The following is a 57671-nucleotide window of genomic DNA, read 5'->3' as shown; positions in this document are numbered from 1 at the left end:
CTACGATCAACGATATACGGGCACCGAATACAATCCGGGAAAATAAACATCGTCCAAAGTCATCTGTTCCCAAGGGATAGGCGAACGATGGAGACTGAAGCAAGGCAGAGTAGTTATTTTCTACAGCCATGCTGTAATCAAAAGTAAAGAAGCTGCAAATCGATATTGAGAACAGGAAAATGATAAAAAACAAACCGGACATTGCCGTGACATTCGGAGCAAGACGCTCCCACAGATCATTCCAGAAGTTGGATTTTTGTTTACCCTGTCTGCGGATTCGTCCAATGATGGAGATACCCAGCAGCAGTGCGAATACATTCCCTGTGACCGAAGTCAGAATCAGGATCACGCTCACGCCCAGCATCCAGCGTGGGATGATCGAGGCTGACGTATATCGGGATACGATAAACAGCACCACCAAATCAATGACAAGGACAAGTACGAGCACAGCCATGGCTGGCAAAAACGTATCCGCAACATACGGTTTAAACATATTGAGTGCCGAGACCCCAATAACGAACAGCTGGGTCAGCAGCATATACACCGCAAATGTATACTCAATGCTCTTTGTTTTCTTGATCAGATGAAAAGCGGCCGTCACGATAAAGATATTGCCTGAAATGATACCTAACAGTTGGACCCAGGCGAGTCTGCGAGTCAGCACAGAGATTGTCCCCTTCTGAATCAGGTCTCTCCGAATTCGGAGCGTCAGTACACTCTGGACCAGCGTGAAAAATAGGTAGATTCCGAGCGCAGTCAGCAGAAATGGTCTGAACTCCTGAAGGCTCCAGTCATAACTGTTGAACAACAGTAACACCGACAAGAGAAGGGAAGTGACCCAGGCGAAGCTCGCCTGACTGTACTCCTGTGAAGACTTAAGCCGAAAACGCATTTCTTGTGTAAGTGAACCCGATTTTGTCATAGTGCACCTGCTTTAATATTGTTTCATCTTGGAACGAACTCTGGGATCGACAAAAGCGTACAACAGATCTACCACAACATTGATGATGGAGATTGTAATCGCTGTGTATATGACCCCGCCCATAATGCTCGGAATATCAGGGATAAACTGTTTATCCACAATGTAGCTTCCAAGTCCGCTGATATTAAATACTTTCTCCGTTACAGCCGCCCCACCAAGCATGCCTCCGAATTGAAGACCTACAACGGTTACGATTGGAATTAGCGCATTGCGCACTGCATGTTTCAGCAGAACCTGTCGTTCGCTTAATCCTTTGGCACGAGCAGTCATCACGTAATCCTCATGAATAACTTCCAGTGTGGAAGACCGAGTCATACGGGCCACCGCAGCGGTTAATCCCGTTCCCAGAACAATCGTTGGCATAATAATAGATAGCCAGTTCTGTGGATTGAAGGTAGCCGGAAGCCACTGCAGTTTGATCGAAAAATTCAGGATGAAGATGAGTCCTTGCCAGAAATTCGGAATCGATAATCCAATTAATGCAATAAACATGAATGTGTAATCAAACAGTGAATTGGGCTTGATCGCCGAGATGATGCCGATTGGCAATGCGATGACAAGGGCAAGCAGCAAGGAGATAACGGCCAGTGTTAACGTGATTGGAAACTTTCTGGCGATCGTAGCCGTGACATCTTCATTCCCTGAAAAAGACTTACCGAGATCAAATAGCGCTATGCCCTTGATATTGTTCCAGAGCTGGACAAGATAGGGCTGATCCAGGCCATAGACATGGTTAAAAGCTGCGATCTGTTCCTGTGTCGCTGTCTCTCCGAGGATGTTGGCCGCCGGATTGAATGGGGACAGGTACAAGATGGTGAATACAAGTGTAGCTACGCCCAGAATGACGAATACCGTCATCAGAATTCTTTCGAATATGTACTTTAGATAAGGATTGCCATACAAAAACATCATGGCGTACATCAGACAGCCCGGAATAACTGATATCGCAAGGAACCAAGGTTTATCAATCATCGATTGGAATGTATCAGCCATCGTCAGTCGCTGTTTTCCCTGTTCCTGAAGCTTGCTGAACGTTCGTTCCTTTAACTCCTTCTGAACGGATTCCTCCAGCCACTCCTCGGTCTGACGCTTAAACTCTGCCTCACTAACTTGCTGCCGAAAGAAACGGTGTTTACGCCTCAACTGTTCTTCAACGTCCGTCCTAAGTTTATCCCGATAAGAAGTGGAGAGCATATCGCGTTCAACAGCTTGTTGAACCACGGCCCAGCCATCCCTTTTTCGTCTAGATTGCCAGATCAGAAGTACAACCAAATTAACGGGCAGTCCGAGAATAAATAGAACATATCGATAGGAGGGATGAAGCAGCATTTTGCCATAATTAAATCCCAGGGTGTAAACAAGCTGTGACATTTTGCTGCCTTTTGCAAGATTCAAACCATGCGAGCCTCCTTTCATCTCATTTTAAATTGCATTATTCCGATTGATATAGTATATATTATTTAGAGTCTATTTAATTGTCAAGGTATGGAAGAGTATACATATGAGCACATGTGAAAATATGGATGAGGGCTGGTGATCACATGCAACCTTTGTTGAAAGTAAATGAGTTGTCCGTTTCTTTTCATTCCGGAGAGAATGAATTTCAGGCGGTGAAAGAAGTCAGTTTTGAAGTGCGGAAAGGCGAAACGCTTGGCATTGTAGGGGAATCCGGCAGTGGGAAGAGTGTGACGGCACGTTCCATTATGCGGCTGCTTGCCTCTCCTCCTTCGCAGATGAAAAAGGGTGAGATCCTGTTTAAAGGGGTAGATCTGGTCCATAAAACGCAAAAAGAGATGGAGAGTATCCGTGGCCGTGACATCGGCATGATCTTTCAGGATCCTATGAGCTCTCTTAATCCGACCGTGAAAATCGGAAAACAGATCACCGAAAGTCTGATTAAACATCAGAAGCTTTCCAGAGGGGAAGCGAAGAAGCAGGCGATTGCCATGCTGGAGCTCGTTGGTATTACCCGGAGTGAAATACGTTTCAATCAGTACCCACATGAATTCTCTGGAGGTATGCGTCAGCGGGTGATGATCGCTATTGCTCTTGCTTGCCGTCCTGAATTGCTGATTGCGGATGAACCTACAACTGCGCTTGATGTTACTATTCAGGCCCAAATCCTTAATTTGATGAAAGATATGCAGGCACAGTTGGGCACTTCCATTATTCTGATTACCCATGATCTCGGAGTAGTGGCAGGCATGTGTGATCGGGTTGTAGTCATGAAAGACGGGCAGATTGTGGAATCCGGCACAACCACAGAGATTTTTGCGAATCCGAAACATCCATACACAGCAAGACTGTTGAATGCATTACCTCGACTGGATGAGAAGAAAAAGCCGAAACTCGTCTCGTTGGTGCCACGCGATCTGGAAGATGATCAGCCTTTACTGGAAGTGAAGTCCCTCAAACAACATTTTAATTTGGGTAAAGGCAACACTTTAAAAGCTGTGAACGATATCAGTTTCGAGATTCGCCAAGGGGAGACGCTTGGGGTCGTAGGCGAATCGGGCAGCGGGAAATCGACTACAGGCAGAGCCATTCTACGACTGCATGAACCTACAGGTGGGGATGTGCTGTTTAAGGGAGTGCCGCTCAACCGCCTCTCTGCCTCAGAGATGAAAACGATGAGGAGACATATGCAAATTATTTTCCAGGATCCGTATGCCTCGCTTAATCCGAAATTTAGAATTATGGACATTATTGGGGAAGCCTTGGATATTCACCATCTTGCCGGCAGCCCCGCTGAGCGGGAAAAACGTGTGGAGGAATTGCTGGAGATGGTGGGTCTCGATCCGGCTCATGCCCAGCGATACCCTCATGAATTTTCGGGTGGTCAACGGCAGCGGATCGGAATCGCTCGTGCGCTGGCCGTGGAACCTGAATTTATTGTATGTGACGAGCCTTTGTCTGCGTTGGATGTGTCCATTCAGGCTCAGATCGTACAGCTGCTTGAAGAATTGCAGCAGCGACTCGGTCTGACATACCTGTTCATTGCACATGATTTGTCCATGGTTAAACATATCAGTGATCGTGTAGCTGTCATGTATAATGGGAAGATTGTGGAGTTAGCAGAAAGTGAAGAACTATATTCGAACCCTCAGCATGCGTACACAAAGGCCTTGTTATCGGCTATTCCGGTTCCGGACCCGGCTGTGGAAGCGAAGAAAAAACGTCATGCTGTAAACGAAGCCCCAAGAGAGACGGTAGAAGTGGAAGATCGCTATAATCTGGAACAGTCCCGATGGGTGGAAGTAAAAGAGGGACATTGGGTGGCCATTTCCGGATAAGGTGAAACATTCATTTTTACTCGAAAAAGAACCCCGGCAATGATCTGTAGAAGGTCATTGCGCGGGGTTCTATTCATGCATAGCAAGCACTGTGACAGTGAGTGTATTATTTGAACTGCACGGATTTCTTAATGTTATCGATCTCGGCCTTTGTAGTATCATCCAAATAGGTGAAGATGAAGTTGAATGCATAACCTTCAATAATGGTGCTGTAGTAATCTTGCGTAATGGTTGATCCATTGCCCGCATCCATCGTAATTTGCATCAGATCCATCTCTTTGCCACCGATGGTTTCGGTTGTGAATTCCTTGTATTCATAAGGGAACTGGCTGTCCTCCATGAATTTCTTCGTTGCTTTCAGATAATCTTTACCGGTACGAATTCCTTGCAGCAGGCTTACTTTTTCAGCAATCGCCATGGCGGAAGGGCCAACTTGACTTCCGTCCAATGGATATTGTGAAGCCATCAACAGGTTCAGTGTTTTGGCCTGAGATAGTTCAATTTGTTTTTTCTTCGTTTCATCATCTCCAGCAATAACTTCGGAGGAAGCGTTAGTCAGCTCGTTCATGCCTGCGGCATCCTGGAACTCCCAAGCTTCGGGGAATTTCAACGAAACTCCGAAATAGTCATTGTTGTAAGAGCCTTTTTCCGTAGTTCCCAATTCAACGTCTTTGGAGTTATCTGTTTCCTTGGACTCGGAAGTGGATGCTTCGGAGCTCTCCGTGTTCTCCGTATCTTCTGTCTTGGCTGTGTCTGTATCTGTGCCGGCAGTGGTTTCTGTTGCAGTGGATTCCTTCGATTTAGCGTTGTTATCCGCTTTGTCGCCGCAGGCTGCAGCAACCAACAGAATCATAATTAACATGGCAAACAATGAAGCTTTTTTTGGATTAGACATATTACCCTCCTGAAAATGTGTGTGTGTTCTTGTTCTCTCTCTAATTCATGTGTACCTAAAATCTTAGCACAGATGTTCGTGTTGACCACCTATAGGAATCTATAGGTGTACCTTTATAGATAAGACAGACGGCTGGCAATTGAAACAGCTTCCGTGCTGGATTGTACACCTAATTTGTTAAAAATCATTTTTTTATGGTGATTTACGGTGCATTCCTTTATTTTCAATTTCAAAGCAATGGCTTTAACCGTCAGTCCGTTAGAGATCATTTTCAGAATGGTTAACTGTCGCTTGGTGAATTCAATCGATGGCTGCTCTGTTACCGACGAGGCAAGGTTAGATTGATACCGATTTTGCATATGGGCCGGGATCAGCTTGGCGATTGCAATCAGCTCACTCTGGATGTCTGCATTAATGGTGGAGACGTCCAGGTAGCCAACATGTTGAAGACCGACCGACAAAGGTGCAGCGTAGCAATGCCAGTTCTGAAAAAGTGGATTCTCATGCTGCTCAGGGGACAGCTGAACAGGCCCATGTTTATCCATTGATTCGGATATGGCATTGACGCCACAGCTTCTAGCTGTAAAGATCATACCCGGGCGGATGGGTGACTGTTTCACCACCTGTTCCAAATCAGGGCTATAATCCATGGCAAGCAGAACTCCATGCCCGTCGGTGAGCAGAAAGAGATACGTGCTGGATAGGTTTTCTTTGATATCCGAGAGACTCTGCTGGAAGGCGTTAATCAGAAAATGATTGATTTTGCGAATCCTGTCCAGATTGGTTTTAGTTAAATATTGAATATGTGCCATACCGGGAGTAAAATTTTCGCTCTCGGACCAGCTCTTCCGTAAGGAAGATGTTCTTGACATATGGTTACCTCCTTGTGATCAACCGATGGTTTCGATCACATGACCATCCTGATCGGTAATTTCAGTGCGGGCAATTCGAAAGAGAACGCCGGGCAGTGAAGCAATTTCAAATGTTTGCTCGACTGGGCGAAGGTTTGCAACTAACTCCGATACGGTTTGTTCATGCACAATTACCTTAATCTGGTTGCCATCCTCAGAAAATGAAGGTGTCCCCCCGGCTTCGAACGTAATGTTCACTCCTGATCCGATTAGGGACAGTGGAGCGCCTTTTGAAAAGCGGCTACGTAGTATTTTTCCGATAATTTGGGCTTGTTTTGCTCCGATCTGGAGTTCAGCGGGTACACTTTTTTGCAGTATTCTCTTGCGTGGAGATGTCCAGGCCAGTTGTTGTATGAATAAAAATGCTGTACTGGAACCTTCCTCTTCAATCCCGCGCTCAACAGCCTGTATCACTGAGGGGATATCCAAATATGAATTTCTCATGAGATCCGTAACGTATTTTGGCATGAATTCAACAAAGGCTGCTAACAATCCGCGGGTGTTCCATGTTTGCATCGTTTCGAGTTCCAGACCGGTGATTCCCACCATCTGAATGAATTTCACCGTTCCATTGGGTGTGGAGATCTCTGTCAGATCAGGATCTTCAATAAAAGAAAGTGCGGTTAGTAATGTATCTGAGCCGAGACAAATGGGGCCATTTGCATCCATGTAATCTCCTGCATGAAATACGTTCCCGCTAGTAAAAACATATCGTCCAACGTTCTGTAATAGATTCAGAGCCCAAGACGGGGGTGTGGACTCACCCTCGCTCCGGGTAAGCCGAAACGTCATTTCAAATCCATAACCGCTATGCTCGAGATCTTCCGATTCCTTCTCATACAGTTCTGAAAAACCATAGGTAATGAAATGCCAGTGAGGTATGGGGGCATCCACTTTGTATACGCTAATTCCATTTAGCGGATCAGGTCCACCGAGCATATAAGGAATGGCTGTACCATAGTGAAGTGGTTCCTGATCTCCATATAACTTACCAACTGCTATATCAATGGCATCCCAACCGGATGTGTTTGCTTCTTCAGTCATTGTTGTGTTCCTCCTTGGCTATCCATTTTCCCGAAAAACATTTAAAATTAAGTCTACCTTTTTCAAAATCGGTTTCAAGCGGCTTAAGGATGAATTGCTTATCGTAGGACTTGGGGGTTACGATGTCTATTTCAGGGAGGGAATTTACATGAGTATGAAAGAGTTATATCTGGCGGAATTTAATCAAGGCAGTTGGGACTCATTTGTGCAACTCTTTGAAAAATCATATTTACATGTGGACCCAAAATGGGCTGAATGTGCAGAGCAGCGAGAGATTCCGGCAGATATTAGCAAGGTTATATTATGTGAAATGGGTGAATATGCGCTAAGATGGATAGACATGAAAGTTCCTGCATTGGGCGACGAAAGTCCTGCCAGCTACCTCGAATACGGGGATACAAATGCCCTAAGAGCAGCGATTATGCGAATGCCTCGATAACGTCCAAAGGTGGTCAGCGAGTGCATAAAGAGGAAAGTTGATTTTGCAAAATAGATATGTTACGCTTACATTACAAGAGAAAAACAACCGAATACACAATAACATCTTTTGATGGATTGTAACTGTGCAGACAGGCAAAACCTAAACTGATGGTGAAATGAAGGCTCTTTTTTTGCGAGCTATTTTACCTTGAGTTTAGGTTTTTCTTGTTTTTTGGCGTGAAATACAGCCGCTGTATTCGGGAAAAACCCAAATAAAATTCGAAAAGAGGTTGTTCGTTATGACCACGGCAAAAAAAGGATTCCCCGAAAACTTCCTGTGGGGAGGCGCTACAGCTGCCAACCAATTAGAAGGTGCATTCGATAAGGACGGCAAAGGTCTCTCTACTGCGGATATGATTGCGCATGTTCCCAAAGAGAAGCGTACAGGCGGACATGCCATGGAAATCTCCTCTACACGAATTGAAGAGATTCTTTCCGGCAAAATTGAAGAACGTTTCCCTAAACGTTTTGGTATTGATTTCTATCATCACTATAAAGAAGATATCGCATTATTTGCTGAAATGGGCTTCAAAGTGTTCCGTTTGTCCATTCACTGGGCACGTATTTTCCCGAATGGTTACGATCAAGAGCCGAACGAAGCTGGCTTGAAATTCTATGACGATGTCTTCGACGAACTGTTGAAATACGGCATTGAACCGTTGGTAACCTTGTCTCACTATGAAACTCCGCTGGGTCTGACACAGAAATACAATGGTTGGGCAGGCCGTGAAGTGATTGGGCACTATGTGAGATATGCAGAGACTGTGTTCAACCGTTATAAAAATAAAGTGAAATACTGGTTGACGTTTAATGAAATCAACGTGATGTTGTTTAGCCCATACACAGGCGGCGGTATCCTGATTGATAAAGTGGACAACCAACTGCAAACGACATATCAAGCGCTGCATCACCAATTTGTAGCAAGTGCACTGGTAACCAAGCTTGCACATGAGATTATTCCTGGTTCCCAAGTGGGCTGTATGCTCGCTCGTATGGAGACGTACCCTGCGACCTGTAACCCGGTTGATGTTCGTCTGGCGCAACATGAGAATCAGATTAACCTCTTCTTTACGGATATGCATGCTCGTGGTCAATACCCGAACTACATGGCTCGTTATTTTGAAGAAAACAACATTGTGATTCAGAAAGAAGCAGGCGATGACGAAATCTTGCTCAACAATACCGTTGATTTCATTTCCTTCAGTTACTACATGTCCGTAACCAAATCTGCATCCGCAGACAAAGAAGAAACAACAGGTAACCTGACTGGCGGTGTGAAAAACCCTTATCTGGAAGCTTCCGACTGGGGCTGGGAGATCGACCCGATCGGTCTGCGCGTAACGTTGAATAACTTCTGGGATCGCTACCAGAAACCATTGTTCATCGTAGAAAATGGTCTGGGTGCATATGACCGTGTTGAAGAAGACGGTTCAATCCATGACTCCTATCGTGTGGACTATCTGAAGAAACACATCGAACAAATGAAAGAAGCGATCAAAGACGGTGTGGATCTGATTGGATTTACAGCATGGGGGCCGATTGACCTCGTGAGTATGTCCACATCTGAAATGTCCAAACGTTATGGTTTCATCTACGTGGATTTGGACGATGAAGGTAATGGAACACTCAAACGTTCGAAGAAAGATTCGTTTGACTGGTACAAGAACGTAATTGCCAGCAATGGTGAGCAACTATAATTTGGTCTGACTCCTTTATCTTAAACCCGGATCGCTGTAGTAATTAGGCTATTCGAGGATTGTTACCGCATAAAGCGGGCAAAACCCAGCATAAAGCAGGCCATCGGTGATTATCTGATCTGAAGCCCTTTAGTTGGCGTGTTGTCCGCTTATTGATGTGGAACTGATCGAAACAAGTGCTTACGGGCATAGGGTCAACCGTTTTAACAAAGAATGAAGATAACGTAACCAGAGAGGAATGACAGATATGACAACACCATTTCCGAAGGATTTTCTATGGGGCGGCGCAGTCGCAGCCAATCAGCTCGAAGGAGCCTACAATACAGATGGCAAAGGCCTGTCTGTTCAGGATGTAATGCCGCATGGGATTACGACGCCAAGAACGGAAGGACCGACAGAGGATAACCTGAAATTGAGCGGTATTGATTTCTACAACCGTTACAAAGAGGACGTTAAATTGTTTGCTGAAATGGGCTTCAAAGTATTCCGCACATCCATTGCCTGGTCCCGTATTTTCCCTAAAGGCGATGAATTGGAGCCAAACGAAAAAGGTCTGCAGTTCTATGATGACCTGTTTGACGAGTGCCACAAATACGGGATTGAACCCCTCGTAACGATTTCTCATTATGAGACACCGCTGCATTTGTCCAAAACGTATGACGGCTGGGTTAACCGTAAAATGATTGATTTCTACGAGCGTTATGTAACCGTCCTGTTTAACCGTTTCAAAGGAAAAGTGAAATACTGGCTGACGTTCAATGAAATTAACTCCATTCTAGAAGAACCATTCATGAGTGGCGGTATTTTCACACCAAAAGCGGAACTGTCCAAACAGGATTTGTACCAAGCAATCCACCATGAGCTGGTGGCAAGTGCACTAGCGGTTAAACTGGGTCATGAGATTATGCCTGAAGCCAAAATTGGCTGTATGGTACTCAGTATGCCAACCTATCCATTGACACCAAATCCGGATGATGTGGTAGCTGCAATGCATGCAGAACAGCGGAATGACATCTTTGCCGATATTCATGCACGTGGCTATTATCCGAAATACATCAATCGTTACTTCAAAGAGAATAATATCAACATCAAGTTTGAAGATGGCGATGCTGAAATTCTGAAACATACGGTGGACTTCATCTCGTTCAGTTACTATGTAAGTATTTGTGAGACAGGTGACCCACAGAAGCGTGTTGAAGGCAAAGGAAATCTGTTTGCAGGTGTACAGAACCCTTACCTCAAAGCAAGTGAATGGGGCTGGCAAATTGACCCGCAAGGCTTGCGCGTAACGCTCAATAAATACTGGGATCGTTATCAAAAACCGCTGTTTATTGTCGAAAATGGTTTGGGTGCAGTCGATGAGCTGATCACAGACGAAAATGGCAATAAAACAGTGAATGATGATTACCGGATTCAATACCTGAATGATCACTTGGTGCAAGTGGGTGAAGCGATTGAAGACGGCGTTGAAGTCATGGGTTATACCTCATGGGGCTGCATCGATCTGGTGAGTGCATCCACAGCAGAAATGAAGAAACGCTATGGCTTCATCTATGTGGACCGTAACAATGATGGATCAGGTACCCTGGATCGTTACAAGAAAAAATCATTCCATTGGTACAAAGAAGTTATTGATACAAACGGCGCAAGTCTAAAATCCGAAAACCATTAATTTCTAGTTCCAAAGACATATGTGGGCAGCATCTTCTTGTGTCATATTCAAGCACATTAACCGCTTTCACAAAAACATTGTCAGATGGATAATTATATGGTAAGATGGGCCTAAGGCTAATGAATACTGGATTGTTACTGTTCAATCAGGCAAAACCAGAAGCGGGGCATGTGTATCATGACCAGCTTTGGTTTTGCCTTTTACTACTTTGACGGTGCAAGGTGATGTGAAGAAATGAAAATTGAGAAGGTGCTGAACAACAATGTAGTTACTGTGATTGATCCAGGAGGAAACGAACTGGTCGTCATGGGACGGGGCATAGCCTTCAAAAAGCATACTGGTGAAACGATAGACGACAGTCTGGTCGAAAAAATATTCTCATTGGAAAGCAAGGAAGTATCGCAGAAACTGAAAACGCTTCTGTCTGATATTCCAGTTGAATATGTTGAATGCTCGGATGAGATTATTCGTTACGCCGAGACCGTGTTGGGTGAGAAGCTTCATGAAAGCATCTACATTTCACTTACGGATCATATTCATTTTGCCATTGACCGGCATCGTCAAGGCTTGCAGATTCGTAATGCATTATTCTGGGAGATCAAGCGCATGTACCGCAAGGAATATGCCATTGGGCTCAAGGCACTTCAGATTATTGAAGAAACATTGGGTGTCCTGCTTCCTGAAGACGAATGCGCATTCATCGCAATGCATCTAGTCAATGCCCAGATGAACGGTGAGATGAGAGAAACCATCAGCATTACGAATATCGTAAAAGATATACTCAACATTGTACGACGCAGCTTTGTCATTGAGCTGGATGAGGATTCGCTGAGTTATTATCGATTCCTGACACATTTGAAGTTCTTTGCTCAGCGCGTACTACACGGTACAGCGATTGAAGATAAGGAAGCAGATAATCCGCTTCATGACCTGGTGAGCAAACAATATCCTGAGGCACATGCTTGTGCCTGTAAGATTAACGACTATACTCGCAAGATCTATAGCCGGGTCTTATCCAAGGAAGAAATCCTATATCTGACCATTCATATTGAACGAGTTGTCAGAACTGAACAAACAATTGAATAATTGGGATTGTTACTGCAAAAAAGGCAAAACCTAAACGTTGAATAATGATAAGCTGAAACTGCTTTGTCATTATTCAGTGTTTAGGTTTTTTTTTAACCTTCATTACACATAAAAGGAGCAAAACACAATGGATAAACAACAATTGTCCAAGGATATTCTGAAGCTTGTTGGTGGCGAAGAGAACATCGATCAAGTCACACACTGTATGACAAGACTCCGGTTTAACCTGAATGACAACAAAAAAGCGGACAAAGCGACGCTGAAAAATACACCTGGCGTTATGGGCGTTATGGAGAATGGCGGACAGTTCCAGGTCATTATCGGGAACGATGTGCCCGTTGTGTATAATGCACTTGTAGGCAACATGTCCAAATCCCCGAATGCAGACGCTGGATCAACCGGTACTTCGACTGGGGTTAAGAAAAAGAGAAATCCAGTAAGTGCATTGTTCGACTTTATTTCCGGAATATTCACGCCGATTCTGCCAGCGATTACAGGTGCCGGTATGATCAAAGGGATCGTGGCAATCCTGGTAGCTGTAGGTTGGTTGTCTGATACCAGTTCAACTTATATCATTTTATCTGCTATCGGTGATGGTGCATTCTACTTCCTGCCGATCATTCTGGCGATCAGTGCTGCACGTAAGCTCGGTAGCAATATGTATATTGCTGCAGCGTTGGCAGCGGGGATTATGCATCCGACGATTACAGCCTTGCTTGCCAATGGTGACACCACATTTGTGGGCATTAAGGTTATAGCAGCAACCTATTCTTCTACGGTTATTCCAATTATTCTCGCAATCTGGATTGCTTCCTATGTAGAGAAAGCGGTTGATCGTGTTACACATGCTTCACTTAAGCTTCTGATTGTTCCAACGGTTACCCTGTTAATTATGGTTCCTCTGACCTTGATGACAGTTGGACCATTGGGTACAGTGCTCGGTAATGGTTTGTCAGGTGGTATTTCCTGGTTGTTCGACAATATGTCTATATTCGCAAGTATCTTGATTGGTGGTACGATGTCACTTCTGATCATTACGGGTATGCACTATGCACTGCTGCCGATCATTGTTGGTTCGATGACATCACTCGGTTACGATTTTATTATTCCACTGATGTTTGCAGCTAACTTGGCACAAGGTGGTGCAGCATTTGGTGTTGGTCTTAGATCGAAAAATGGTAAAACTAAATCGCTTGCTTATTCCACAGGTCTTACGGCTATTATGGGGATTACGGAACCGGCAATGTACGGGATCAATATGAAGTTCAAAAAACCATTTATTGCTGCCCTGATCGGTGGAGCTGTTGCAGGTGGATTCATGGGGATCGTCAATGTTAAAGCTTATGTACTTACAGGTCTAGTGGGTCTGCCAAGTATTGCAGCATTTATCAGTCCGGCAATTAGCACGTTACTCTACGCTCTGGCTGGGGGTTTGATTGCCATCGTAGCAGCAGCAGTACTGACGTACATCCTTGGTTTCCAAGAAGACAATGCTCCACAATCGGCTGAAGCTACGCCAGCTGCTGAGCCTACAACACCAGCAGCAACGACTTCTGCTTCCGCAATAACTGCTATCGAAGAAACTAAAGCACTGGATCAAGAAGTATTTAGCCCAATTACTGGTGAAGTTAAATCACTGAGCGAAGTTCCAGACCCTGCATTCTCCGAAGAGATTATGGGTAGAGGGTTTGCGATTCAGCCGTCGGAAGGCCGTGTGGTTTCTCCAATTAACGGTACAGTATTCTCGTTGTCGAAGAGTGGACATGCCATTGGTCTCGTTAGTGATGACGGCGCTGAAATGCTGATTCACATCGGGATTGATACCGTGAAACTGAAAGGTCAATTCTTCTCCCCTAAAGTTCAAGCAGGAGCGAAGGTTGCCGTTGGTGATGTACTGATGGAATTCGACAGAGAAGAAATCGAAAAAGCCGGTTACACAACGATTACGCCGGTCATCATTACGAACATGTATCAATATAATTCAATTGAGTCTGCCGGACGTACAACGATTAAGGAAAAAGAATTGTTGTTCACGGCAAAAGCTTAACGAACATCAAAAAGCAGCAGTCTTTCCGGATGAAATTATTCCGGCAAGGCTGCTGCTTTTTAGTATATGGACGATATTCTTCATGGCTGATATTTGCTGGACACTACACCGAGCGAGAAGGCAGCAGCTCCTGAACCAATTGTACAAAGTGCTGCGCGGGCTTGGAAAGATGACGATTGCGATGCCACACAAGCGCAGAATCTACGTTAGATTGCGCATCTTGAATACGATAGATATGGAACGGATGCTCATGATAAAGCTGAAGAACCGTATGGGGCACGATGGAGCTTGCAAAACCGAGTCGCACAAGTTCCAACAACATGTTAATATCCGAGCATTCGCCCGCAATCGAAGGGTTCACGTGATGCTCACGGAATTTCTGTAATATCAGTTCGAACATCCCGAGTCCTTCAGTGCTAGGAAGCAAGAGAGGGATATCGGCCAGCTTTTGAAAATAAATCCCGCGCTCATCCGCTGACTTCAGTGGTGTGGAGGAAATATAGAAGAGAGCTTCCTGCGGTAGATGCAGCACTTCATATTGCTCTGTTTTGACAGGCATCCGTACACAGGCAAGCTCAATTTTGCCTTCACCCAAGAGCTGGCAGAGCTGTGCAGATTCATTTTGCTGAATTTTATAAGTCACCTGAGGGTGTGTTGTCCGAAACTGCTGGAGCGCCTGTGGGATCAAACGATCTGAAATGGTATTAATGCCAAGCGACAGCTTGCCCCGAATGCCATACCTGAAGCTTTGCATCTCCATGACGGCTTCTTCCATATATTTGGTCATTGTGACCGCATAATCATAGAAGCTTCGACCCGCCTGTGTCAGCTCCATGCTGCGTCCTTTGCGTTCAAACAAAGCCACGCCGAGCTCGTCTTCCATCAGCTTGAGCTGCTGGCTTAAAGGAGGCTGAGCCATGTGTAATCTGCGCGCTGCCGCCGTGATCTGTCTCTCCTCGGCAATCGCGATGAAATAGCGACATTGTTTGATATCCACGTGTGTTCTCCTTATTTGCAGCGATATGATTTTCATATGGGAAACCAACAAAACATGTATTTTTATTATACTTACATCCTATGTTACCATACATAAGATTTAAACACTGCAAATCACACATGTCGATTATGATCTATCGAATATATGCCGTGAGGATGACGACGAATTGGAGGGTGAAGGTGCGATGCTGAAAACAATACATGCAGCTGCTGAAGCTGGACATACAGATGATGTGCTGCGGTTTATCGCACAAGGAACCGGAGTGAATGACCGGGATGCGCGAGGACGGACACCTCTGATGGCCGCGGTACATGGCAACAAGCCAGAGACGGCAAGTATGCTTATTGAAGCGGGAGCGGATGTGAACATCCAGGATCAACGACTGGACAACATGCTGCTGTATGCCAGTGCGGAAGGTTTGCGTAAAATGGTCGAACTGGCTATAAAAGCAGGTGCCGATACCCAGATTACGAATCGGTTTGGGGGCACAGCTCTGATTCCTGCTTCAGATCGAGGTCATGTCGATATTGTGGAGATCCTTCTGAAATGCACGGATGTGGATGTGAACCATATCAACAATCTGGGCTGGACAGCTTTGCTGGAAGCGGTCATTCTGGGGGATGGCGGCACTCGCCATCAGCAGATCGTAGCATTGCTTTTGCAATATGGTGCCGATCCTTCCATTGCTGACCGGGACGGCGTTACAGCATTTGCGCATGCCCGGAGGCATCATTATAAAGAAATGGAGCGAATGTTAACCCAATCATGAACAGACATCAAGAGCAATCTTTGCAAAATAATTTAAAGGGTGCGTCATCGCTTGCATTGGCAGGTATTCAGTGGTTTTTCTTCCTGTTTACCAACACAGTGGTGGTGCCGTTATCCATCGGACACAATTTTCAGCTTTCACCGGAGGCCATTGCTGCGTCGATGCAGCATGCCTTTTTGCTTACCGGGGCTGTGTGTATATTACAGGCGTTCTTTGGCCATCGTTATGCCGTGATGGATGGTCCCTCGGGGTTATGGTGGGGGCTGACGCTAAGCTTAACGGCCTCGGCTTCATCGGCAGGAATGAGTTTGGAACGTATTGGGGGAGGACTGGCTGCGGGTTTCCTGTTAGCTGGGCTGACGATGATGATCCTTGGCGGGCTTGGAGCGGCGCATGTGCTTCAGAAGCTGTTCACACCAATGGTCAAGAGTGCGATGTTATTTCTGATGACGATTCAATTGACCATGAATTTCTTCAAAGGCATGGTTGGATACACCGAGTTTGGCACATTCAACCTGCCTGTAGCGGCGTTGTCCGTTGCTATTGCGTTTCTTGTGGCCTTAATCCAGCTTAAGGGAAAAGGCAAGCTTGGCAACTATTCCATCCTGATTGGCATCGTGACGGGGTGGATTGCCTACAGTTTTGTGTTCCCTGGACAGCATGCAGGAGCATCAGGTCAACAGGATTTAAACCTGTTTTCCTGGTTTCCATGGGGGACGCCGAAGTGGGAACCGGGAATCGTCATCACAGCTTTTTTTGTTGGGCTGGTGAATATGACGAACTCCATCACCACATTAAGCTCCGTCGAAAAAATATATGGAGTGCAAACGACCAGCCAACAATATAAACGATCGTACATGCTCACGGGACTATTCACCATGTTATCTGCGTGTGTAGGTGTACTGCCGTTCGGATTATTTGCTTCTTCAATCGGATTCCTGGAGAGCACCCGCATTCTGAAACGGGCTGCGTTTGTTGTTGGAGCAGGCATGTTATGTATATTGGGACTTACACCTTCCGTGACAGCCTTTTTCGCACAAATCCCTCCCAGTGTAGGGAGCGCCGTTCTATTTGTAGCCTATTTGCAAATGTTCGGTACAGCCCTAAGAACACTTGAAGGCACCACCTTTAATTCCAAAACCATCTATCGTGTGGCACTGCCTGTTCTTACAGGTGTTGCTGTAATGAACATCCCTGCTGAAGCGTTTCATGCTCTGCCCATGTATCTCATTCCGATCATTAGCAATGGGCTTGTCATTGGGGTTGTGGTGTCACTTTTGCTCGAAACCACAGTGGATTGGTCCAAGATGGACAATACTACGACTGCTACCAAAGCAGCCTGAAAATTTAAAATATTGAAACAGTCCGGTTCACCGGGCTGTTTTTTTTGTTAGATTCGTGCTTCCCGGGTTACTTCACCATAATTTTGCCTTGCCCCGCAAGCATTCTCATTTCTCTGGATAAACGCTCATGATTGCCTTGCTGGATCTCCAGCTGTACGCCGTAGTGCCATTGGTTATTTTCTTCTTTGCCCCAGCGCAGCGTTCCTTCCAAATACAAGGGGTCTTCAAAAAGCAACAAGTTCATGCCGATTCGGATGTTATTGGACTCCACATGCAGATTTAACGGAAATGAAAGCTGACAGCCCGATCGGCTGATATCGCATAATTCCGCTTGAATGGGTTTGGGTGGTGCTGAGGCGCCGTTAATGCTGAGTATAAAAATTTCGAACATTATCGGTTCCTTTAAAGTATAGCGAAAAGGTTCTCTTCTAAGGTTGATAGCCATGGTTTCCTCCACAAAATCAAAAAAAGTCAGTTATGATTATATCGTCATTTTTGCTAAAAAAATGAAGAGAATAACCTTGTTTGCTAACACCTTAATTCTTCACATGTATAACATGAACCTAGTTAACTCTTGAGTACCTTTAACCTGTGTGCCGGGCTTGATATAATGGTTAAATATGGTTCTAATAATCTCGCCTGCGGATCAAAAGGGGATGGAGCGGATCAAATTGCGTCATTTTTCTTAAGAATTTCAGGAGAAATGAATCGATTGGGAACCGGAAGTGTGCAACAAACGGTTGATCAACTGCGTGAATAGAGTTCAAGAATTGAACAATATCATCCAAATACTGTGCGTCCATTAGTTTTCGTGGCGAGAACAAGGCCGTTGCATAGGTTTTGAACGTAGAATGTACCAGTGAAGAGGGCAGCATCGAATGATCAGCATCCGGTAGTTTGGTTACACTGAGCAGTGATTGTGGAATCATCTGACGATACACGCGCTCTGTCTCTTGAACATCGACATTTATATCTTGACCTCCAAGCACGAGATGAACAGGGCTATGAAACGAAACGAGCCCATCTGTGGCATCTGATTCCACATTGTTGACGATAAACGTCCAACGCTCCTTGGAAATGAGTTGGTCCTTATTAGCTATGAGTTTATATTCATCATAGGTGGCCTTGTTTCGAATCAGCTGCAGAACCTGGTCATTATAGAGCTGCCTTGCAGTGATCTCTTCCTCGGTATATCCCTTCTGGAGCATTTCCTGCTGGGTGTTGTATCTGCCCTGTGTAATCCAGTTGATGGCGGGGGAAACCAAAATGCTAAATGCAATATCCGGATCTTGTTTCACGATGTTTGGAATGACCCATCCAGCCTGGCTGGCACCCCACAAACCAATTCGATCTTGATCAATAGAGGGTTCTTTTCTGGCCCATTCAATGGCGGTTAAGACATCCTGTGCACGATCCTCCATGGTTTGGTCAAGCCAGTTTCCCGAGGAACCGCCAACACCACGTTTATCCAACGAGAGGGAGGCATACCCCGCCATGGCAAGCTTTTCCCACAAAGGTCGATACCCACCGTCATAACTGGCATTAATCGGACCATCACCATGTACAAAAACGACAAGGCCAACCTTATCTGAATGCTGTTTGGGCAGTGTGAGTATACCCGTTAATTGTCCATATGAGGTTGGAATGGAGATGCGTGTTTCTTTCATGTTGAATGTGTTCTGAATGAGCAGCCAAGACACAATAGCCAGAATGATGATTGTTACACCGATCAGCCATTTGAAAACTGAGGTCGTAAATAATCTTAGTCTAGGGGGCTGTTGTTTAAACACTGAAATGCCTCCTGTATGTTAGAGATAGGGATCATCATGAAAATCCATTCAGGTTCACGGAACAGGAATTTTCGGGAAATGCTGTTGTGTGATGATTCCACTCTGAAGTTCAATTGTTGGTAAAGACGAATGGCTTGTGTGTTGCTGCTGGATACGTGCAAAGATATATATTTACAATGGAGATGTTGGTTTGCAAACTGCTGAGCAGTAATCAGCAACTGTCTGGCAATCCCACGCTTTCGGTGACTTGAAGCTACAGCCAAATGCTCAATATAACATTCGTGTGGACTTGGCTTATATTCCAGGGCAATCATTCCGACCATAAACATGCAGACATTGCGTAGTCCGTATTGCTTGCAAAGCTTACGGAGTGGAATGTGATGGATCTCCTTTTTTATCTGTAGGGGGTTTTTGAGGCACCATTTCAGGCATAGAACCCCGACAACCTGGTTTCCATCCATTGCAATGAACTGCCTATCGGAGGGTGAGTTTCCCTGATCAATCCATATAGCGCCAAGCAAGTCAACTATTTCCGTTGGGGCGAGCCGAACAAGAGCCTCAAACTTGGTTGCAAAAGAATGGACTATTAATTTTCGGACAGCCAGTTGATGTTGATTTTGATCATCATAGTCCACAATTTGAATTGGAGTCGTGAGGTTCATAATGGGTTCCTTTCTTTCACTTTAGGAGGAGTGACCTCAATTCTGGCCTGAATCTCATAGTGTAATTGATCAGTTCCTAACATGGAGAGATAGGACTTTTCAATCAAGATTATAGGGTCTACCAGCACGTAAGTGGCTTGAAATGCATATTCCTTAAGGTGATGAATTTCCTGGGCAATATTTTCTTCGGATGTCACTGTGAATGATCTGGTTAGATATAACCCTTTTTCAACAAAAGAATCGCTGGTAGCATTAGAAAACGGAACACAGACTGCAACCTGGTCTAAGGTATACAAGTAGTGTAAATCAATTTCAAACAATGCAGGTTGATCCGTACGATGCTGATAAAGTGCACGGGCATGCAGAGATTCGTTTGGTTGGATGGTGATCCAAGTGGTGAAATGCCGAACAGGAATTTCCTTTATCTCATATATGGGTATACACTGATCCTGCTGGGATTGGCTGATCCATTCCTGCTGTTCCTGCAATATGCCTTGAATGAATTGTTCCATATGCATTAACGAATCAATCTGTGATTGTACAGCTCGAAGTGAATCGGTTAATAATCGGTTATAGTCATCTGCGGAATAGGAGAGCATGCACTCTTTGATTTGCTGAACAGGGACATTCAACTTGCGCAATAAAAGAATGTGAGAAAGCTGGTAGATCTCATCCATTCCATACATACGGTAGTGGTTGGTATCCACATATGCCGGGAAAAGTATTTCTTTTTCCTCAAAGTATCGAATTTGATGGATTGAAACATGCATTAATTTGGATAATTCGCTAATCGTAATGTATTTGTTCATTAAGCTGGCTCCTGTCTGCTTGAATGGAATAGTTCCACTATAAACCTTAGGTCTGACCTAGGGTCAAGGTGTTTATTTTGATTTAGAAAGGAGAGATAGAATGAACGGGAAATTTCAGATCTTCACGGATACGGCAGCATTGTGCCTGTACGATCTGGGGACGTTAAAACATCGTGTTGGAGACACACAGGACTGGTGGTCTATTGCGGAAGATGAACTGACAGAGGTAAATGCAGGCAACTGTTTGTTTCTGAATCTGGGTGAAGATGGACAGTATGAGGTGACATGGAGTCTGGATGATGCGGGGAAGGAACTGGAGAATGCAAAGGTATACCATCTACTTGTCCCTTCCGGTAACGTGTATCTGGGGGCAGCGGAGGATGTCACTGGGGGCGAGCTAGAACCCGATGAGTCTTGCGGTGGTGTGTTGCTCCAGATGGAGCCCGGAAATTATGCGTGCGCGATATCGAGGGACAACAACCAAATATGGATTAACATCAAATCCAGTCTGCAAAGCGAAAATAGTTTGAATGACTTGATCCGAATTTGACGTTATAGGTACAACGCGATGGAAGGAGGCCTACAGACATGCACAATCCCCAGTTGGAACGCATACAGGGAAAGTTGAACAAACTCCAGACTCTGGACCCGAAGCGGAATCTGTTTGGGGCAGAGAATCATCAATATGAGATGGCTCCGGTATGGACATTGGACGAAATTAAAGCTTTTGAACAGAAATGGAAGATAGCGCTGCCTGAAGAGTATCAAGCTTTTTTGCTTGGGATTGGAAGTGGTGGTACAGGTCCTTATTATGGGCTGGAAAAGCCGGAGAACGGCATATATTTGGTGATGGATTATGATGATGAGTTGAATGCAATTTCTGAGCCGTTTCCACATGTGGAATCCTGGAATTGGGATGTGGACTGGTACGACGACAGCAAAGAAGAGGACGAGTGGGCAGCGCTTGAACATGAGTATTATGATCCGAAATGGTCGGCAGGGATGCTGCGAATCAGTGATTTTGGATGTGGCGTCTCGCTCAATCTGATCGTGAAGGGATTGTCCTACGGAGAGATCTGGACCGATGATCGAGCGAACAGTAATGGAATTTATCCGGATCATTATATGGGCAACGCGGAGCGGCTGGGTTTTCTCGACTGGTATGAATTGTGGCTGGACCGCTCGATCAATGAATTGAATGAGCAAGAGTAGTAGCCTTTAGCTAACTTTTGATTAAAGGAGGTACCATGTGGGCTGGGAATATGGCATCAGAACAACAAATCCTGTCATTTTGCCTCGGATTGTGAAGCGACTGGCGGAGTCCTTAACCTTCTCAGACTTGTATAAGTTGGAGCATTATGAAGATGGGTTTGCGTTGCTTCAGGAGGGTTCGCCCTGGCCTGAAGCTCTACAAGTCTCGATTGAAGTGGCATCGGGAATGAATGAGATTGTAGAGGGAGAGTTATACATATATTGTCTGTTTCATGTAGGAGGTGAATTCGCAGCAAACTGGCTAAGGCAGATGGGAGCAGCTACGAATCAGGATGACGCTGAGCTGGAATGGTTTGAACTTTAAATAATGATGCGGAAATCAATACAAGAGCTTCCTCCTCAGGATTAGGCGGGGCTTTTTTGTGATGAAAAATAAATAAAAAACGGTTTGGCTTGTTCATCCGTCTTAAACCACAGAAAGAGAGAGAAGGAGGGGATTGCAGGGTGGAAACCAAAGCCGAGATGAAAAAGATGCTGTTTGTACAGAGCGAAGACGAGACGGCATTTGTCCAATCCATCATGGAGCATCAGGACACGCTGATCTCCATTGCCTACAGTTACCTGCGTAATCGTCACGATGCGCTCGAAGCGGTGCAGGAGATGACATGCCGGGCCTGGATCAAGCGTCGCTCTCTGAAAAATGAGAAGGCGTTCAAATCGTGGATTATACGTATTCTGATCTATGTGTGCATTGATGAACAAAGGCGTCGCAAACGGGCAACACCACTGCCGAGCGAAGGGTTGGAGGAGGCGATATCCGAGTCTGTCAGTGCAGGATGCAGCGACAATAGACTTGCGATGTGGTCCATGCTTGAGAAAATCAAACCCAAATATCGCCATGTACTTCTGCTGAAATACTATAACGACATGACGTCAATTGAGATTGCCTCCATTCTTGGCAAACCGGAGGGCACCATCAAGACCTGGCAGCATAAAGGGTTGGAACTGTTACGGAAACAGATGAAGAACAGGGGGGATTGGCATGACAACTAGTCCGGAGGAACAGGCACTTTTCGCAGATGCTTCCCAGGCTAAGCTGGAGAGACAACAATTGAATCCAGCGGATGCGGCCTTTGCCATTCAGCGAGGTCTGGCAAAGGCCAGAACCCGGCGAATGACAGGTCATGTGCAATTAAAGTGGATTACGGCTGTGCTCGTAACCGCTCTGGCAGCCGGTTGGCTGCTGCTGGGTCCGCTTGGCGGTTCTACACCACAACAGGCAATGTACAGCCAGCCTGCACAGAATTGGGGAGTTCTTGAACCTTTTCGGGAGTTGGCTGGAAAAGATGTAGACGGAAACACGATTACATCTGCAATTAACAATGGTTATGTACAGCTCGTGAATCGTTCTGTGAAATCAGGAATATATCAATTAACCGTCAATGCTGTGATGGCGGATGAAAACAAGATGATTGTATTGTATACAGCCCAGACGGATGCTTCCCAGGAGATATATTCGGTTCCCAAAACGAGTATGGTCAATGGCATGACGAACCAATCACTTGGCAATGGCGGTATAAGCAGTCTGTATAGCTCCAATGGAAAGTATACACTTTATGGACGTAGCACCGTTGAAATGGATGGGAATACACCGCTTCCTGGACAAGTGAAGTTCAATTTTCGCATTTCATCTGTAGTTCCTGATCTGCTGACTGACACGAATAAGGTTAAAAAAGATACCAAATACCAATTTTCGAAACCGATGGAAGTGAGCTTCGATCTGGACCCTAAATTTTCGGTGCCCAAGACCGAGAAGATCAAACTTAATCAGTTATTTACGATTGGCGGTCATGAGGTAATGTTATCTGAAGCAGAGGTATCTCCACTTGTGACACGGGTAAGATTTATCTATGAACCTAATCAAAAGATTGATTATAAAACCAAACTCTCTGTCAGTGATGTGGTCAACCCTACCGAGATTGTATCCACCACCAAGGACAGGCAGGAGACCTTGTTGTCCCGTGTGTCAGGTAACGGGACGGAAGATGGGATGATCTATTCCTTCAGTAGTAATCTGCTGGATGCCCCCCAATCTCTGGTATTAAAACTTCACGGTGAACCCGGCAAAGTTTACGATGATTTGCAAGAAGCCGAGAAACACAAGCTGGAACTGAAAATCAAATAGGATTCAAAGGAAGGGCGATACAAATTCATGGTTTTTGCAGATGACTTTGTGTCGTCTTTTCATTTTTCTTATACGGGGACTGCTGTTGCAAAAAAATAAAAATAATGGTTAAATTGCAATTTTTGTATTGTCACATCTGATGTTACACGATATAATCAACTTGTCTTGCAGGATAAAATTATAAAGGATGGTGAAATTTTGAAGAAATTTTCGATTCTTTTACTCGCTGTAACACTGTTATTATTGACAGTCTCCACGGTCTCTACGGCACCCGCTACATATGGTGCGGCCAGTTATCCCAACACAGGCACCAATGGTTTAACGGGTTTTGCCGGTAACGCCAAAAATGAGAGTGGTGTATCCAAATCAGCCACGACAGGTGGTAAGAACGGTCAGGTCATCTACATCAGCAATCTGAACGATCTGCGAACACATATGGCAGGCACAACAGCTAAAATACTGGTTATTGAACAAAATATTTCTTCCTCTACCTTGCAGAAAGTCGAATTTGGATCGAACAAAACTTTGGTAGGCTCTTTTGATAAACACACACTGACGAACATTCATTTCAGATCGACGTCCAGCTCAAGCAATGTCATTTTTCAGAATCTGACTTTTGAACACGCTTCCAATATTAATGCTAACGACGATATCCAGATGTATATTACTTCAGGCTCCAACTACTGGATCGATCACGTGACGTTCTCCGGCCATAGCTACAGCTCGAGCGGAAGTGATCTGGACAAGCTCTTGTATATTGGGGATCGTGCAGATTATATAACGATCAGCAATTCCAAATTTGCAAACCACAAATACGGAATTATTCTCGGATACCCGAATGATGGCAACAGCAGCTATAATGGTGTACCTCATGTAACGATGGCTAATAACTATTTTGAAAACCTGTATGTACGTGGTCCTGGTCTCATGAGATACGGTTATTTCCATATCAAAAACAATTACGCGAACAACTTTAACCAGGCGATTACCATTGGCGAGAAAGCACGCATTTATTCTGAAAACAATTATTTCGGTGCAGGCGCTGAAAAAGGCGGCATTCTGGATGATAAAGGAAACGGGGAATTTACGGATACAGGCAGCACACCTGCGTTAAGCAGTCCATCCTCTCCTCAAACGAGTTGGAGACCGAGCTCCAACTACAGCTATGAAGTACAGACAGCCAGTTATGCCCGCGAGTTTGTCACCAAGTATGCAGGTTCGTCTAACAACACACTTGTGTTCGGGAAATAAAAGGTAGCTGATCTTCTTAACATGTGAAAGCCCGTATCCCTGATGCGGGTTTTTACTATTTTTTTACTATGGAGAAAACCAAATAAAATTCCTGAAATATAAGTACATATTATATTCCTTCATATATTAAAAATTTATAATAAAATTCCGATATACATTAAGTGTGTTTTCATGTTTATGAAGACCTAATGTACTATAACAAAGCCCTAGGACTTTGCGATTTATTCATAAGCAAGGACCAAAGACTGATAAAAGATAGTACAGAAATGTTTCACCATCGTATTTAATTGATAAAAAGGACGGGAAATTCATGAATCGTTATGACGAAATCATCTGGAAAAGGAACAAGCTGATCTGTATCATCCTGTGGGTTATTGTTGCCATCGGTTTTGGTATGGCCTTTCTGGAACCCAAGCTGCTTGTTTCGAGTGGGGTAGCTATTTTATTCACCGGTTGGGTAACGTACGCCAATATCAAAAAGAAGTATATTCATGTGATCCCGTGGCTTTGTACACTCCTGATTACGGTTTGTGGAGTCTATGCAGGCTGGGGAAGTGTTAACATCACTTTAAGTCTGGTCATCACTTCAGTATTGTTGCTCTATCCCGACAAGAAACTGTTCACTACCGGATTTTTCGTGTTGTTTATCATCAGTATTATTCAGGTCGTTCTGGTGGAGACAAAGAGCTCCGAGGAATTTATTGGCCATATTGTTGATGTAGGATTGTTTGCGCTTACGGGAGCCATTCTGATGCTGGTTTCCCAGTTGAATCAAAGACTCTTTTGGGATAGCGAAGCGCGTTGGCAAGAAGTAGAGCATTCCAAAATGAGAGTGGAAACAATGCTTGTAAGGGTCAAAGAATCTGTAGAGGGCCTATCTCGTTATACGGATCAACTGAAGCAAAAAGTAACCGACACCGGCTCCATTACCCATGAAGTAACGCTTGGATTCAGCGAGGTGGCCAAAGGGGTTGAATTCCAGGCCACCAGTGTGGCTGAAATTTCAGAGTCCTTGTCCTTGTCGGATCAGCATATCCGCGATGTTGCTTCCTACTCACTTCAGATGAAAGAACTGTCAGCCAGCATGGCAACGAGCACGGAAACAGGCAGTGCGCAGATGGATCAACTGAATGTTCAGATGCAGGAGCTGTATGAAACGATTAATACCACAGCCGATGATATGAGTAAGTTTAACGAGGAAAGTGAGTCCATGTCGCTAATGCTGAACAGCATCTTGGATATTGCGAACCAGACGAATCTGCTTGCGCTCAATGCAGCGATTGAAGCAGCCCGTGCAGGTGAACATGGACGTGGGTTTGCAGTCGTTTCGGAGGAAGTTCGCAAGCTGGCAGAACACTCCGGCCATTCGGCCAGTGATATTGCTGCTATTTTGTCCCGTTTGAGAGGACAGACACAGGCGTTGACGGATCGGTTTGGGCGTATTCGACTCGCTTTGGAAGCAGGAAAAGACAGTGTGCAAACGGCAGAAGAAGTTTTCCGTACGATCAACAGCAATTCTCAGCAAGTATTGAATCAGGCCGCAGATATCGAGAGTAGTTCAGTCACCATGAGGGAATCCTCTACGAAAGTGGTTAATGAGGTTTCAGAAATTTCAAGTGTGACTCAGGAATCGAGTGCTGCTACGGAAGAAATTCTTGCCAGTATGGAGGAACAGCGCAACCTGACCGAGAAGATGGTGGACAGCTTCGGAGAACTGGAGCAACTGATTGTGGACCTGAACGAGTTGGTATCGGATAAGGACGAAGTAGGTTCTGCAACGGGTACGCTGTAAAATACTTAGGCTGAAGCTAGCCTACTGCATCGGAGTCACCTGATTACACCAATTTTATATTCGAAGTTCAGTTACTGAGCCTGTCTCCAACCATGATGTGGGGGCAGGCTTTTTTTGTTTTTAGATGGCTTATCTCTCCGCCCGTTTTCAACGAAACAATTGTGGATGCTCATCCAGGCCCACTATAATGGGAGGAATAGGAATTTGTAAAAAAACAATTGATGGCAGGAAGTTTGGGTAATTGGGGGAGCAGAACGTGAAGAATGCAGTAATGGAAAAAAAGATGGATAGCCGCGATCTTACAGATCCAGCGAAGAATCAAAGACGCGATAGTCGCGTTCGTTTCTATGATCTGAATTCGCTCCAAGATATGGACTGGCCTAACACCGAGGATGGCAGATATGCAAGAGCATATTTGGAACCCATGATGTTGCAAGGGACACGGGACTTCATTATAAATGTAAACACAACCTTACTCATTGCTCGAATTGACGATCTAGTGCTTCCGTTGACGGTAAATGATGCAGAGTATGAAAATTCTTACGTTTGTTCACCTTATACGCATTATGTGAGGTATGCCAAGCAGGAGTTGACGATGCTTCGGAAACCGTTGCTGGAAAAGGGGCTTTTCGCGCTGCTTAGTGTGGTGGGGTGTGGAATGCGGCAATCACAAATAAACAAGGTTGTACATATCAACAACTGGCTGTTATCAACAAACCTGTATCCAGCCATGTCCGGAGAGCAGGCTGTTTGTCTGCTTGCAGCAGTAAGGGAACGTTATCCTGAGCATGCCGTCATATTTCGCTCCTTGTGCCCAGGGCTTCACTCCGATCTGACGGGAGAACTGAAGCAAGCAGGCTGTCAACTAATTCCGAGCCGGCAAATCTATCTATACCAGGCGAATGATCCGAATTTCGGCAATGCGAAGTCGCGCTGGCTGCTGAAGCGGGATTACGAATTGTTGACCAAGCACGGATATGAATTCGTTTCCGGATCGAATTTGACGGAGGAAGATATTCCGCGAATTGCGGAGCTGTATAGGCTGCTATACCTCGAAAAATACTCTTATGATAATCCGCAATTCAGTGAACAGTTCATTGCGACAGCAAAAGCTTCGGGAACACTGACCTTGTATGGTCTGCGAAAGGAAGGGCGTATAGATGCGATTATGGGATACTTCTGTCGGAATGGGGTGATGACAACGCCGTTATTCGGTTACGATACGGCGCTACCCCAGTCTATCGGACTGTACCGTATGCTATCAGCTTGCCTGATTGGACAGGCCCGTGAGAACGGTCATCTGTTGCATGAGAGTGCTGGTGCTGCGCAGTTCAAACGCAACCGTGGCGCTGTGTCGGATTTCGAGTATTCTGCCGTGTATGAGCGCCATTTGCCAATGAGCAGACGCTGGTGCTGGCTGCTGCTTGAACGGCTTTTGAATCGAGTAGGTGTGCCGCTGATGCGTCGGATGAAGCTGTAAACTTGCACAACAGCGCGCTGACGCCGTCCTATGTGGGGTGCGCGTGTAGGTTTGGCTCCACACACAACAGGTCAGTCATCGTGAAACGTACACTTATTTAGATTCGCCTCAAAAATAATTGCGCCTTAATCATACATGTTCGGCCAACTGCACTTCGAAGCCATCTGGGTCGGCAATGTAAATAAACCTCAGATGCGGATTGGGCTGGACGGGGCCTCGTACAATCGGGATGCCTAATGCGGCGAGTTGCTCCATGGCTTCGTCCAGCGACCTTACCTCATAGCCGATCGAAACACCGGCCTCTGGCTTGAGTGTGGTTTCGCTGCCCTCAATCAGTTCCAGCTTCGTTTCATTTTCTGGTCCGAGCATGGCGATCTGCCGTCCACGGCTTTCGAATCTGCGCTGAATCGGCAGCCCGAGCAAATCGTGGTAGAAGCGGAGCGATGCTTCCAGATCGTGTACCCGCAGTGTGATCCAATTTAGTCTAATCAACATCATGAGCTTCTCCTTTTTTTTGCGCCATATTCATCAACGTTATGCTTATTATACGATAAGCTTGTGCGTGGGCCTACCATACCACGTTACCTTTGCCTATAGAAGTTGCACTTAAAAGTGAAATCGAAAAACTGCCCAAGAATATTCTTGGGCAGTTTGGCTAAGAGTGCCGTTCAATGAGCGGGCAACTTTTTTATTGAATCAGATCAATCGCATCCTGTGACACGAAGGGTCCCCATTATGGGCGTGAAGCATGTGTGTAGAAGTAACGCGAAACAGGATTAGCGACCCATAATATAGAATTCGTAGTGTAAAGGTGTATGTATGATGAAATAGAGAGCTTGATGAGAGAGGTGAGTGACCATGATTGATATTATTGCGCTTCGACGAGACCTTCACGAACATCCCGAGCTGGGATTCACCGAATTTCGTACGGCTACCAAAGTCGTGCAGATGTTAACGGAACTGGGTTACCATGTGGCCTATGGAAAAGATGCGATTGATGACACATCGCGGCGAGGTCTGCCAAACCCTGAAGTGTTGGAAGATGCATATCAGCGTGCCATCCATGAAGGGGCAGATCCAGCGATTGTGCAGCAGATGCGAGGGGGATTTACGGCGGTTGTCGCTGAGTTACAAGGAGAAATGGAAGGGCCAACAACGGCGTTCCGTTTCGATATGGATGCACTTCCGATCCGTGAGAGCAAGTCAGACAAACATATACCACAAGCGGGGAAATTTCGCTCCAGTCATGAAGGCATTATGCACGCTTGCGCGCACGATGGACATACAGCCATTGGGCTTGCACTTGCAGAACGTTTGAGTAACCGAAAGTTCGCCGGGAAGATCCGTCTGCTGTTCCAGCCTGCTGAAGAAGGTGTGCGTGGTGCGTATGCCATGGTCGAAAAAGGCATGCTGGAACAGGTGGACCGTCTGTTCTGCATACATTTGGGTACAGGTGTGCCATCCGGTCATGTCAGAGGGGCGTCTGCTGGATTCCTGGCAACGACCAAGCTGGAAGCCCATTTTACAGGTGTGTCTTCTCATGCAGGAGCTACACCGGAGGAAGGACGGAATGCTTTGCTGGGAGCCTCTACAGCACTCCTTAATATTCATGCGTTGCCTCGGTTTAGCACGGCAGATACACGCATTAATGTGGGTATTCTTGAAGGCGGAACAGGGGCCAATATTATTCCCGAGCACGCACGGATGGTGATTGAAACCCGTTCAACGACAGAAGAAACGAATCGTGAGCTGGAGCGACGGGTGCGTCAGATCATCGAGCACAGCGCGGCGATGCATGAGTTAAGCTCTACGGTTGAAGTCATTGGCGGTGCAGTCCCTATTCACTGTGATATGGAGCTTGCAGAGCTTGCTGTGCAGCAAAGTGAAGGCATCGCAGGATTTACCCATGCGGAGGCTATTTCGGATGGTGCTTCACTCGGAAGTGAGGATGCCAGTTACATGATTCGGCGCGTGCAGGAACAAGGTGGGAAAGCAACGTATATGATTATTGGCAGCGAGCTGCCTGCTCCGCATCACCATCCGGAATTCGATATTGATGAAGCAGTGCTAGCTCCTGCGGTGGAACTGCTGGAGAGATTGGCACGAACGCTCTAGAAAGATATAACTACAACCAAGGAGAGGCTTTCACTTACATATCGGTTAAGGAGGTGAACGCGCTTCAAGGCAGGAGCACGAGCGAACGTACCAATCGCCAGTTGGCTGAAACGACTGCATAAGCTTTGCAGGCACAGCTCAATGGCGGTGGAACCTTGGAGCAGAGTTGGATGAAACATAAACAAGATCAGGGGTTCAAACCTCAAACATTGCAGCAGACGAAATATGGAGCCATTGATGGAAAAACCTATGAACACTACGGTACGCTCGGCTGGTTAGGTGTTCCTTATGCAGCACCTCCGGTAGGTGAATTACGCTGGAAAGCACCGCGTGAACCGGATGCATGGACAGGGACTCGAACCGCCAAGGAATTTGCTGCGTGCAGCTTGCAGTTATCCGGTGAAACGATAGCCGGAAGTGAAGACTCACTGTATCTCAATATTTGGCGTCCGAATACAACCAGTTCGAAGCTTCCGGTTATGGTGTTTCTGCACGGCGGCGGGAATATGACCGGATCAGGCAAGGATTTTCAGGGTGAACAGCTTGCGCGTAACACGAACAGCATTATCATATCGGTGAACTATCGTTTGGGAGCTCTTGGGTTCTTTCAAAGTGCTGCATTGAAAACCGGAAATCCCCTTGATGATTCGGGCAACTATGGCTTGCTTGATGCATTCCGTGCACTGCAGTGGGTACAGGATAATATCGAGGGCTTTGGCGGAGATACAGGCAATGTTACGTTGGCCGGGCAGTCGGCAGGAGCACGTAATGTTCTGGTAGCGTTAATCTCACCGCTAAGCAAAGGGCTATTTCAGAAATTAGCTGCTTTCAGTGGTGGTCTGACCACGGCTGCACCGGAGGAAGGCGAGCAAAAATCCGAGGATGCACTTGTGAAATTGCTCGTGCAAGAGGGTAAAGTGACCTCTATTGAACATGCGAGAACATGGATCGGCAAGCAGTATCAGGCACAGCTGGCCAGCTATTTGCGTGAGTTGCCTGCTGACAAGCTGGTCACTGTATATGGTTCAACGGCGATTCGTATGCAGCCATTCCCACATTTGTTCCGTGACGGTACAGTCATTCCGAAAGAGGGATTCGATGCCATCAACAGCGGTAATTATGCACAAGTTCCTGTTCTGCTGGGCAGTTTGGAAACCGAGTTTTCCAGCTTTGCTTTCGGTGATCCATACTTTGTACCCTCATTTCATTATGAAACTCTGTTTACAGATGAAACCAAGGCCGAACAGTATGCCGCAGCTCTGAAATACGGCAGTGAGGTTTATGCCGGCTTTAATACAGAGCGGGTAGCTGAATTCCTTACGAGTGAAGCGGGACAGCCGCCGGTATACGCCTATCGTTTTGCATGGGGTACACAGCCTGGGGTCATTTCCGAAAGGCTGCAAACATTGCTGGGCGCACCGCATGGCGCGGATATGGACTTTTACACAGGACACGCAGACGGCGTTGCCGCTCTTTTCCCTGAAGGTTATTTTAGTGAACAGAACAAACCAGGCCGTGAGACATTGTCTTCCGCGATGGCAGCATATTTGAAGCAGTTCCTCTATACAGGCAACCCGGGTTGTGGTGGATCATCGGAATTGGCCGAATGGACACCTTGGACAAAAGATGCCAAAGCACCAATTATGCATCTGGACGCAACCGATACGACAGCGGAGATCGGCATGTCTATGCATTATAATGTAGGCAAGGATATCGTAATGGAGAAAATGAAAAAAGAATTGCCAGACGAGACATACAAGTTGCTGACGGAGAAGGTATTTGCCGGACGCTTTTTTTGGGAATAAGTCATGCGAAAGGACACGAGAGAATGATCTCTAGTGTCCTTTTTTAGTTGCGGGCGTATCTCCTCATTCTTCAATGTGAAAATACCATATCTATAGGTGGTTTCTGGATTTTTTTCGTATGTAGAATAGTGATCTCGTCATGGGGCTGGTCTAAAAGCAGAAATTGAGGTAGAATTATTGAGAATTATTCTCAATTAAACAAATCTCTATCTGAGAGTCATGATCAAGTTATAGACGAGGTGAGAACACATGGGTTTCGATTCGTTAGCTGTCGTATACCAGCATTACTTAACGCAGGAACCATTCAGTCAGCAAGATGAAAACACGTACCTGCTCTCTGCTAAAGCGGGCAGTGGCAATATAAAAAGAGTAACCACGTATAGTGGTATCGAAATTGTGTATTCTCAGATTAATTATAGTGAACCGTGCTCTACGTTTTTTGCATCGAATATTCCCATCATTGAGCTGCAATTTGCCTTGTCAGGTGCGCGCTATGTAGACATATCCGGTCAGCAATATACGCTGCCCACTGGACAGGGAGCACTCATTATGATGCGTGATTTTGAAGCCTGGTTCCATCCGCCTGCGCAGGAGAACTATACTTCTTTTGCCATCGGAATTCCGATCTCGTTGTTCAATTATGCGGGCGCACAATTGGCAACGAGCCAGTCCATTCGGTTTCAGGACATTTTGGGACATTGTGTGTTCAAACCCATCATATTTCAGCTGGATCACAGAATTCGAACGATGATTGAAAGTCTGATTGGGGAATTGAACAACCCCTATAGATCTTCCTTAATGATGGAAGCGACCGCATTGGAGATATTGAATCGGTTTATGATTCAGCTGTTTGATCTGGCGCCTATTCCTTCGGGATTTTCCAGAGAGGATATACGGAAGCTGCATACCGCCCGGGAGATTATGGAGGCAAGCATGGTGGACCCTCCATCCCTGCTGGCGTTGTCCAAACAGGTGGGTCTGAATGATTTTAAATTGAAAAAAGGCTTTAAGGCGCTGTTCGGCACTACCGTATTTGAATATTTGCGCCAGATTCGTCTCGACAACGCCATGAAATTGCTGCGCAGTCAAGAGAATAACGTCACTGAGGCAGCGATAGCGGTTGGTTACAGTAACATCAGTGCATTTTCCCAGCAATTCTATCGCAAATTCGGCGTGAAGCCATCGGAAATGAAAAAAATATATTAATAATCCGTCTAACCGTTAATTGTTCCGTATGGAGGCAGTCGAGATTCTCTCAGCCTTGTATACTCCAGGTACAGTGGATACTGTACTGAAAAATAAAGGAGTGTATGAGCGTGAACAGAATCAGAGGAAGTATCTTTTTTAGCGTATTTGCAGCCATGTTGGGTCTTATGCTTATTGCTCCCATTATGCCGCCACTTATTCGTGAGCTGGGGATGAAAGAAAGTCATTCCGGGCTAATTATTTCACTCGGGTCCATCGCCATGGCTGTGATGGGTCCGGTATGGGGCAGATTCAGTGATCTGAAAGGCAGAAAACCAATCATATTGATTGGATTCATAGGCATGTCCATAAGTTGTGCGTTGTTTGCATTGGCGATGTATAGTGGATTAAATGCGTGGATCGGAGGGGGACTTTTGTTAACCCTTCTGATTGTAACGCGGAGCTTGATTGGTATGTTCATTCCGGCAGTGCTATCCTCTTCACAGGCATATATGGGAGATGTGACGGAAGGAGAAGAGCGGGGAAGCGGGATGGCGATTATTAGTGCCGCCAATGGGCTGGGACTTGTATTTGGCCCTGCGATTGCAGGCGCTTTTACCATTATCGGCCTCCTGTGGCCGCTTTACTTTGGTATTTTTATTGCGATAGCGGCTTTTATCATTGCTTTGTTGCTCATTCCTGCTGCCAAGCCGGTCATTCAGGAGAAAGCGCCCAAGGTCAACCCGCTCCAACGCGGGTTGCGTATGTATCTTGCTGCCGGGTTGGTTACGATGATTGGCATTATGACGGTACAGGTTATTGGTGGATTTTATTTCCAGGACCAACTCGCATTATCTCCAGGGGCTACAGCCCGAATGGTCTCGTTTGGACTGATGTTCTCCGGGGCTGCGATGCTGATCATGCAGGTGATCCAGATGAAGTGGTTGAAATGGCAGCCACGGCCGATGATTTTGCTAGGGTCCCTTTTTCTGCTCGCAAGCATGGTATTGTTTCTGATCTCTAGTCAATTGGTTGTCTATTATCTCTCCTTCTTCCTGTTCGGCATGGGCTCGGGTCTGATGATGCCTGGTTTTATGGCCGGGGCTTCTCTTTCGGTCAGCAAAGAACAACAGGGCGGCGCAGCCGGATTGGTTGCTGCGATTCAAGGCATATCTGCCGTGATCACCCCTTTACTCACAACAACGTTGTATCAGGTAGATAAACATATTCCGTTCATGCTGGTAGCCCTGTTGGTTCTAGTCATGGGTGCAGTCATGTTGGGATCGAGAAAAATTCAAACCCATTCCGTTGCCGGGTAAGGTTAAAGACCTAACTGAACCACAACTTTGCGGCATAGAAATGTCGCTGCGAATCCGGCTATCGCGTCCAGTTGCACGCCAATCTGTTCACCCTCGTAAGCGAAGCTGAGCTGCAAGCAGACATTGCTTTCCTCGGCGGGAGAGATGTTCTTAAACTGGACGTCTTCAAAATTAAAGTCGAGGGGCTGTTCCAACCCGTCTGTGGAAGTATGCGTAATCGTCAGGGACAGATTTTCAAACTTATCGCCTTGATCCGCGTTTTGCAGCTTCACATTGGTTAGTTCATCGTAGTGAAAAGGTGGGAAGAACCCCAACGTATCGATCACGTTCTGGGCACCTTCTATGGAGTTGAGTGGTGAGAAGATCATTTCAAACTGCCAGGCTTCCATCAATCGTGACTCATACTGGGGGCTTGTATACAGCAGGATTGAATCAGGTCCACATTTGATTGCCGTTCCAATAAATGCGGCCCAGCCTGCTGTTCCAACCTCACCAACCTTTATCAAAATCTGATCTTGAGCATGCAGCCTTAATTCGCAATCTGAATTGAAGTGTACTCGGTAAGCTGGTACCTTCACCTGCCAAGCCGTATTCGGGGCAAAATAAAATTCCTCCCGCTTCACAGATTTTATACTAACGTTCCATGTCCGCTCCTGATTCATGCAATCCCCTCCGATATACATAAGCTTTGAAAACTGGCAAGACACTTCACTTGGCCTTGATCATCTCTCAGCCGCAGCCTGCATCAGCTTGTAAATCTGGCGGGTCGTGTTCACGTTCCGGACCGTCATATATTTGTAGACCTTGGAGCCTATGAGCTTGTTCATACCACTTTTGGTGACAAGTTCTTTACTGACGGAATATAAAATGGCTCCGGGAACATATAGCAATGTGCCGATTTCCGGTTTGATGGGCAGTTTGTCCAGAACTGAAACATCATTCACTTCATCCCAGAGGAACATGACATCACTTTTGGCCGCGGCATCATTCGTCCAGTCCTCCGGTAGTCCCTGAATAACTGTTCGAACTTCATCCAGATTACGTACCATCACCTTGATCTGTAAGCCAAAATCGACAGCTATGGCTTGTTCAAGAATCTGGGATAATTCCGTATTCGCATCCACGCGTTCCTGATGATCGGCAAAGATAATATTGCCTGAGTTGATATACGTCACCACGTCCAGCAAGCCCGCTTGTTCAAACGTTTCTTTTAACTGCTTCATATTGATTTTATTATTCCCGCCCACATTAATGCCCCGAAGCAAAGCAACATAAATCATGATTCAACCCTCCGTATCTTGTGATCCTTTAATTTCAACAAAATGACAAATACTCGAATAAATGTGCAGTATGCTCTTCTCCCAGTAAATCATTCAATATAGGTTCGACATGCTCCAGATATTCGGGTTTGGTTTCATAAGTTTCCTCGTCCTTCAATTCCCCAGCATAGGCCCGTGCAGCTTCAATCAGGATGGCCAGTGCATTAAAAAACACTGTTAATGAATCGGCAATAAGCTGAGGTTCTTCTCCTGCAAAGGCCGCATATACAGGAGAGTTCGGTGCTGCTGTATCCACAATTATCGGATCATCGTTAAAATTCGCAATGACGACATGATTTTTTTGCCAAGAGGCTGACTCCTCATAAGGTTCGTTCATTCCGATCCAGCGGTGACCTAGTTGCTGACGATGGAGATGTTCAGGTGCAACAAAGGAGATTAGAGCTGCATCACCGATCTCGACGGCTGCATTTTTCATTTTGAGTGTGCCCTTGGCCTGTTCATCCATCATCTCGTAGTGGCTGTACAGATATTGGAGCTCTGGAGAGAGCGGGATTCGTTCGTCCACTTGCAGCTGGTGTTGCTGTTCACGAGGACGCAGATCATGATTTTTGAAAAGTCCATAAGCTTTATTATATAAATCTTGCTGCTCCACAAAACGGATTAGGGCAGCATTCAGCTGTTCCAAGGTGTCTGATCCCTCCTGGTGTTAGAATTATTTTCAAATAGTTACATTCATTCATAGTCATAAGCATAAGCATATATCAAAATGGGAAAAGCTTACACCCTCTGGTTATATAAATATTCTTTAGTTCAATTTATATAGTTAATATTGAATACGTTTACATCAATCTGCGAACATGTTATACTTTTTCTCAAATGAGGATTGTTACTGCTTTGGCAGGCAAAACCTGAATGTCGATATGCGTGGACTCTGTCCAGCTCATATTGATGTTTGGGTTTTTTTGCATTTTACGGACCATATTAAGTAGTAGACCAACATCGCAGACATTCCCAAAAACACATCGCGTGGAACACAAGAAAGGGGAGCATCACGAACATGAATACAAGAAAATGGTTAAACGTTTTGGTGGCTGGTTGCCTCAGTATGATTCTGATTGTCAGTGGGTGCGCATCCAAAACACCGCAAACGGTTACTGAAACGCCGAATAAGACGGCAGAACAGGAACAAAATGAATCTACAGAAACGGTAGATCATTCAGCAACCAAAGCTAGAACGGTCATTACAACCGATGGTGAAGTGGATGATATGAATTCGGTGATTCGTTTTCTGTTATATTCCAATGAAATGGATCTGGCAGGCATTGTGCTGACCAGTTCAGTCTATCATTATGCGGGCGACGAGGAAGCAGGAATCAAACCTTTCCGCTGGACAGGTACACAGTGGGTTTACGACATGATTGATGCCTATGGCGAAATTTATCCCAACTTGTCCAAACATGCAGAGGGATATCCGGAGCCGGAACAGCTTCGCAAGATGACCAAAATCGGTAATATCTCCGACAAAGGGGAGATGGAGAAAGAAACGGAAGGTTCCGAATTTCTCCAAACGCTTTTCCTCGACGATGATTCCAGAGATCTGATTGTGCAGACCTGGGGCGGTACAAATACAACAGCCAGAGCACTGAAATCGATTGAAGAACAGTACAAGGGTACATCTGAGTGGGAAACGATTCGCAAAAAAGTCAGTGATAAACTGGTGCTATACATCATCCTCGATCAGGATGACAGCTATAACGACTATATTGCAAAAAATTGGCCTGACATTCGTATTCTGAACGACCAATCGAACTTCTGGCATTTTGCCTATGCGTGGAAATTCCATACAGAGGAAGTCAACAGCAAGCTGCATGGGGATTGGATGATCAAAAACATTCTGGATGGTCATGGCAAGTTGTTGGATATGTATGCATCTATGGGTGACGGCAAAATGATTGAAGGCGAGCTGGAAGAAGAGCAGCGCGGTAGTGCTGAGTATCTAAAGAAGAATCCGCAATATGACAAATACGATTTTATATCCGAGGGTGATTCTCCATCCTTCTTCTATCTAATTGACAATGGACTGCGCAGTATGGAAGACCCTTCCTACGGTGGATGGGGTGGACGCTTCGGTGTGGTAAATGAGAAGCTGTTCAGGAACAACGTTCTTGATTACGATCCGTATACCAAACGATATGAGGCTGAATACTCTTTGATGAGATGGTTTGACGATATTCAGAATGATTTTGCGGCTCGTGCCGATTGGGCCGTAGCAGATAACTTTGAAGCAGCCAACCATAATCCGTCATTAACGATTAAGGAAGGACTGGATCTGTCCGTCAGTCCGGGTGAGAAAATAACCCTTCATGCCGAAGGAAAAGACCCGGATGGAGATCAGCTCACCTACAAATGGTGGAGATATTTTGAAGCAGATACGTACAAAGATTCCAACGTCCAGGAGGAGAAAGTTCAGCCTGAGATGGCGGGTGATCTGCAACTTGGATTACATCGTGAACTGGCGAAGGGCGAGAAGTTGGATACGATTCAATTGGAGGGCAGTGACACCGATGCTGTATCGTTCAACGTACCTGACGATGCCAAATCGGGCGATACCATTCATATCGTAGCCGAAGTACAGGATGATGGGGAGCATCAGTTGAAGCATTATCAACGTGTGATTCTCACTGTAAAATAGCCAAAAATAAAAAATGAGTACAAAGAGCCCTTTCGTGATGAGAGGGCCTTTTGGCATACAAAGTGGATTGTTCTTTATGTATCCAAAGTAATGAAAATTAATATTTCTTATCCATAACCCAACAATTTCCGATATAATAACCAGATAGGTCAAAGCAAAAGGATACTACCTCAGAGAGGTGATTTGGATGACGATTGACGTCCTCGTGCGTAACAATGTGAAAGTGTTGGGAAAAGGCAGCCAAACGATTATTTTTGCACATGGATTTGGGTGCGATCAGGATATGTGGCGCTATATTGTTCCGAGTTTTACGGAGCACTACCGAGTTGTTTTATTCGATTATGTAGGCTCAGGTGAATCTCAAATTAACTATTATGATTCAAACAAATACAGTGATCTTCAAGGATATGCCCAGGATGTGCTGGAGATTATGGAAGCGCTCGACTTGAGAGATGTCATATTTGTTGGACACTCGGTCAGCAGTATGATTGGCATGCTTGCTTCCATTCATGAACCTAAATATTTCAAGCAAATCGTCATGCTGGGGCCTTCCCCGCGTTATGTAAACGATCTTCCGGGTTACTATGGCGGATTTGATCGGCGTGACATTGATGAGCTGCTGGAAATGATGCAGATGAACTTTATTGGTTGGGCCAGCTATCTCGCTCCGATTGTTATGCAGAATCCGGAACGGAAAGAGCTGACGGAAGAGTTGGAAAAAAGCTTCTGTTCGAGAGATCCGCATATTGCCAGACAATTTGCGGAGGTGACGTTTTTCTCGGATTGTCGGAATGAATTGGAGCGTGCCTCGGTACCTACGCTCATTCTTCAATGCTCGGATGACAGCATCGCTCCCGTTGAAGTGGGGGATTACTTGCATGCGCATCTGAAGAACAGTAGACTTCAACAGATGACGGCGAAGGGGCATTATCCACATTTAAGTCAGCCTGAAGAGACAAGCCGCTTCATTAAAGAGTATTTGCAGAGCGTGTAAAGTAAAATGAGAGGAAAGGCAGTTAATCCATGGATATACAATTAGATATGGCACCCTGTGGATACTTCTCCATTTCTGACTCGGGCATCATAAAAACGATTAATCAAACCCTGCTGACCATGCTAGGGTATGAACGCAATGAGCTATTGGGACGGCATATTGAGTCGACTATGTCGGTGACCAACAAGCTGTTTTTTCATACGTATTTCTATCCCTATATTCAGTTATATGGACATGTGGACGAGATGTACTTTACGTTTCGCACCAGTGATCAGCAGGATGTCCCAGTTTTGCTTAACGGGATTCGCCAAAATCGCGATGGGGAAAGCGTAGTAGATTGTGTGGTTGTGGTGATGCGTAAGCGAATTGAACATGAGAAGGATATAATGAACACCAAGACGAAACTTCAGGAACTGTATCAAGCCACAAATGATGCGAACAAGGAACTTGAACGACTGCACGAAGAATATAAGGTGAAGCAGCAGGCGTTAATCAAAGTGAATGATCAGTTGGAGACGATGGCTTCGACGGATCTGCTCACCGGACTCAAGAACCGCAGGTTTTTTCAGGATAAAATGGTGGAAAGCCTGGCACTCTTCCGGGAAACTCAATGTGTTTTCTCCCTTCTGGTCGTTGATATTGATCATTTCAAGAACATCAACGATACGTATGGACATCCGATTGGAGATCTGGTGCTGGGCAATCTGGCAGGCCTGCTGCAATCGGTGTCACGGAGCACGGATGTGGTGGCGCGTTATGGCGGAGAGGAATTTGTCATTATTCTTGCGAATTGTGATCGAGAGCAAGCTGTGGCTACAGCGGAGAGATATCGTTCACAGGTAGATTCCGCCGATTGGGGCGAGTATAACATTACAGTGAGTATTGGCGCGGCTACGGTTTCGCAGGAAGATACAGATCAGTCTTTGTTTCAAAAAGCGGACAAAGCGCTCTATGCCTCCAAAACGGGTGGGCGAAATCGGGTGACCCATGCAGCCGAGCTTGTAAGAAATTAAGGGCTGGGTTAAACAGTTAGACAGGAAAACATTAAGGAGCCTGCATCATAAGGGAAGTGCCCTATACGCAAGCTCTTTTATTTTGTTTGAAACGGGACAGCTGACTTGAATTGGTTGTTCTTCTTCCGTAATCATTATCGCGGTGCAAGGTAGCCGTATCCTTCGGCGAAAGAACCAGCTTGGAGAGTGAAGTCTTCGTTGGCCTCATCCATAAATTCGGGGTTTACATACAATGAATGTGCGTCATTTCCTGATCCCTCCATGTAGGGGGTGAAGCCGGAATACTCCGTGTTTTTCCATACCCACAGCGTATCTTCTTGTGGTGCAGAGGAGTAGTACACATTGTGATCAAACACATTCCCCGAATTACTGGTGTATTCATTGTAAATGAGCACGTCAGAGCTGCCCGATACGAGAATGTTTCGTTTGAACGTATTGTTCTTCGTTCGGGCTTGCAAGAATAACTGCCCATTGCCTGCATCCAGCAGGTCGTTATCCACTAACGTATTGTACATAATCGTACTGTCCTCAGTAGAACCGCGTTCCTCATCATAGCCGCCCATGGCGATGCCGGTAAGCCTGTTATGAAAAATCAGATTATCCTGCAACGTAATGTGGCTGGTGGAACGCCCAGCATGCTCCGAAGCAATCTCGATTCCGATATCGTTACGATATACCCGATTGTGGTCGATGATATGATTTTTGCCTCCATCTACATAGATTCCCCCGGCAGAATTGCTATCATTGGGGAGGTTCGTTCCATAAGACGGATTAAGATTGGAAGAAATATTATAGACTTCGTTTCCCCGTACAATCCCGTTTCGCGCCTGATCGTAAGTGTCGTCCTCGGAAGTTCCTTCATACCCAATCAGATCAATGCCGATGTTGTCGGTATCATGGATCGTATTGTCCAGTATGGCAAACGTATCCACATTCCCGTTGACTGCGAGTGACTCACTTGAACCTAGCACGAGATCATACAGTTCATTATCCTTGATGATAATATCCCGTAATGCTTGGGGATGCTCCGTACCATAAATCGCGATTCCATGGGCGTCCCTGCCCTGTAAATTGGGTTCTGAAGGTTTAGCATCATTGGCAATGGAATGAACGGTGTTGCCCAGGAGTTGAATGTGCTCTCCTGACCCGTGAACATATATTCCAGTAGGCACTTGTCCCCGAAGTGAGGTTGTAAAGTTGCGAATTTCGAGATTTTGAATCGTAATATAACTGGCATTTTCGACTTCAATCAAACCCTCTATGCCGCGTACCGACAGACCTTCACCATCAATGATGGCCTTTTCCTGTGGATAGCTGGAGAATAGGGTTGGATTACCCGAGGAATTACCGCTTTGAGTAATTTTGACCTTTTGGTGATAGACACCTTCTCGCAAAAAAACGGTGCTTCCCGGTGTAGCATGGTCGGCAGCGTGCTGCAACGTTTTCCAGGGAGATTGAATGGTTCCTTTGTTCGAATCGTTTCCTTGTGGTGATATGTAAAACATCTTCTGGGTATCCGGTACCTGCACAGCCTCGGGAGAAGGGACGGATGAAGCCTCATCCTTCTGACAACCGGTTGCGAACAGGATCAGGGCCAGGAGTGCAATTGTAGCTATACGATACAAGATGATTCCTCCTCATGAATTAGCTATGAAGTTTTATTATAGCAGATTTGAATGGTGAATTAGGGCGTGATATGCTCATACAAAACAAGCATGTGTGGAGGAATAGCAGCAGCTGGAAGGGAGAAATGATCATGCATAAACTATCTGCAAACGAATTAGTGGATCGGGAACATCACGCTTGGGAGGAACTCAAGGAGCTATTGGACCATGGACAAAATAAGTACACCTATGTTCCTGCACAGCGGGAGGCCGCAGAGGATACGCTCTATCATCTTCAGATCAGCACCAAATCCTATTTGGGAGCCGTTGCCTATGAGACAGCGGGCATCCTGCTGGATGATGGCTGGATTACGTTACTTGGATCGGGTGGTGACCGCATCTTTGGGAGTCTGACCCGTTGGAATGGTGTGGGTGACAAGCCGTGTGTACCAGCACTGGAAGGCATGATGATCGTCGCCTACGATGCCGCGGGTGGATTTTTTGGAATGGATATGGGTAAGTATGGCCGTACGGGACATGTATACTATTTTGCACCTGACACGCTGGAATGGGAATCGACAGAACTGGCTTATTCGGGCTTCATCAACTGGTTGTCCAACGGTGATCTGGAGCAGTACTATCAGACCTTTCGTTGGAGGGGCTGGCAGAACGACATGGGACAGCTTCAGACAGGACAAGTATTTGCTTATTATCCACCGCTTTGGACGGAGGAGGGCGGCGGCGAGAGCAGCAGCAAAGCTCCTGTAGCGGTGGAGGAAGCCTGGAAGGCAGCATTGGCTGGGAAATGATGTGCTATGACAGGGCTGTAGGGGAGGGAGTGTATGAATAACTTGAATATCAATAACATTCAGAAGCATTACGACATTGTGTTTCCGCACGAATATCTGGAGTTTCAACGGGAGGCCGATGGTCAAATATTTGATATGATTGAAAATGGAGAGGTCATCGATTGGGAAATTCGTTTCTCTGCTCTCGATAATGAGTTCATTGCAAATAACATCAATCTGGTAGACGATGTGAATCCCGATCCACGTCGTATTATTCCGTTTGCTTGGAGTGTCAGCAGCGGCAATAACTATTTATTGGATTACCGAACGAATTCAGAATTTCCTGCCGTACTGGTTATGGATCATGAAGAGGCGATGGTGCGCGAAGATGCCGAGAGTGAATCAGAGACGCCGGAGGAAGCCCAGCGATTGCTGGAGGAAAATGTACGAGAGATCGCTGCCAATTTCAATGCATTCATAGCTTGTTTAAAATCCAGACCGAGTGATTCAGTAGAGTGATTCGTCGTTTGAACAACGGGATGAACAACAAAAGGCTCGCGCTATGCGCGGGCCTTTTACTCAATCGAATACATGAATGTTTTGATTGAATGATATAGAATACATCCTGGTTTGCGACCTATCCAGTCTCAGTCATCGTAACCGTAGAAGTTGATCGTGCAGCTCTGTTGTGCCAGACCACGATGACAAGCGAGGCCAGACAGACCAAGAGCAGACATCCATATACATAATGATAGGCTTCCTCTACCGGAACACCCGGAATGCCGTGCAGCATAAGCCCGCAGACAGCTACGGATACCGAACCGCCAAAAAACTGGATCAACTGTAGCAAGCCCATACCGGAACCGATTTGCGCTTTGGGCAGCACCCGAGACGCTTCGTTATTCAGTGAAGCTATGGAGGCGGAGAGTGCCGGGGAGAAGAAGAGATATCCTCCGGTGATGATCAGGGCAGACTGATTCAGTCCCAGCATAAACAGAGCAAGCACTGCGGCAAGCAAAATGTGTCCGATCATCAGAAAACGTATATTGCCATAACGATCGATCCAGCGACCTACAAAACGGGTACAGAATGCCGAGACGATGGCTCCAGGAGCAATCAGCAGACCAATAGCCAGTGACGAGCGTCCAAACAGATCAGCGAGCACTAGCGGCATCAGGAATAGATTCCCCAGATTTACGACCAGAACACAGAAGCCGATGATCAGTAGCCGGGTAAACCCGGGTGTTCGGAATACATGTGGATTCACAAAAGGAAGGCTCGCCCTGCGAATATACACGATGTGCACAACAAGTGAAATGACACCGATGGCCAGCCATAACCAAGACTGCTGAGTAATGGCAACCAGAAGGGTGGTTGCATTAATCACGGTTAATGCAGCACCGATCATATCAAAAGGATTCTCCGGTTTGGCCGTTTCACGCGGGAGAAAATAGAGCAGTACGGGCAGTGCAAGCAGGACAAGCACCGTAATGGCGAAAAGTCCATTCCAGCCCCAGTACTCACTAATGAGTCCGCCGACAATGGGACCAAGCCCAAACGCCATGGCACTTCCTGATGAGATCAGTGCGATGGCAGCTCCGCGTCGTTCCACTGGGATATAACGGCTCGCGATGACAAGACCAAGCCCGGCCATGACTCCTGCACCCGCAGATTGCAAAATACGTGTCAGCAAAAGGATCGCAAAGCTGTGCGCAAATAATCCCAGCAATGAAGATAAGCCCAGAATAAGCAATCCCACCGTCAACAATTTGCGTACCGGAATACGGTCAGACAATCGACTGTAAATCACCGTCGACAAGGCATAACCAATGGAGTAGCTTGAAATGACCCAGGACCCCAGGTTTGATGTAATCTGAAGATCATGAATAATAACGGGTAAAGAGACGTTAAACATGGTGGTATTCATCACAACGATGAATAGGCAGCAAGTCCAGAGAGGCATTACAATTTTATCTTTCACGTAACCATTCCTGTCTATGAATTCAATAAACCATTTTACGCTCAATCTATGTATATGGCAATAATGTCATACGAATTCATTGGGTGGTTAAACAAAAACGGCGTCCTGACCCAGGACGTCGTTTTTGCACATGAGCATTTTCATCTGTTTATTTTTAGGACGTAGTAGCTGGTGTGCCACGATTGCGAATCCACTTGATGACATCCATCAGAATGACCGCTGCGAGAGCAAGTCCCCCTGCGATAAGGAACTCATTCCAGCCAAAGGCTGCCGGGATGGCGAAGATGCTGCGAACCCCTGGAATCAGCGTGATTCCATACAGGCAGAGACAAACCAAGATGGAGCCGAGGACATATTTGTTAGTGGTGAAGCCGACCTGGAAAATCGTCTGTGTGTTGGAGCGCGCTGCAAAAGTTTGCAGACTCCGTGCCAGAATCAGGGTCGTGAAGGCCATTGCCACACTCATTTCCTCCGAGATCCCAAGTCCAATATATTGGGACACGATAACAGCCACCCCGATCAGAACACCACGTGTAATGACAGCCTGCAATGTTCCGCCGGCAAAGATACCTTCGTTGATATCCCGCGGTTTCCGCCGCATGACATCCGGTTCAGCTTTTTCCGTACCCAGTGCAATAGCAGGCAGGGAATCATTTACCAGATTGATGAAGAGCAGCTGGAGGGCCGTAAATGGGTTCACCCAGCCGACTACAAGTGCAAACAAAATGGCGATAATCGCCCCAAGATTTCCTGCAAACAGGTACGCAATGGCTTTTTTGATATTATCGAATACCATACGCCCTACACTGACTGCATTCACGATGGAGACAAAGTTATCATCCGTCAAAATCATGGCTGCCGCGTCTTTCGCGACATCCGTCCCGCTGCCCATCGCTACGCCGATGTCTGCCTGTTTCAGTGCAGGTGCGTCGTTGACGCCATCTCCGGTCATCGCTGCAATCTTGCCTTTGCGTTGCCACGCACGCACGATGCGGATTTTATTTTCAGGAGATACACGTGCATACACCGAGATATGTTCGAGCTGCTGATCGAGTTCTTCATCCGACAGTTTGTCCAGCTCTGCTCCGGTAAGGGCCAGATCATCCGGGCCTGCAAGTCCGATATCAATACCGATCGCTTGGGCTGTTGTTTTGTGGTCGCCAGTGATCATGATCGTGCGAATGCCTGCCTTCTTGGATTCTTCGATGGAACCATATACCGCTTCACGCGGTGGATCAATCATGGCTGTCAGACCAACAAGTGTTAGATCATATTCGTCCTCTACCGTGACCTGATTTTTGTCATCAAACTTTTTGTAGGCGTAGGCTAGCACACGGAAGGCCCGTTTGGAGAAAGCTTCATTCTTTTCTTCAAACTGCGTGCGAATCTCAGATGTCAATGGCTGAACTTCACCGTTCATAAATACATGACTACAGCGACTGAACAGCACATCCGGTCCACCTTTGGTCAGCAAAGCCGTCTGTCCTTCAAATGTGTGCACAGTGCTCATCAATTTCCGATCCGAGTCAAAAGGAAGCTCGGCTTCACGCGGAAACTGATCACGAATTTCATTGTAATCCTTGTTCACCCGGTTACTGAAGGCAATGAGCGCCACCTCGGTTGGGTCACCGAGTTCCTTGCCTTCCTGGTTAATATTCGAATCATTGCAGAGTACTGCAATATGTAACAAGCGCCGTTCCTCTGCAGACCACTGTTTGGGATCATCGGGGAATTGGTCTTTCGTGCCATGGGGAATGTAATAGTCCACCACGGTCATTTTGTTTTGAGTGAGCGTTCCTGTTTTGTCGGTACAGATGATGCTGGCAGAACCCAAAGCTTCCACGGCTGGAAGACGTCTGATGATGGCGTGCTGCTTGGCCATTTTGTTCGTTCCCAGAGACAATACAATTGTCACTATGGAGGAAAGGGCTTCAGGGATGGCGGCGACAGCGACGGCAACTGCGAACATTAGGGCATTCACAATGGATGGTCCGATATTTTCGGTTCCTTCAGTTAACCAGACACGTCCTGCTTCGATGGCGAAAATAAGAATCGACAAGCCTAGGATAAAGAAGCCAAGCTTCTTACTAAACGATTCCAATTTACGTTGTAGCGGGGTTTCCTTCGCTTCTGCATTTTCAATCAATTCGGCAATCTTGCCGATTTCCGTTTTCAGCGCTGTACCCGTAATGACAAGCGTACCCCGACCATACACCACCAGTGATCCACTGAATGCCATATTGCGACGGTCACCGATCGGAGCTTCTTCCGGGATGGCATCTGCATGTTTCTCCGCTGCTTCGGATTCACCTGTAAGCATTCCCTCGTTGATTCGTAAGCTGCCTGACTCCAAAATGCGGCCGTCTGCAGGGACATAATCCCCTGCATCCAGCAAGACAATATCACCGGGAACAAGTTCCCGCGCGGGAATCGTTTTTTTCTGCCCGTCACGAATGATTTTGGCTTCGGGAGCAGACATCTGCCGGAGTGCATCCAGGGAACTTTCGGCCTTTTTGGTCTGCACAACGCTGATTACCGCATTTAACAGAATGACGAGAAAAATGATTAGCGATTCGATCAGGTGTCCAAGGACGATCTGAACAGCGGCCGCGATCAGCAGCACGATAACCATGGGATCTTTAAAATTTTCAATAAATAGCTTCCAGATGGGGGTTGCAGCTTTTCCCTTTAACTCGTTATAGCCTTCCGTCTCCAGTCTCTTCGCAGCCTCAGAGGTTGTGAGCCCGTCCGTGGAACTCTGAACGTCCTGAAGCGTCTCCTCTGCGCTGTGTCTGTAATATTGCAAATGACCAGCTCCTTGGATCATAGATTTCAGATATTAGGTTTCCTTGTGTATATAACCTTGCAGGCGTCTAAGAATCAGTGAAACTTTATCAAATTTATGAACTCCATAGGTAGAATCTCCGCGTCTGGTGAATCTCATTCGTTTGCTATGCGGTGTGTTGGATATACTTTTGCTGTTTATTTTGATTAGGTCATTGTACCTTGCGCAAAAACCATGAAATAAAAGGGGAATTAGTTTTTTTATCCTATTGAAGTTTTTTCATGGAAATGCGTATATAGATAAGGGCATATCATAAAACTCGGGTTTACCGCAGCATAAGGAGAAGGTACATATGAATGACAAGCAAATCGAAGCACTATTGAAACTCGCAGGGGGAAAGGAAAATATTCGTCATGTGCAGCATGACATGGATACCACTACGCTGACATTGCGTGACCGTACTCGAATGGATCTATCAGTATCTGATGTATTGGATCTTGGCGGCGATATTCGTATAACAGGAGATTATTGCTCCATAGCATATGAGGACGAGTCCTCCCAACTAAATAATACGCTACAGGGCATGGGAGTGGGGAAAGCAGAAGGGGACGCACTGCCTGAAACAAGGCGTACCCGTAAAAAATCATTGTTATATTTTATTTCCGATGTGTTCAGGCCTCTGATGCCCGCCATCCTGGGAGCTGCAGTGCTCAAGATTGTTCTAGCCGTCATTACGTTATTTAACGAATCCTCACTGATGGATAGTCAGACATTCCTGATATTTAAATCCATTGGAGATAGTGTGTATTATCTGTTGCCAATCCTGGTAGCCATCAGTACAGCCTATCGGTTAAAAAGCAATATTTATGTTGCCGCAGCGATTGGCGGACTAATGTTCTACCCGCAAATGACCGCTTTATTGTCAGGTGAAGAGGATGTTCATTTTATGGGTGTACCCATTGTGTCACAAGCGATCTTTTTTTCAGCTTCAATTTGGGTGGTTTTGACGATATATGCGGCGTCCTATCTGGATAAAGTCGTTGAGCAAAAAAGCCCAAGAGTTTTTAAAGGAATTCTTGCTCCATTGTTGACGTTTCTGATTCTAGTTCCACTGGTTCTAATGATACTCGGTCCAATTGGTACTTGGATTGATCAGCATTTACCGGATGTGGTAGATTCACTACTGAATGATGCCCCGATTGTAGCAATTATGCTGCTGGGAGCGGTTTATTCCCTAATGATGATCGCTGGATTACATTACTGGCTTTTACCTATCATAATCAATGAATTGATGGTTAATGGTTTCTCCCTCATTCTCCCTGTGATGTTAGTTGCCTTCGTTGCACAAGCAGGAGCTTCACTCGCTACTGGGCTAAGAAGCAAACAGCGGGAATTCAGGAAGCTGGCTTTCTGGGCAACAGGAACTGCTTTATTAGGTACCCCAGAGCCTGCGATGTATGCGGTCAATATGAGAAAGAGGGCCTCTTTTTATTCGGCATTGCTGGGCGGTGCTGCAGGAGGACTGTATTTCGGGCTGATGTCCGTCAAAGCAGTTGCATTGGGTGGGTCCGGAAGTCTGCTGGAAATTCCGCTATTTATGGAAGAAGGGAGTCTGAATCTGCTACATGTCTGTGTTGGTTTAATTATTTCCTTCTGTGTGTCAGGTGTGTTCACCTATTTGATGTTAGGAAAAGAAAGGAAACACGTATAAATTAAGAAAAGCCCGTACCTGATGGTGCGGGCTTTCGTGTATTGTAGAGTTAATAATAGGACAGCCACAGAAAGGATAACAAAAATGCTCAACAACATAGAGTGGATGGCTCAATGGAAGTCAACTAAGCCACTGACAGACCAATGGATGACGGCGGGCAAGCTGCATCACTTTCCTAGTCATGCTTTACTACTCATCCTTGACGGGAAAGCGATCTGGAATATTAATGGTCATAGGGTTCAGGTATCTTATGGAGAGTTAGTTGCTGTGCAAGAAAACTCTGTGATTGAAGTGATTGAGGGTGGCAATCTGGATTTGGCCGGATGGCATGTTCAGTTCGATACATACGCGATGTTCCCTGACCAAAGTGAAATGGGGAAATTTAAATGGCATGTACCGTCAGGAGACACGTATCAAAAAGTAAAATTAACCGGTGGCACACTGGCGAGTCTTAGCCAACATTGGAATGGAGATGGTTCTCCTAATCCCAATGTAATCCGTGTAGGAAATCAGCTTTTGGTGTATGAACTGTTGCAACATGTATACCGGGAGCTGTTAGAAGAGGAACCGACCGTGGAACAAAGCATTCTCCGCACTGTGGATTACATGCAGCAGCATTATGAACAGGTCATCACACGCAAGCAATTGGCTGAGATCGCAGGCATCAGTCCCTGGCATTATTCCCGCAAATTCAGTGAGCGCTTTGGAAAGCCGCCTCTGGATTATCTGGCTCATTACCGGATCTATCGTGCTCAAGAGGAGCTGTTGTTATCAACGGCAACATCTCAGGATATTGCGAAGAAGACCGGATTCGAGGATGCACATTATTTCAGTCGTCGTTTCAAACAGTTAACGGGTGTGTCCCCGAGAAATTATGCACAAACGCTACCCCAGCGTAAAATCGTATGTCTTTCCCCGCTTTGTGCGGAAGTGTTGATTCACTTGGGGGTTATTCCACATGCGGTTGTAGTAACTCCCTTGCTTTTGCCTGAACATCTACGTGAACTATTTGACATGCATCAGGTGAAGATGTTGGAAGTCTCACAATATGAGCTGGATGTGGAACTGATTCGGCAAGTTCATCCTGAATGCATTATGGGAAATTGTTGGACAGAAGAGATCAAGCAAAAGCTGCGCACAATTGCACCCATTATAACCGGTTTAAATAGCGATGTGGAGGCTCTGCTCCATCAACTGGCAAGCGTGTTTCATCGAGAAGATACAGCCCATAAACTGCATATGCAGATGAAATTGGAAGTAAACGCAGCACAGCAGCAACTACAGCATCTTGTCCAATCTTCCTCTACCGTGATGGTGCTGAGGGTAGAACCGTTCGGTTATCGATATTTGGGTGGTCATTCTAATGGGGTGTCCCATTTACTGTACGAACAGCTCCGTTTAACTCTGCCACAGCCGTTGCAGTCAGGGGAGGCGTGGTTTAATCCTTGCTCACTCGACTTGTTGGCCAAAGCTAATCCAGATTACCTGTTTGTGGAGAAACGAGTTATGCAGCACTTTAGTGCTGAAGAAAATATGAAGAAGTTAGTGGAGAGCTCTCAATGGAATGGCTTGGAGGCTGTAAAAAACAACAGGGTATTTCTTGTGGATACTCGCCTGTGGGTGGATGGCCGTGGAATTATTGGACACCGAATGATTTTGAATGAAATTGTAAATAGTCTGGTCGCCAATGTCTGATAGAGCACAATAATCCAACTAGATACGCACCATCTCCTATGGAAGGATCTCTTCCTATTTGCTAGTATTTGATAATAATTATCATTATCAATATATTACATAAGGGGCGAGTAGATCATGTCACGAAGGTTTAAGGGTTTGGGAATGGTGCTGTTGGCACTAAGTTTGGTGCTTTCCGCCTGTTCCGGTACTTCTGATAAAGAAGTGGAAGCTTCAGCAAAAACGGCAGAGAAAAATGAGACGAAGGTTGTTCGGGATCAGTTTGGAGAGGTGACGATTCCTACGAATCCTCAAAATATGCTTGTACTGGATTCCATCTATGCCGAGTACTTAATTGAGATGGGCGTTATACCGCAGATGGTTATATTTGTTCCGGAGATTGAACCGGACTATCGTGCGTCTTATTTTGAGGAACACGGGGTCCAAATGATTGAAGCGGAACAATATCAATATAATTATGAACAATTGCTGACGTTGTCACCAGATATAATTGTTACCGCAGGCGTAGGTATGGAGCAAGGCGTATATGATGAACTATCCAAGATTGCTCCAACGGTGGCTCTGGATTCCAACAGTGAAATGCAGATTGCCATGCCGAAGTTGGCTGCTGTCTTTGACAAGACAGAGGAATCTGCCAAAGTGCTGGCTGAATTTGATGAGAAGGCGAAGCAGGCACAGGAGAAAATTTCTCAAGCCATCGGCGGCAAAACCGTGCTGGTTCTTCGAGTAGAGCACAATCGTTACCGTTTCATGGGTCCCAAAGGAGGAAGCAGCAGTGTCTTTTTCTATGATACTTTGGGTCTGAACAGCCCTGAAGTCATCAAAGACTCTACCGATTGGTTTAGCCAGTTTTCCCTGGAATTTTTGCCAGAAATGAACCCGGATTATATATTTCTAGAAGACAGGACGCTGAAAGGCTATGATACGAAGGAATCCATGGATAACCTGAAAGAAAGCAAAGTGTGGGCGAGCTTGAACGCCGTGAAAGACAATCATGTCTTTCCGCTGAAAACGAGTGATTTTGTAACAGGTGTGGGCCCTATTGGGTCGGCCAAGTTGTTGGATTATGTCGTTGAAAAGTTGGTGCCCTAGATGAATACTGAAGCAGAGCAGCAATTGGACATTTACGATATAACGATTGTTGGTGGCGGACCGGCAGGAATGTATGCTGCATTTTACAGCGGGATGAGAGCCATGCGTACCAAAATCATTGAAGCCAAAGAGGAATTGGGCGGATTTATGCGCACGTACCCGGAGAAACTGGTCTGGGATGTAGGTGGAGTTGATCCGATTCGTTGTGAGAAATTGATTGATTCCCTGGAAAGACAGGCAAGAACCTTCGATCCAACCATTGTATTCGGCCAGGAAATTGCTCAGATGGAACGACGCGATGATCAAGTATTTGTACTCACCTCAAAGACAGGAGAGCGTCATTACACGCGTACGATTTTGTTATGTGCAGGCAGAGGCATGACGCAGGTTCAGAAGCTGGATATTGAAGGCGCAAATCGGTATGAGCTGACGAATCTACACTATACCATTACGGATCTGTCCAGATTCAAGGATAAACGTGTACTGATCTCGGGAGGCGGGGATTCCGCAATAGATTGGGCGAATGAAATGGAGGGATTGGCGCGGGAGGTCATTGTGGTGCACAGACGCCAGGAGTTTACGGCACATGAGCTGCCTGTTGCCCAGATGAAAGCTTTTGCCCAAGTCTTGACTCCTTACAGCATCTCGCGCTTATATGGTACAGGAGACAAAATAGGCCGCGTCGAACTTGCCCATGTAGACAATGGGGAGATCATGCCAATTGAAGTGGATGAAGTGGTTGTAAGTCATGGATACGATCGTGATTTCGGTAACCTGGTCCATTGGGGACTGGAACGTGAAGATTACGGTATCTCGGTTGATCCGCGAATGTGCACAAGTCAGCCGGGAATCTTCGGAGCAGGTGATTTCATTACCTATGGAAGCAAAGTCCGTCTGATTGCTGGTGCATTTAATGATGCCGTACTCGCAGTGAATAGTGCCAAGCTCTATCTGGAGCCGACCGCTTCCGATATGGCAGGAGTATCGTCCCATAATGCAAGGTTCTTTGAGAAAAACAAAGCCATTTCTACCCTGTAAATCAGCATGTTAGAACGTGAAGTAACAGTAAGAAGCCCGACCGGTATTGAGAATAATTTCTCGAACATGTGTCGGGCTTTTTTTATTAAAACATCCAATCTCAACTAACCAATAAGTTACCCCTGTGGTTCCTGAAATAATTCAATATATGTCATAAGTTCCTTCACGCCTGCAAATTGCAGGGACAGTTGGCTGTTAAGCTTTTGCAGAGCCAGTTGGAAGGCATTATTAATCTGTGTATAATCCTGCGTGCCGACAGTGTTCAGAAGCTCTTTCATATGTTCAATGTAGTAGACGGATTTTCTTAAACTGCTAATGACCAATATCTTTCTTAACTCGGCTCGGGTATACATTCGATAACCGTTGTTAGGGTCTCTTTCGGAGCAAATCAAGCCTTCTGTTTCCCAATGCCTGATAGCAGAAGTGTTGACCCCGGCTGCTTCGGCAGCTTTTCCAATCGTCACCGCCTCCGTCGTTCCAACCTTTCGATCGTTAGCAAAATCCACCTGTTGCACCATCTTCCATATGTCTTCCATTCGTTGCTTCTCCAGTTGGCTGTTGTACAGCTGTTGGTTTATAAGCCAGAGGGCATCGATTGTATCGCCCTGTTTTACTTTTCTCATAACCTCATATGCAACGGGAATCTCATACCCTTTCAATAATAAACGAATGGCGACAAACGCCTGAAGATGAACAGGGGTATAGTACCTGTGATTGCTGGCGGTCCGTGGAACGTCAGGAATCAGGTTCTCCTTTTCATACCGTCGCAGTGTAGTTGAACTTACATTCAGCATTGTGGCAATCTGCCCAGGTGTATATGCTCGGTTCATGTTTCTTCTCCTCATGCTTCAAGTAAAACCTTCAAGTGCTACACTAACATACAACGCGCCAAAGTCCATATTTTATCCACACTTTATAATAAAAACCGAAAGATTGCATCTATGTTATACACTGAGGATATCAACAGTAAAGGACTGGTTCAATTGCAGAAAATGATTACATTGTTAAATGGCTCGCAGCTTGAAGTGGGTCTGACGGGAGCGCAAGATCGTAGTGTCATAATGCTGCCCATATCCAAAAAGTCCGTAACTGGACAAGAAGCTGAAACCCTAAAGTTATGGGGGGTTGATCCTGAATTGGGTGCAAAGTTTATCGACGGACTTTCCGATGAATTTCAGATCCTGCATTTTGATTATGAAGGCCACTATATGGCACATCCCCATCCGGAACATTTTACGCCCGAATATATCGCTCAGGATTTGTTACGAATTGCGGATCAGATGAATGTGAATCGATTTAGTTATTATGGATACTCCTGGCGGGCTCTCGCCGGGCTGCAGTTAGCCCTGCGGACTGACCGAATGGAAAGTCTCATTATGGGAGGATTCCCGCCATACGAGGGGCCGTATGAGGAAATGAGAGTAGTGACCATAAAGACATATGAGGGAGCATTGAAGCAGTATGAAGAAACGGGAGAAATACACTCAGCAGAAACTCTAATGAAAGCTGAAGAATTGAGTCCGGATCAATTGGATTGGGACAACTTGGAGTTAAAGATCGATCCGGCTCAAACGAAACAATTTGCGACCTTGTATCAAGGTTTAATTGATTTCGATGACCAACGTATTCAAACTCAGTTGAATATCCCCAGATTGGCTTTTGCAGGAGAGAAAGATACGATTGTGTACGGTGAGAAATTTGGGAATGTGACGGTGGATATCGCTGGACGATTGCAAAAGCATAAATCCGTTCTTGAAAACCTCGGCTGGACCGTCGAAATCATCAAGGGAGCGGATATGGATCACACCAAAGCCATGCAGCCCAGCACCGTTCTCCCTATTATCCATCCCTGGTTAAAAAGTCATTTAAGCTCAGGATCGGCAAAAACAAGTTGATATTACTGTGTGATATCGTCTAAAGCTCTTTGTTTGCGCTGCTGATAATCCAGAATGGATTCGTATAACAATTGCTCATTGAAATCCGGCCACATCACATCCGTGAACCAGAGCTCGGAATAAGCAGCTTGCCATAATAGAAAATTGCTTAACCGTTTCTCCCCACTGGTTCGGATCAGCAGATCGGGGGCAGGATTGAGTCCGGTATACAAAAACTTTTCAAAATCCACCTCGGAGATTTCCGAGGTTTCTTTGTTTTCTTCATTATTTTCTACGATGTACGTTTTGATCGCTTGTACAATATCGTTTTTACCCCCATAATTCATCGCAAAATACACAGCCATCCCGCTGTTCGTTTGGGTTAGTTCCACCACTTTGCGCATCGCTTCCTGTGTTTCTTCTGGGAATTTTGAGATATCACCGATAAAATTAACTTTGATATTATTCTGATTCAGTTCCTGAACAGTTGTATCCTGTACAAATTCGACCACCAAACTAATGATGTAATCAACCTCTTCCTTGGGTCTTTTCCAGTTTTCCGTAGAGAAGGCGTACAGAGTGAGCGAAGCAATCCCGTTTTTGTGGCACATGCTTGTCGTTTCCCGCATTGTCTGCATTCCTGCATAGTGCCCGGCACTTCGGGGCAGCCCTCTTCTTGTCGCCCATCTTCCATTTCCGTCCATCATAATAGCGATATGCTTCGGGATTAATCCGTTCCAGTCGATAGAATGGGGTGTATTCGGTTTTTCTTTATGTACACGGTACCACTTCATTGGAAATTCCTCCTGATCCTCAAGCTAGAATGGGTTGATGCGATTACTTGTACAAATAAGACATACAAATATGTGAATAAATGGTGAATTACATACGCTTTCAGTCCATGATGGTTCGTTCTCCATTATAATAAACCAAAACGGACGAGGAGATGAACTCCAGATGAAAAAACAAATGTGGATCATTGCCAGCTTAGTGGTTGTAATTGTGTTGGGGGCCTTCCTTATTGCAAACAATGTGGGGACAGAAGAGGCAGGTAACGCGGAAGCACCCAATATTAAGAAATTAGTAGAAGATATCAGTACAGGCAAGGAGACACCGGAATCGGCTTCCATTAATGCCACCCAGTTAATCGTCACGGATAAAGGTAACCAAACGACAACCTACGACTTGCCTGAAAAGGAGTTTTTCCTTTCCATTGCACCCTATGTGGATCAGACTCATCCTTGTGCAATTCATAGCCTGACCGGATGTCAGGGCGAAATGAAGAATAAGAAGTTCATTGTGACGATTCATGACTCTGAAGGAAATACGCTTATGAAGGATGCTGAGATGAAGGCCGGCTCCAACGGTTTTATGGATTTTTGGTTAGCCAGAGATAAGTCATACCTCATTCGTGTGGTGCATGATGGAAAGGTTGCAGAGACACAGTTATCTACATATGAAGAAGATAATACGTGCATCACAACGATGCAGTTGAGTTAAATCGTCGTACGGTGCATTCTAACATCATTTCAAAAGACTCGATGTGATCCAGGCCCGCCTTGAATGCGGGTTCTTTCATTTTTTTCTGTTTATGCTGTGACAGTGAAGATTTTGCAAAATGAAAATAATAACTCTTTTGAATTGACAAAATCGCAATCCTACGGGATAATCCATTAGTGATAATGATAATTGTTATCATATAAATACATATAAATAGGGGAGAAGTAGGATATGAAAAAAAGCTTAAACGGATTTTTATTGCTGACGGTTTTGGCGCTTGCTCTGACAGGTTGCGGTAAAGCCAGCAGCACAACAGATACAAATGAAAATGCCTCTTCCGGCAGCACGCCGACTGAAGAGACAGCAGGTCCTGTTACAGTTAAACATAGTGGTGGAGAGCTTAAACTGGACAAACCAGCTAAGAGAGTTGTTACACTGGAATGGACATATACGGAAGATGTAGTAGCACTGGGTGTTCAGCCAGTAGGTAGTGCAGATAACGCCAACTATAAAGTCTATGTGACTCCCGAAGCAGCTTTGGATGACACGGTGACGGATGTTGGAACACGTGACGAGCCAAATCTGGAGGCGATTGCAGCTTTGAAGCCGGATTTGATTATCGCCAATTCCAATTCGAATATCTATGATCAGCTCAATGCCATTGCACCAACGCTTGAATATGACCTGTATACGGGTGATGGCTATAATTATGACAAAATGACGGAAACGTTCAACAATATCGCGGTTGCTCTTGGAAAAGAAGACCAAGCGAAGAAGGTACTCGATGAACTCGATCAGCACTA

At 45.7% G+C, this 57671-nt stretch carries 50 protein-coding genes (2 of these 50 only partly in view); 32 read left to right on the top strand and 18 right to left on the bottom strand.

The genetic code is table 11. From position 1 onward, the window contains the following. Positions 1-922: the 5' portion of an ABC transporter permease gene (locus BUA17_RS19070; protein WP_072734615.1), read on the bottom strand. 593 nt of this gene lie to the left of the window's left edge; only the first 922 of its 1515 coding nucleotides appear in the window; it begins with the start codon at positions 920-922; its stop codon lies off the left edge, out of view. 12 nt (positions 923-934) lie between these two features. Continuing rightward, positions 935-2377, bottom strand: a complete 1443-nt coding sequence (locus BUA17_RS19065; protein WP_090953618.1) for an ABC transporter permease — start codon at positions 2375-2377, stop codon at positions 935-937. Positions 2378-2523: 146 nt separating this feature from the next. On the opposite strand from BUA17_RS19065, the gene BUA17_RS31895 reads away from it, so the two are divergent. Then, positions 2524-4275 (top strand): ABC transporter ATP-binding protein, encoded by a 1752-nt coding sequence (locus BUA17_RS31895; protein ID WP_072734614.1) that lies wholly within the window; start codon positions 2524-2526, stop codon positions 4273-4275. A gap of 106 nt (positions 4276-4381) precedes the next feature. Here the strand turns inward: BUA17_RS31895 and BUA17_RS19055 are convergent, their stop codons facing one another. The 3 genes from BUA17_RS19055 to BUA17_RS19045 form a co-directional block, all read right to left on the bottom strand. Then, positions 4382-5170 carry a hypothetical protein gene (locus BUA17_RS19055; RefSeq protein WP_063565378.1) on the bottom strand — a complete coding sequence of 263 codons (789 nt, stop codon included), beginning with the start codon at positions 5168-5170 and terminating at the stop codon, positions 4382-4384. Positions 5171-5283: 113 nt separating this feature from the next. Continuing rightward, positions 5284-6042: a LuxR C-terminal-related transcriptional regulator gene (locus BUA17_RS19050; protein ID WP_072734613.1), complete on the bottom strand. Its 759-nt coding sequence runs from the start codon at positions 6040-6042 to the stop codon at positions 5284-5286. Positions 6043-6060: 18 nt separating this feature from the next. Then, positions 6061-7125, bottom strand: coding sequence for a suppressor of fused domain protein (locus BUA17_RS19045; RefSeq protein WP_072734612.1), 1065 nt, complete (start codon positions 7123-7125; stop codon positions 6061-6063). A 148-nt stretch (positions 7126-7273) separates the two neighbouring features. Here BUA17_RS19045 and BUA17_RS19040 point away from each other — a divergent pair, with 148 nt between their 5' ends. The 5 genes from BUA17_RS19040 (at position 7274) to BUA17_RS19020 (ending at position 14107) form a co-directional block, all read left to right on the top strand. Next, positions 7274-7564 carry a hypothetical protein gene (locus BUA17_RS19040; protein WP_083584770.1) on the top strand — a complete coding sequence of 97 codons (291 nt, stop codon included), beginning with the start codon at positions 7274-7276 and terminating at the stop codon, positions 7562-7564. A 280-nt stretch (positions 7565-7844) separates the two neighbouring features. Then, positions 7845-9302, top strand: a complete 1458-nt coding sequence (locus BUA17_RS19035; protein WP_062325655.1) for a glycoside hydrolase family 1 protein — start codon at positions 7845-7847, stop codon at positions 9300-9302. 247 nt (positions 9303-9549) lie between these two features. Beyond that, positions 9550-10974 (top strand): glycoside hydrolase family 1 protein, encoded by a 1425-nt coding sequence (locus BUA17_RS19030; RefSeq protein ID WP_072734611.1) that lies wholly within the window; start codon positions 9550-9552, stop codon positions 10972-10974. Positions 10975-11208: 234 nt separating this feature from the next. Next, positions 11209-12060, top strand: coding sequence for a BglG family transcription antiterminator LicT (locus BUA17_RS19025; RefSeq protein ID WP_053781440.1), 852 nt, complete (start codon positions 11209-11211; stop codon positions 12058-12060). Between the two features lie 127 nt (positions 12061-12187). Continuing rightward, positions 12188-14107, top strand: coding sequence for a beta-glucoside-specific PTS transporter subunit IIABC (locus BUA17_RS19020; RefSeq protein WP_072734610.1), 1920 nt, complete (start codon positions 12188-12190; stop codon positions 14105-14107). 103 nt (positions 14108-14210) lie between these two features. Here BUA17_RS19020 and BUA17_RS19015 read toward each other — a convergent pair whose 3' ends face one another. Then, positions 14211-15104, bottom strand: a complete 894-nt coding sequence (locus tag BUA17_RS19015; RefSeq protein ID WP_063565383.1) for a LysR family transcriptional regulator — start codon at positions 15102-15104, stop codon at positions 14211-14213. A 184-nt stretch (positions 15105-15288) separates the two neighbouring features. Here BUA17_RS19015 and BUA17_RS19010 point away from each other — a divergent pair, with 184 nt between their 5' ends. Further along, on the top strand, positions 15289-15873 hold the full coding sequence (locus tag BUA17_RS19010) for an ankyrin repeat domain-containing protein (RefSeq protein WP_072734793.1): 585 nt from the start codon (positions 15289-15291) through the stop codon (positions 15871-15873). Next, positions 15870-17216: a uracil/xanthine transporter gene (locus tag BUA17_RS19005; protein ID WP_072734609.1), complete on the top strand. Its 1347-nt coding sequence runs from the start codon at positions 15870-15872 to the stop codon at positions 17214-17216. The genes BUA17_RS19010 and BUA17_RS19005 overlap by 4 nt, the downstream gene beginning before the upstream one ends. 67 nt (positions 17217-17283) lie before the next feature. Here BUA17_RS19005 and BUA17_RS19000 read toward each other — a convergent pair whose 3' ends face one another. From BUA17_RS19000 to BUA17_RS18985, 3 genes are all read right to left on the bottom strand, one after another. Next, positions 17284-17661, bottom strand: coding sequence for a PilZ domain-containing protein (locus BUA17_RS19000; RefSeq protein WP_063565385.1), 378 nt, complete (start codon positions 17659-17661; stop codon positions 17284-17286). A 181-nt stretch (positions 17662-17842) separates the two neighbouring features. After that, positions 17843-19006 carry an alpha/beta hydrolase family protein gene (locus tag BUA17_RS18995; protein ID WP_063565386.1) on the bottom strand — a complete coding sequence of 388 codons (1164 nt, stop codon included), beginning with the start codon at positions 19004-19006 and terminating at the stop codon, positions 17843-17845. A 658-nt stretch (positions 19007-19664) separates the two neighbouring features. After that, positions 19665-20477, bottom strand: a complete 813-nt coding sequence (locus BUA17_RS18985; RefSeq protein WP_072734608.1) for a MerR family transcriptional regulator — start codon at positions 20475-20477, stop codon at positions 19665-19667. Positions 20478-20577: 100 nt separating this feature from the next. Between BUA17_RS18985 and BUA17_RS18980 the strand changes: the two genes are divergently transcribed. From BUA17_RS18980 to BUA17_RS18945, 8 genes are all read left to right on the top strand, one after another. Further along, positions 20578-21027, top strand: coding sequence for a DUF6386 family protein (locus BUA17_RS18980; protein WP_072734607.1), 450 nt, complete (start codon positions 20578-20580; stop codon positions 21025-21027). Between the two features lie 38 nt (positions 21028-21065). Beyond that, positions 21066-21689: an SMI1/KNR4 family protein gene (locus tag BUA17_RS18975; protein ID WP_063565390.1), complete on the top strand. Its 624-nt coding sequence runs from the start codon at positions 21066-21068 to the stop codon at positions 21687-21689. A 37-nt stretch (positions 21690-21726) separates the two neighbouring features. Then, the gene (locus tag BUA17_RS18970) at positions 21727-22053 is read left to right on the top strand and encodes a hypothetical protein (protein WP_072734606.1); all 327 of its coding nucleotides are present in this window, start codon (positions 21727-21729) and stop codon (positions 22051-22053) included. Between the two features lie 140 nt (positions 22054-22193). Next, positions 22194-22742 (top strand): RNA polymerase sigma factor, encoded by a 549-nt coding sequence (locus tag BUA17_RS18965; protein ID WP_231952419.1) that lies wholly within the window; start codon positions 22194-22196, stop codon positions 22740-22742. Further along, positions 22732-23874, top strand: coding sequence for a DUF4179 domain-containing protein (locus BUA17_RS18960; RefSeq protein WP_072734605.1), 1143 nt, complete (start codon positions 22732-22734; stop codon positions 23872-23874). Before BUA17_RS18965 ends, BUA17_RS18960 begins: the two co-directional genes overlap by 11 nt. A gap of 234 nt (positions 23875-24108) precedes the next feature. Further along, on the top strand, positions 24109-25125 hold the full coding sequence (locus BUA17_RS18955; RefSeq protein ID WP_244552195.1) for a pectate lyase family protein: 1017 nt from the start codon (positions 24109-24111) through the stop codon (positions 25123-25125). A gap of 310 nt (positions 25126-25435) precedes the next feature. Continuing rightward, positions 25436-26917 (top strand): methyl-accepting chemotaxis protein, encoded by a 1482-nt coding sequence (locus BUA17_RS18950; protein WP_072734603.1) that lies wholly within the window; start codon positions 25436-25438, stop codon positions 26915-26917. Positions 26918-27173: 256 nt separating this feature from the next. Continuing rightward, positions 27174-28397 (top strand): GNAT family N-acetyltransferase, encoded by a 1224-nt coding sequence (locus BUA17_RS18945; protein ID WP_083584786.1) that lies wholly within the window; start codon positions 27174-27176, stop codon positions 28395-28397. A gap of 129 nt (positions 28398-28526) precedes the next feature. Here the strand turns inward: BUA17_RS18945 and BUA17_RS18940 are convergent, their stop codons facing one another. Continuing rightward, a complete protein-coding gene (locus BUA17_RS18940) occupies positions 28527-28895 on the bottom strand; it encodes a VOC family protein (protein ID WP_244552187.1) in 369 nt (122 codons plus the stop codon). Between the two features lie 360 nt (positions 28896-29255). Between BUA17_RS18940 and BUA17_RS18935 the strand changes: the two genes are divergently transcribed. From BUA17_RS18935 to BUA17_RS18920, 4 genes are all read left to right on the top strand, one after another. Then, entirely contained in the window at positions 29256-30512 is a 1257-nt protein-coding gene (locus BUA17_RS18935; protein WP_072734601.1) for an amidohydrolase, read from the top strand. A 170-nt stretch (positions 30513-30682) separates the two neighbouring features. Then, positions 30683-32317: a carboxylesterase/lipase family protein gene (locus BUA17_RS18930; RefSeq protein WP_083584769.1), complete on the top strand. Its 1635-nt coding sequence runs from the start codon at positions 30683-30685 to the stop codon at positions 32315-32317. Positions 32318-32566: 249 nt separating this feature from the next. Then, the gene (locus BUA17_RS18925; RefSeq protein ID WP_063565397.1) at positions 32567-33523 is read left to right on the top strand and encodes a helix-turn-helix transcriptional regulator; all 957 of its coding nucleotides are present in this window, start codon (positions 32567-32569) and stop codon (positions 33521-33523) included. Between the two features lie 110 nt (positions 33524-33633). Next, entirely contained in the window at positions 33634-34821 is a 1188-nt protein-coding gene (locus BUA17_RS18920; RefSeq protein WP_072734600.1) for an MFS transporter, read from the top strand. Between the two features lie 2 nt (positions 34822-34823). Here the strand turns inward: BUA17_RS18920 and BUA17_RS18915 are convergent, their stop codons facing one another. The 3 genes from BUA17_RS18915 to BUA17_RS18905 are packed head-to-tail and all read right to left on the bottom strand — an operon-like array spanning position 34824 to position 36786. Continuing rightward, positions 34824-35483 carry an Imm50 family immunity protein gene (locus BUA17_RS18915; RefSeq protein WP_063565399.1) on the bottom strand — a complete coding sequence of 220 codons (660 nt, stop codon included), beginning with the start codon at positions 35481-35483 and terminating at the stop codon, positions 34824-34826. A gap of 60 nt (positions 35484-35543) precedes the next feature. Continuing rightward, positions 35544-36101: a DUF1697 domain-containing protein gene (locus BUA17_RS18910; protein WP_063565400.1), complete on the bottom strand. Its 558-nt coding sequence runs from the start codon at positions 36099-36101 to the stop codon at positions 35544-35546. A 34-nt stretch (positions 36102-36135) separates the two neighbouring features. Continuing rightward, positions 36136-36786, bottom strand: coding sequence for a hypothetical protein (locus BUA17_RS18905; protein ID WP_063565401.1), 651 nt, complete (start codon positions 36784-36786; stop codon positions 36136-36138). Positions 36787-37158: 372 nt separating this feature from the next. Between BUA17_RS18905 and BUA17_RS18900 the strand changes: the two genes are divergently transcribed. The 3 genes from BUA17_RS18900 to BUA17_RS18890 all read left to right on the top strand — a co-directional run bounded on the left by BUA17_RS18900 (position 37159) and on the right by BUA17_RS18890 (position 40800). Then, a complete protein-coding gene (locus tag BUA17_RS18900; RefSeq protein ID WP_072734599.1) occupies positions 37159-38793 on the top strand; it encodes a DUF1593 domain-containing protein in 1635 nt (544 codons plus the stop codon). Positions 38794-38980: 187 nt separating this feature from the next. Beyond that, positions 38981-39787 carry an alpha/beta fold hydrolase gene (locus tag BUA17_RS18895; RefSeq protein ID WP_072734598.1) on the top strand — a complete coding sequence of 269 codons (807 nt, stop codon included), beginning with the start codon at positions 38981-38983 and terminating at the stop codon, positions 39785-39787. 29 nt (positions 39788-39816) lie between these two features. Continuing rightward, positions 39817-40800, top strand: a complete 984-nt coding sequence (locus tag BUA17_RS18890) for a sensor domain-containing diguanylate cyclase (protein WP_072734597.1) — start codon at positions 39817-39819, stop codon at positions 40798-40800. A gap of 134 nt (positions 40801-40934) precedes the next feature. Here BUA17_RS18890 and BUA17_RS18885 read toward each other — a convergent pair whose 3' ends face one another. Beyond that, positions 40935-42425, bottom strand: coding sequence for a right-handed parallel beta-helix repeat-containing protein (locus BUA17_RS18885; RefSeq protein ID WP_072734596.1), 1491 nt, complete (start codon positions 42423-42425; stop codon positions 40935-40937). 131 nt (positions 42426-42556) lie between these two features. Between BUA17_RS18885 and BUA17_RS18880 the strand changes: the two genes are divergently transcribed. Continuing rightward, positions 42557-43213, top strand: coding sequence for a DUF2625 family protein (locus tag BUA17_RS18880; RefSeq protein ID WP_072734595.1), 657 nt, complete (start codon positions 42557-42559; stop codon positions 43211-43213). Between the two features lie 33 nt (positions 43214-43246). After that, positions 43247-43711, top strand: coding sequence for an SMI1/KNR4 family protein (locus BUA17_RS18875; RefSeq protein WP_072734594.1), 465 nt, complete (start codon positions 43247-43249; stop codon positions 43709-43711). A 118-nt stretch (positions 43712-43829) separates the two neighbouring features. On the opposite strand, the gene BUA17_RS18870 is transcribed toward BUA17_RS18875, so the two are convergent. Continuing rightward, complete coding sequence (locus tag BUA17_RS18870; protein ID WP_072734593.1) at positions 43830-45173, bottom strand: MFS transporter; 1344 nt, start codon at positions 45171-45173, stop codon at positions 43830-43832. A gap of 154 nt (positions 45174-45327) precedes the next feature. Continuing rightward, positions 45328-47979 (bottom strand): cation-translocating P-type ATPase, encoded by a 2652-nt coding sequence (locus BUA17_RS18865; protein WP_072734592.1) that lies wholly within the window; start codon positions 47977-47979, stop codon positions 45328-45330. Positions 47980-48310: 331 nt separating this feature from the next. Here BUA17_RS18865 and BUA17_RS18860 point away from each other — a divergent pair, with 331 nt between their 5' ends. The 4 genes from BUA17_RS18860 (at position 48311) to BUA17_RS18845 (ending at position 53494) form a co-directional block, all read left to right on the top strand. Further along, positions 48311-49669, top strand: a complete 1359-nt coding sequence (locus BUA17_RS18860; RefSeq protein ID WP_072734591.1) for a PTS transporter subunit EIIC — start codon at positions 48311-48313, stop codon at positions 49667-49669. Positions 49670-49753: 84 nt separating this feature from the next. Then, the gene (locus tag BUA17_RS18855; protein WP_244552186.1) at positions 49754-51364 is read left to right on the top strand and encodes an AraC family transcriptional regulator; all 1611 of its coding nucleotides are present in this window, start codon (positions 49754-49756) and stop codon (positions 51362-51364) included. 117 nt (positions 51365-51481) lie between these two features. Then, the gene (locus tag BUA17_RS18850) at positions 51482-52456 is read left to right on the top strand and encodes an ABC transporter substrate-binding protein (RefSeq protein ID WP_072734590.1); all 975 of its coding nucleotides are present in this window, start codon (positions 51482-51484) and stop codon (positions 52454-52456) included. Then, complete coding sequence (locus BUA17_RS18845; RefSeq protein ID WP_063565413.1) at positions 52457-53494, top strand: NAD(P)/FAD-dependent oxidoreductase; 1038 nt, start codon at positions 52457-52459, stop codon at positions 53492-53494. Between the two features lie 116 nt (positions 53495-53610). Here the strand turns inward: BUA17_RS18845 and BUA17_RS18840 are convergent, their stop codons facing one another. Next, positions 53611-54324 (bottom strand): MerR family transcriptional regulator, encoded by a 714-nt coding sequence (locus tag BUA17_RS18840; protein ID WP_072734589.1) that lies wholly within the window; start codon positions 54322-54324, stop codon positions 53611-53613. A gap of 111 nt (positions 54325-54435) precedes the next feature. On the opposite strand from BUA17_RS18840, the gene BUA17_RS18835 reads away from it, so the two are divergent. Continuing rightward, positions 54436-55389, top strand: coding sequence for an alpha/beta fold hydrolase (locus tag BUA17_RS18835; protein ID WP_244552185.1), 954 nt, complete (start codon positions 54436-54438; stop codon positions 55387-55389). A 2-nt stretch (positions 55390-55391) separates the two neighbouring features. Here the strand turns inward: BUA17_RS18835 and BUA17_RS18830 are convergent, their stop codons facing one another. Beyond that, positions 55392-56162 (bottom strand): isoprenyl transferase, encoded by a 771-nt coding sequence (locus tag BUA17_RS18830; protein WP_072734588.1) that lies wholly within the window; start codon positions 56160-56162, stop codon positions 55392-55394. A gap of 163 nt (positions 56163-56325) precedes the next feature. Here BUA17_RS18830 and BUA17_RS18825 point away from each other — a divergent pair, with 163 nt between their 5' ends. Beyond that, entirely contained in the window at positions 56326-56868 is a 543-nt protein-coding gene (locus BUA17_RS18825) for a CueP family metal-binding protein (RefSeq protein ID WP_072734587.1), read from the top strand. Positions 56869-57099: 231 nt separating this feature from the next. Continuing rightward, positions 57100-57671: the 5' portion of an ABC transporter substrate-binding protein gene (locus BUA17_RS18820; RefSeq protein ID WP_072734586.1), read on the top strand. It continues 424 nt past the right edge of the window; the window shows 572 of its 996 coding nt (coding positions 1-572); it begins with the start codon at positions 57100-57102; the stop codon falls past the right edge of the window.

The organism is Paenibacillus sp. ov031, assembly GCF_900143165.1.
Taxonomy (GTDB): domain Bacteria; phylum Bacillota; class Bacilli; order Paenibacillales; family Paenibacillaceae; genus Paenibacillus; species Paenibacillus marchantiae.
The sequence above is the reverse complement of the archived record's forward strand: the minus strand, read 5'-3'. Positions and strand labels throughout refer to the sequence as shown.

Coding starts and splice junctions, on each gene's coding strand:
- BUA17_RS31895 (WP_072734614.1), top strand. CDS start 2,524: ATGCAACCTTTGTTGAAAGTAAATGAGTTGTCCGTTTCTTTTCATTCC.
- BUA17_RS19055 (WP_063565378.1), bottom strand. CDS start 5,170: ATGTCTAATCCAAAAAAAGCTTCATTGTTTGCCATGTTAATTATGATT.
- BUA17_RS19050 (WP_072734613.1), bottom strand. CDS start 6,042: ATGTCAAGAACATCTTCCTTACGGAAGAGCTGGTCCGAGAGCGAAAAT.
- BUA17_RS19045 (WP_072734612.1), bottom strand. CDS start 7,125: ATGACTGAAGAAGCAAACACATCCGGTTGGGATGCCATTGATATAGCA.
- BUA17_RS19040 (WP_083584770.1), top strand. CDS start 7,274: ATGAGTATGAAAGAGTTATATCTGGCGGAATTTAATCAAGGCAGTTGG.
- BUA17_RS19035 (WP_062325655.1), top strand. CDS start 7,845: ATGACCACGGCAAAAAAAGGATTCCCCGAAAACTTCCTGTGGGGAGGC.
- BUA17_RS19030 (WP_072734611.1), top strand. CDS start 9,550: ATGACAACACCATTTCCGAAGGATTTTCTATGGGGCGGCGCAGTCGCA.
- BUA17_RS19025 (WP_053781440.1), top strand. CDS start 11,209: ATGAAAATTGAGAAGGTGCTGAACAACAATGTAGTTACTGTGATTGAT.
- BUA17_RS19020 (WP_072734610.1), top strand. CDS start 12,188: ATGGATAAACAACAATTGTCCAAGGATATTCTGAAGCTTGTTGGTGGC.
- BUA17_RS19010 (WP_072734793.1), top strand. CDS start 15,289: ATGCTGAAAACAATACATGCAGCTGCTGAAGCTGGACATACAGATGAT.
- BUA17_RS19005 (WP_072734609.1), top strand. CDS start 15,870: ATGAACAGACATCAAGAGCAATCTTTGCAAAATAATTTAAAGGGTGCG.
- BUA17_RS19000 (WP_063565385.1), bottom strand. CDS start 17,661: ATGGCTATCAACCTTAGAAGAGAACCTTTTCGCTATACTTTAAAGGAA.
- BUA17_RS18985 (WP_072734608.1), bottom strand. CDS start 20,477: ATGAACAAATACATTACGATTAGCGAATTATCCAAATTAATGCATGTT.
- BUA17_RS18980 (WP_072734607.1), top strand. CDS start 20,578: ATGAACGGGAAATTTCAGATCTTCACGGATACGGCAGCATTGTGCCTG.
- BUA17_RS18975 (WP_063565390.1), top strand. CDS start 21,066: ATGCACAATCCCCAGTTGGAACGCATACAGGGAAAGTTGAACAAACTC.
- BUA17_RS18960 (WP_072734605.1), top strand. CDS start 22,732: ATGACAACTAGTCCGGAGGAACAGGCACTTTTCGCAGATGCTTCCCAG.
- BUA17_RS18950 (WP_072734603.1), top strand. CDS start 25,436: ATGAATCGTTATGACGAAATCATCTGGAAAAGGAACAAGCTGATCTGT.
- BUA17_RS18940 (WP_244552187.1), bottom strand. CDS start 28,895: ATGATGTTGATTAGACTAAATTGGATCACACTGCGGGTACACGATCTG.
- BUA17_RS18935 (WP_072734601.1), top strand. CDS start 29,256: ATGATTGATATTATTGCGCTTCGACGAGACCTTCACGAACATCCCGAG.
- BUA17_RS18930 (WP_083584769.1), top strand. CDS start 30,683: ATGAAACATAAACAAGATCAGGGGTTCAAACCTCAAACATTGCAGCAG.
- BUA17_RS18925 (WP_063565397.1), top strand. CDS start 32,567: ATGGGTTTCGATTCGTTAGCTGTCGTATACCAGCATTACTTAACGCAG.
- BUA17_RS18915 (WP_063565399.1), bottom strand. CDS start 35,483: ATGAATCAGGAGCGGACATGGAACGTTAGTATAAAATCTGTGAAGCGG.
- BUA17_RS18910 (WP_063565400.1), bottom strand. CDS start 36,101: ATGATTTATGTTGCTTTGCTTCGGGGCATTAATGTGGGCGGGAATAAT.
- BUA17_RS18900 (WP_072734599.1), top strand. CDS start 37,159: ATGAATACAAGAAAATGGTTAAACGTTTTGGTGGCTGGTTGCCTCAGT.
- BUA17_RS18895 (WP_072734598.1), top strand. CDS start 38,981: ATGACGATTGACGTCCTCGTGCGTAACAATGTGAAAGTGTTGGGAAAA.
- BUA17_RS18890 (WP_072734597.1), top strand. CDS start 39,817: ATGGATATACAATTAGATATGGCACCCTGTGGATACTTCTCCATTTCT.
- BUA17_RS18880 (WP_072734595.1), top strand. CDS start 42,557: ATGCATAAACTATCTGCAAACGAATTAGTGGATCGGGAACATCACGCT.
- BUA17_RS18875 (WP_072734594.1), top strand. CDS start 43,247: ATGAATAACTTGAATATCAATAACATTCAGAAGCATTACGACATTGTG.
- BUA17_RS18860 (WP_072734591.1), top strand. CDS start 48,311: ATGAATGACAAGCAAATCGAAGCACTATTGAAACTCGCAGGGGGAAAG.
- BUA17_RS18855 (WP_244552186.1), top strand. CDS start 49,754: ATGCTCAACAACATAGAGTGGATGGCTCAATGGAAGTCAACTAAGCCA.
- BUA17_RS18850 (WP_072734590.1), top strand. CDS start 51,482: ATGTCACGAAGGTTTAAGGGTTTGGGAATGGTGCTGTTGGCACTAAGT.
- BUA17_RS18845 (WP_063565413.1), top strand. CDS start 52,457: ATGAATACTGAAGCAGAGCAGCAATTGGACATTTACGATATAACGATT.
- BUA17_RS18840 (WP_072734589.1), bottom strand. CDS start 54,324: ATGAACCGAGCATATACACCTGGGCAGATTGCCACAATGCTGAATGTA.
- BUA17_RS18835 (WP_244552185.1), top strand. CDS start 54,436: ATGTTATACACTGAGGATATCAACAGTAAAGGACTGGTTCAATTGCAG.
- BUA17_RS18830 (WP_072734588.1), bottom strand. CDS start 56,162: ATGAAGTGGTACCGTGTACATAAAGAAAAACCGAATACACCCCATTCT.
- BUA17_RS18825 (WP_072734587.1), top strand. CDS start 56,326: ATGAAAAAACAAATGTGGATCATTGCCAGCTTAGTGGTTGTAATTGTG.